This window comes from Micromonospora sp. CV4 (genome assembly GCF_003667455.1).
In the GTDB taxonomy this organism is placed as follows: Bacteria; Actinomycetota; Actinomycetes; order Mycobacteriales; family Micromonosporaceae; genus Micromonospora.
Genome location: NZ_RCVI01000174.1, coordinates 1 through 43,305, shown reverse-complemented (window position 1 = coordinate 43,305; position 43,305 = coordinate 1). Strand labels below are relative to the sequence as shown.

The following is a 43,305-nucleotide window of genomic DNA, read 5'->3' as shown; positions in this document are numbered from 1 at the left end:
CTTCGTCGCTGCGGATTCCGCCCCGGCCCGCCCTCCGCGCGCGAGCGCCGCCCTTCCCGTTGTACGCCGTGACGCGCCCCGCCGGAGCGGAATCCGCAGCGACGAAGGGGTGACATCCCGGGCAGAACGGGTACGCGCCGCGCCTCAACCACAGCGGTGAGCAGGGAGCGCGGGGGCATGGGCGAGCAGGTCAGCACGGTGGTCATCGGGGCGGGGCCGGCGGGCCTCACGGCGGCGTACGAGCTGCTCCGGCACGGCCTGCCGGTACGGGTGTTCGAGGCCGACGAGGTGGTCGGCGGGATCAGCCGGACCGTGGAGCGCGACGGATGGCGGTTCGACATCGGCGGGCACCGGTTCTTCACCAAGGTGCCGCAGGTGGAGGCGTTCTGGCACGAGATCCTGCCGGACGAGGACTTCCTGACCCGCCCCCGGATGAGCCGGATCTTCTACCGGGGCGCGCTGTTCAACTACCCGCTCAGTGCGGTGAACGCGCTGCGCAACCTGGGGCTGCCGGAGGCGACCCGCTGCCTGGGCTCGTACGCCCGCGCCCGGTTGCGCCCGCCCAGGGACCAGTCGCACTTCGAGGGCTGGGTGTCGGCCCGGTTCGGCTGGCGGCTGTACTCGATCTTCTTCAAGACGTACACGGAGAAGGTGTGGGGGATGCCGGCGGACCGGCTCCAGGCGGACTGGGCGGCACAGCGGATCAAGAACCTGTCGCTGGCCAAGGCGATCCGCAACGCGGTGCTGCCCCGCCGGTACCGCACGGACGTGACCAGCCTGATCGAGCAGTTCCAGTACCCGAAGTACGGGCCCGGGATGATGTGGGAGCGCTGCGCCGAGCAGGTACGCCACCGTGGCGGCGAGGTGTCGACCGGCACCTGGGTCACCGCCGTGCACCGCGATCCGGAGCGACGGAGGGCGATCAGCGTGACGGTCAACGGCGCGGGCGGGCAGCGCACCGAAGCCGCCGACCACGTCATCTCGTCGATGCCGATCTCCGAGTTGGTGACCGCGCTGCGTCCGGCGCCGCCGCCCGAGGTGCTGGCCTGCGCCGCCGACCTGCGCTACCGCGACTTCCTGACCGTCGCGCTGGTGGTGCCGGCCGAGTTCTCCTTCCCGGACAACTGGATCTACGTGCACGACCCCGGAGTGCGGGTGGGCCGGATCCAGAACTTCGGCTCCTGGTCGCCGTACCTGGTCAAGGACGGCCGTACCTGTCTGGGCCTGGAGTACTTCGTCTTCGAGGACGACGAGATGTGGCGTACCCCGGACGCCGATCTGGTGGCGCTGGCCACCGCGGAGCTGGAGCGGCTGGGGTTGGCCCGGCCCGGCGTGGTGGAGGCCGGCTACGTGGTGCGGATGCCGAAGGCCTACCCGGTGTACGACGAGCGGTACCAGCACAACGTGGACGTGATCCGGGCCTGGCTGGCCGAGGAGGTGCCGAACGTGCACCCGGTGGGCCGCAACGGCATGCACCGCTACAACAATCAGGACCACTCGATGCTGACCGCGATGCTCACCGCGGAGAACATCGCCACCGGCAGCGCCCACGACGTCTGGTCGGTCAACGTGGAGCAGGACTACCACGAGCAGTCCAGCGGTGACGCCGGTCGCCGGGGCACGGGCCGGGACGCGCCCGTGGTGCCGAGCCGGATCATCACGGCCCCGATCAGCACCACCCAGGGCGTCGTGGTCGCCGGGGACGGCGACCGGCCGGCGCAGGTGCCGCTGAGCTGACCGGGCTGTCCTAGCCGAGGTGAGCGTTGCCTCCGTCCACCGCTGCGGCGTTAAGCTGTCCGATCAGCATGGCGTCCGGGTCCCCGGCCGGAGATTGTCCCGGGGCCGTGTCGATCCCCGGTCCGCCCGTTCGACGTGTGGGTGCCAGGGTCGAGAGGCGGCCCCGCCGGACGAGGAGAACGCGATGCCGAGGTACATGCTGATCATGAGGGGCACCGATGAGTCGAACGCGGCCATGATGGCCTCGATCGACGAGGCGATGGCCGCGACCGGCCGATTCATCGAGGAGATGATCAAAGCCGAGGTTCTCCTCGCGGCCGAAGGGCTGGACGATCCGGGCCGGGGCGTCGTGGTCGACTTCAGCGGCGCGGCCCCGGTGGTCACCGACGGGCCGTACGGGGAGACCCGGGAACTGTTCGGGGGCTACTTCCTGCTCGATGTCACCTCGAAAGAGGAGGCGGTCGAGTGGGCCAGGCGGGTCCCGGCGGTCCGCGGCTCCAAGATCGAGGTCCGGCGGGTGGCCGAGGCCGACGAGGTCCCGCCGGGCGCCGAGAGCAACGGCCAGGTCTGATGGGTACGGCCGACGTCGAGGCCGTCTGGCGCACCGAGTCGGCGCGGATCGTCGCGGCGCTGACCCGGTTCACCGGCGATTTCGGGCTGGCCGAGGACGCGGCACAGGAGGCGGTGGCCGAGGCGTTGGTGTCGTGGCCGCTCGCCTCTCCGGCCAATCCGGCCGGCTGGTTGATGGCCACGGCCCGGCGGCGGGCGATCGACGCGATCCGTCGCCGAGCCGCTCTCCAGGCCCGGTACGCCCTGCTGGCGGCCGACCCCGCGGTCGACGAGGACGTCGACCCCGACAGGATCGACGACGACATCCTGGCGCTGATGTTCGTCAGCTGCCATCCAGTGCTCTCCCCGGAGGCCCGGGTGGCGCTGACCCTGCGCGTGGTCGGCGGCCTGTCCAGCGAGGAGATCGCCCGCGCGTTCCTCGTACCCGTGCCGACCGTGCAGGCCCGCATCACCCGGGGCAAGAAGACGATCGTGGCGGCCGGGGTGCCGTTCGAACTGCCGGCGGCCGACGAGCGCCGGGAGCGGCTGGGCGGCGTGCTCAGCGTCCTCTACGTGATCTTCAGCGAGGGCTCGACGGCCACGTCGGGTGACCGGCTGCTGCGTCCCGACGTCGCGTACGAGGCGATCCGGCTGACCCGCACGCTGGCCGCGCTGCAACCGGACGAGCCGGAGGTGCACGGCCTGCTCGCGCTGTGTGAGCTGACGGCCGCGCGCTTCCCGGCGCGGACCGGCCCGGACGGTTCGCCGGTCCTGCTCGAGGACCAGGACCGGCGGCGGTGGGACTGCGCGGCGATCGGCCGTGGGCTGGCCGCGCTGGCCAGGGCGTCGAGTCGTGGTCTCGGTCCCTACGGCCTACAGGCCGCGATCGCCGCCGCGCACGCGTCGGCGCCCTCGGTCGAGGCGACCGACTGGGACCGGATCGTGCTGCTCTACGAGGCGCTCGGCCGGGTCGCGCCCTCGCCGGTGGTCGAACTCAACCGGGCCGTCGCCGTGGCCATGGCCTCGGGTCCGGCGCGAGCCCTGTCCATGGTGGACGAGCTGGTCGCCGCGGACCGGCTGCCCGGTTCGCACCTGGTTCCGACCGTACGCGGTGAGCTGCTGGCCCGGCTCGGACGGCGCGCGGACGCGCGCGCCGAGCTGGAGCTGGCGGCCCGGCTGTGCGCAAATCGGCCCGAACGCTCGGTGCTGTTGCGCAAGGCGGCCGCGCTGGGCTGACGTCCCCGGAAAAGGCCCGTTTTCCCGTACGCGAGCTAGCGTCTTCCCCCGCCGAGGGGATCGATCTTCTTCCCGCATCGCTGAGCCTGGATGTATCGCAGGGCCGCGACAACCGTGGCCGGATCGGGAGGAAGAACATGCGCAGAATGCTCGGATGGGGATTGGTCGCCGCGGCCGTCATCGCGGCGGCGGGGGCGCCGGCCGGGGCCGCGGACCGCAGCCCGGCGCGGGTGACCGGCTCGGCGGAGTTCGCCCTGCCGTACGGGCAGGACGACGACGTGCGGTCGTTCGCCTTCGACGTCCGGTCGGTGCCGTACAGCCGCCCGATCCCGCTTCCCGGCGGGGAGAACGGCTCGCCGGCAGACGCGACCGGTACGGTGCGGGTCGCGCACCGGCTGGCCGAGCAGGGCATCACCGTACGGTTCGAAGCGGCGGTCGACTGCATGATCACCAGCCCGGGTCATGCGACCCTGACCGCGATCGTCACCCGCGCCGACGAGCTGGCCAGCGACTTCCTCGGCAAGCGTGTCGGTTTCAGCGTGCAGGACGGCGGCCGCGACCGCGACCGGGTGGGCTTCACCTGGTCGGCGAGCGCCGACCAGAACGAGGCAGGCGAGTGGGGTCCGGCCCGGGTCGGCACCTGTCTCGCGCCGGCTGCGTTCGCCACGGTGACGCGCGGGGACTACCGGGTGCGACACGCCGAGCTGACGGCGCCGCCGGCCGGCCGCTGACCCCGGCGACCCGGTAGCAGGACCACGGCGGGGCGAGAGGATCGCCCCGCCGTGGCGTGCCGTACGTCAGTAGTGGTAGCTCAGGTTCACGACCAGGGCGGCCACCGAGGTGGAGAAGAACACGGCCCATCCGACGAGCTGGCGGGAACCGACGCGCAGGTGTGCGGCGAGTGCGCCGAGGAAATACAGCACGAGGCCGGCGGCGGCGAGGGTGCCCAGCAACGGTACGGCGAACCCGGCCAGCAGCCCCACCGAGCCGGCGGCCAGCGCCATGCCCAGCAGCGGTAACCACGACCGTGGCACGCGCTTCATGTCGGCCTGGGCCTTCGGGTAGTCGTGGCCGATCAGGTAGGTGACGGCGGCGATGCCGGTGAAGACCGACGCGAGGATGGTGACGGTGACGTGAGCGGCGAACATGAGCACTCCTTCTGCTTGCTGCACGGACGGGTCAGCACGGTGGGATGTGACCGCCACCGAGGGGGCGCCGCGAGCGCCGGGCGTAGGAGACGGTCGCCGCGACCAGCAGCACCGCCCCGGTGAAGAAGGGAGCATGGCGCGGTGGGGGCCGACGGCCGACCACGCATCGGAGCAGGAAACCGCTTACCTAACGCCTATTGACGTCTATCACTGGCTGTCAGTAGCGTGAGGCGGGCAGCGAAGAAAGCGCTTTCCGACCCTCACCGTCCGACAGGGAGCGCCCCTATGCCCCGACCGCTACGCGCGTTCTGCCTCGCCCTGCTCGCCGTCGCCACCGTGCTGAGCACCACCACCGCCCTGCCCGCCGAGGCCGCCCCCCGCTTCCGGGTGCTGGTCTTCTCCAAGATCACCAACTTCTACCACGACTCCATCCCGGCCGGCGTGGCCGCGATCCAGCAGCTCGGCACCGCCCACAACTTCGAGGTCGTCGCCACCACCGACGCGGCCGCGTTCACCGACGCCAACCTCGCCACCTTCGACGCCCTGGTCTTCAACAACACGAACTCCACTCCCGCCTCCGGTGACCTGCTCAACGCCAGCCAGCGGGCCGCGTTGCAGACGTTCATCCGCAACGGCGGCGGCTGGACCGGCCTGCACGCCGCCTCGGCCAGCGAACGCGACTGGCCGTGGTACGAGGGCCTGGTCGGCACGATCTTCGACTTCCACCCCGACTTCTCGTCCACCGGCGGCACCTTCCCCGGCCGGGTCAAGGTGCTCGACCGGGCGCACCCCTCGACACGGAACCTGCCGGAGCTGTGGGAGCAGAGCGAGGAGTGGTACAACTGGCGGACCAACCCGACCGGCAACGTGCACACCCTCGCGCAGATCAAGGTGCGCGACGGGATCAACGGGCTGGACGAGGGCGTCGACCACGCGTACTCCTGGTGCCAGCGCTACGACGGCGGCCGGTCCTGGTTCACCGCCGGTGGGCACGCCAGCTCCCAGTTCAGCAGCCCGCCGTTCCTGGAGCACCTGCGCTACGGCATCGAGTGGGCGGCCGGCGCGGTCGCCGGCGACTGCTCGGCCACCAGGACGAGCAACTTCGAGCGGGTGGGGCTGGTCACCGAGAACCTCGCCGACCCCTTCGAGCTGGCCGTCGCCCCCGACCGGAAGGTCTACTACATCCAGCGCACCGGCGCGTTGAAGGTGGTCAACCAGGACACTCTCCAGGTCACCACGCTGCTGGACCTCGCGTACACATCGGCGATGACCGACCAGTCCGACGGGCTGCTCGGCATGACGCTGGACCGCAACTTCGCCAGCAACGGATGGATCTATCTGCTCTGGTCGGACAAGACGCTGAAACAGCTCAACCTGTCCCGGTTCACGGTCGCCAACAACAGCGTCGCGCTCTCCTCGGAGAAGCGGCTGCTGGCCATCCCCACCTACCGCGGTGAGGGCCGGGCCAACTCGCACATGGGCGGCTCACTGGCCATGGACGCGGCCGGTCGGCTGTACGCCGCGATCGGGGACAACACCGACCCGTTCGCCTCCAGCGGCTACACCCCGATCGACGAGCGCTCCGGCCGCGCCGCCTGGGACGCCCAGGGCACCGCCGGCAACACCAACGACCTGCGCGGCAAGATCCTGCGGATCACCCCCCAGGCCGACGGTACGTACACCGTGCCCAGCGGCAACCTCTTCCCCGTTGGAACCGCGAGGACCCGGCCGGAGATCTACGCGATGGGCATGCGCAACCCGTTCCGGATCACCATCGAGCCGCAGACCAACGCGGTGCTGGTCGCCGACTACGGCCCGGACGCCCGCGCCGCCGACCCCAACCGCGGTCCGGAGGGGACGGTCGAGTTCAACCGGATCACCGCCGCCGGCAACTACGGCTGGCCGTACTGCGTGGGCAACAACATCCCGTTCAACGACTACAACTTCGCCACCAGCACCTCCGGGGCGAAGTTCAACTGCGCCGCGCCGGTGAACAACTCCCCCAACAACACCGGGCTCGCCACCCTGCCGGCAGCGAGGGCCGCGCTGGTCTGGTACGCGTACTCCGCCTCCACCCAGTTCCCCGAGCTGGGCACCGGCGGTGGTGGCCCGATGAGCGGCCCGGTCTACGACTTCGACCCGGCCAACACCCGCACCACGAAGTTCCCGGAGTACTTCGAGGGCAAGTGGATCACCTACGAGCTGACCCGCAGGTGGTTCAAGACGTTGTCGATCCACAAGACGGCGCAGACCTTCAGCAACGCGCGCTTCGGCCCGACCGCCGTCGGTGATCTCCAGTCGATCAACGGGATCCTCGGCAACATGAGCTGGATCCAGCCCTTCGAGGCGGAGTTCGGCCCGGACGGCTCGCTCTACGTCATCGACTTCGGCGAGGGCACCGGCAGCGGTCGCGGCGGCAGCAACGCCGGCGCCGGCATCTACCGGATCGACTACGTGGCCAACGGCAGACCGCCGACCGTGAAGATCGCCGCCACCCCGGACAGCGGACGCACGCCCCTGACGGTGGCCTTCTCCTCGGCCGGATCGACCGCCGGGGACGGCTCGGCGCTCAGCTACGCCTGGGACTTCACCAACGACGGCAGCACCGACTCCACCACCGCCAACCCGAGCTTCACCTACGCGACGGCCGGAAAGCACACCGCCCGGCTGACCGTACGCAACAGCGGCAACGGGTTGACCGCCACCGCGGTCACCGACGTGGTGGTCGGCAACACCCGGCCCACGGTGACCATCAGCGTGCCCGACGGCGGGTTCTTCGACTTCGGCGACAAGATCCCGTACACGGTGACGGTCACCGACCCGGAGGAGACCACCATCGACTGCTCCAAGGTGACCGTGCAGACCCAGCTCGGCCACGACTCGCACGCCCACCCGCTGGACGTCTACACCGGCTGCTCCGGCCTGCTGGCCACCGAGGCGGACGCCGGTGACGGGCACGGACCGGGGCAGAACCTCTACACCCTGATCACCGCGCAGTACACCGACGGCGGCGCGACCGGCGGCGTACCGGCGCTGACCGGGTCGACCCGGGTCCAGTTGCAACCCAAGAGCAAGGAGGCCGAACACTTCAGCGGCCAGTCCGGCGTCACGGTCAACGACCGGCCCACCGCCCGCGCCGGCAAGCGGCTCGGCGACGTCGACCACAACGAGTGGGTGGCGTACGGCCCGGTGGACCTGCGCAACGTCGGCTCGGTGACGCTCGGGGTGACCAACGGCGGAGTCGGCGGTGACATCGAGCTGCGGACCGGCTCACCCACCGGCACGCTGATCGGCAGGGCCACCATCGGCTCGACCGGCGGCTGGGACAACCTGGTCTCGCCCACCGTCACGCTGACGAACAAGCCCGCCGGCACCACCACCCTGTACGCGAAGTTCGTCAACGCCGCCCAGGTCGGTGGCACCCCGGACCTGCTCGCGCTGGACTGGCTACGGTTCAACGGGGCCGGCGTCAAGCAGGAGCCCGGCGGGACGCTCGCCCTCGCCGCCAGCCCCGGCAACGGCACCGCGCCACTGACCACCACCCTGACCGCGACCGCGACGGCGCCGTCCGGGCAGAGCATCACCGACTACGCGTGGGACTTCGGCGACAACACCGCCATCACGCACGGGGCGACGCTGCGGTCGACCGCCCACAGCTACCCGCGCAAGGGGACCTTCACCGCCCGGGTGACGGTCACCTACACCAGTGGGGAGACCCGCTCAGCCAACCTGACCATCACCGTCAACTGACCATGGGCCGGTGGCGGGCGGGGTCGATCCTGCCCGCCCACCGGGCAGAACGATCGCGCCGCTGAACATTCGACGTGACCGACACCGCTCTCATGAGCGCCGGTCGCCAAGGCCAGCCGAGAGGATCAGCGCGAGGGCCATGTCGGACACCACATCAACCGGCTGAGCGCAGTCGATTGTGTGCAGGTTGTCGTACAGCCGTTGCCTAGCGAGCACTTGCTCGAACCTCTGGTAACCCTCGAGGTTGTATGCGCGCCCCCGGCGTTCCTTGGGGCTCAGGTCGTATACAGGCCGGCCGGTCACCCGCTTCCACAGTAGGTCGAACGTTGTGGTCAAATGGATCGTCAGGTCCATGTGCAGTGTGTTGGCGACCTGCTCCAACAGTGCGGCGTGCTGCACGCAGAGTTCTACGGGAACACGCGAGATGTCGTAGAGCAGGAACCGATCAAGCAGTACGACATCGCAGTCGAGCCCGTTGATCACGCCGATCCGAGCGTGCAATCTGGCCAGTCGCAGGAACATGTCGGCAAGGGGCGGCAGGGTGTCCGATCCACCGTCCGAGCTCTTAATTACAGCGGTCATCGCTGCCACGTGACTGTTGGAGTCTTCGGCGGACCGCCCCACCACGATGCAACGGATTCCGCGCCTGTCAAGCGCGGACACGAGCTCGCGCACCAGCGTGGTTTTGCCCGAACCGTCGTACCCCTCGATCGCCACGACAATCATGAACAGGCTCCCCGAGCTAATCGGCAGTGGCGACGTAGGAACGGGTATATCGCTCGGCAACCAGCGTGACGATGAACGTCACGGCGAGTGTCGCGATGATCCCCACCATGGTCAGAACACCTGCGTTGACAATGTCACGCTGCTTGACCGCATCTGCAATGGGATCAGCGAGCGCGGAGATGAATGCCCCGCCAGCCGCGACAAAAGTCACTAGGAGCCACAGCCGGAACGAATTCTTAGCGATCATCAACTTCCCGGCCCGCTCCGCGAGGAAGCGGTACATCGCCGAGTTGTAGTGGAGTAGGGTGAATTGCATAACCAGATTCCGATAAAACTCTCGCCCGTTCGGGGGGGCGGTGTAGAACTGGCGTCGCAGATCGCCGTCAGAGTTGTAGATCATTTGGAACGAATCGATCTGATAGTACGTCGAGTTCGGGAAAACTCCCTTGGTATTGTCGAGGCGGTGCTGATATGGGCCAAGGACATCTTTTTTCCTGTCGTGCTGAAAACTGCGGAGAAGCAATTGGCTGGCCTGCTCGAAAAAGCCCTGAATCTTCCTCGCGTATCGGCCGTCAGCGTACTTTTCGAGCGCGTCCCGCAGATCGACCAAGGTGAGAAGATGATCATTTGAGTCCAGATTGACCTTGGCTGCCGCGCCCTCCCGCCACTGCTTCGGCTGCATGAGCTTCGACGCATAGGTGTAGTCGACCACGATGAACTCATAGCGGTTCCGCGCAATTTCCACCACATCTCGCAGGGTCTGCTCCGAAAAATGGTATCCGCCGTCGCGCTCTTCCACTACCACCTTAAGTGTGTCCACGATCGGCTGGACTCTCCGTTGCCCCACCTGAACAGTCTGTCCACGCAGCGCGTCGGAGAGGCGACGCAGGACCGCCTCGTCGTCATCGATCACCAGTGTTCGAAAGTCGAATTTCTTGGCCTTCACAACACCTACTCCTTCCATTCCGTTTCCGAATATTTAAGCTCAGAAACGGCTAATGACGGCATCCACGGCAATCGGCCGAGTGCGACGGCGTACGATTTGAAAAAGTCGGCCTGCTGGTGTAGGTACACCGCAACCCCTTGACCAACAGCCGTTCGAACCGCGCCAACGATCCCGCAAAGTAGTCCGTCGTCGGTATAGCTGACGGCGTCGGCGACGTTCGGGTTTGCTCGGTCGGCAGCGAAATAGAACTGGGCGACATCCTTCAACCCGATGCACAGCTTGTCGACCCGGTATTTCGAGGCCTCGAAAAAGATCGACGGACTTTCAGCGAACGGCACTATCGGCAGATCAAACAGATCCGAATATCTTTCAGAAAACGCTTGGTACTCGTGGTGCGTCGTCACAAATGGGCATGCGAACCGCACTTCGGCTGGCAAACCGCGGAGCATCGCGGCCATGAAACCCACGAGGTCGGGGCGACCCTGCAGATATCGAGTGCCGTGTTGGCCCAGTTCCGGATTGGCTTCCTTGGAGTGGAAAAAGTACCCTGCGAGCACGCGGTCGTCGCTCCGGACGTCCAGCCCACGAACCAGCAGCGTGACCCCGTCTGGCAATGCTCGCGCCACCGCGGCCAGCTCGGCCCGGATCGACTCTTGCAACCCAGCAAGAGGCCCGGGCCGCACGCGCGTTTTAGCAACGGCACCATACAGTAGGTGCTCGAATCGGATGAATACCGTGTCAATACGCGTGAAGTTCAGCCCGACGAGGTCGGAGCTGTCGAAAATGACAGCCTGAAATTTCCCAGGAAAGGCGCTGAGGCCGGTCGCTAAAGGATCCGGAGTGCGCTTGGGCCAAAGAACTCTTGCGCCCTGAGTGAATTCCAGCTCGTCCACTTGAACTAAGGATATACCCTTGATCCGACAGATCACTTCAGTGTGGCTGCTGAATCCCTTCCAGCGGTAGTGCACCGCGGCGACCTCCGCTAGGCCCGTCAGATCCAGTGTGTCCAAGTCGTTCACGTAGAGGACTGTACGTACGCCCGGGATGCTGATTGCCGACTGGATAGCGAAGGCATATCGGCCGAACTCCTCCGGCGTGGATACATGATTCCCCAAGCCCGCTCCAGTCCAGTCCACTTCACTCCACCGTCCGATCAGGTCGGTGGTGTACCGCCGAAGTTGCTCGGGACGTTGCTGCCGGTAGTCCTTAGTTTTAGCGCGACGACAGAAGGATGCTGGCCACGAGCCTATCTTGAATCGGCTTCGACTGCGCGGGCTGCGTCTCCGCTGCCAGAGTTCCCCCACCTGCAAAACCCCTCAATCGACGCCAAGCAGTCAGTGGGATGTGCACGGATCCCCAACTCTTGGTCTTGGGTGGTCGACACCACTACTGCGAGCAGTTCGTCGTCCGGCGGGACCAGCATCAATGGCGGCGCCGCCAGAGCGCCGTGCACGCCCCGGCGAGGGCCAGCCCGAGCAGCGGGGCGACGCCCACCCCGGCGAGCGTGCAGGCCACCGCGAGCAGCGCCGGCGGCACCCAGCACCAGGCGGGCACGGTACGCGGGGCGCGACCCCGCCGGCGGGCCGCCGCCTCCGCGGCCATCGGCACCACCAGCACCGGCAGCGCGGCGGCCAGCAGCGTGAGCCATGGCAGGACGAGACGGTCGAAGCGCGGCACGGCCAGCGCCCCGCCGAGCACCGCGATGGCGAGCATCGCCGCGCGGGCCGGCACCCGCGGCGTCAGGCCGCGCATCGCCAGCGCACCGGAGTACGTGGTGGTGAGCGCGGCGGCGAAGACCGCCACCGCGACGAACAGATTCGCGTACGCGGCCAGCCCCGACCCGGTGGCGAGCAGCGCGACCACGTCCGCCGAGCCGGTACGCAGCCACAGGCCGGCGCCGGCCAGCAGACCCAGCAGCGCCGGCCCGACCAGCAGCCCCACGCACCAGGCGAGGTCCCGCCGCCGGGCCAGGCCCACGCTGAAGTCCGGTGCGCGCAGCGCGAAGACCGCGGCGTACCCGATCAGGGCGGACGCGTCGGCGAGCCCGCCGCCGGCGACGCGGACCGGCGTGCCCGGCGGCGGCAGCACGGTCAGGCACCAGCCGACCAGCACCATCGCGCTGAGGGTGGTGAGGACCGCGATCCGGTTGCCGAACGGGGCCGGCGCCCAGGAGACGGCGAGGACCGCCACCTCCAGCAGCGCCGGCCCCGCCCAGCCCGGCAGGTGGGTCAGGGCGGCCAGGGAGGCGCCGCCGAGCCCGACGTTGAACCCGTTCCAGCCGACCATCGACACGGTCAGCACGGCCGCCAGCAGCAGCCGCGAGGTGTTCCCCAGGTACGCGGGCAGCACCGCGGTCAGAGTTCCGCCGTCGCCGAGCGGCCGGCGCAGGCCGATCCGGCCCTGTCCCCAGAGCAGCGCGGCCATCAGCGCCCCGCCGACCAGCAGCCCGGCCACCGGAACCGCGCCGCCGTGCCGCGCGGCCATCGCCGCGCCGAGCACCAGGGTGGCCGGGGCGGTGCCGATGCCGAGCCACGCGCCGACCGCCGACGGCCAGCGCCGTCCACCGGTCAGTTCGCCCACGGTGGACGGACGCGCGCCGTCGGGAGGCCGGTCAGACAACGTGACGCAGGTAGCCGGCGATCGCCGCGTCCAGCACCTCCGCGCCCGGGCGCGCCCACACCTCGGCGTTGAAGACCTCCACCTCGATCGGGCCGGCGTAACCGGCCGCGTCGACCGCCTCGCGCAGCCGGCGCAGCTCGATGCAGCCGTCACCGGGCAGCGCCCGGCCGAGCAGCACCCCCTCCGGCAGCGGGGTCACCCAGTCACAGACCTGGAAGGCGGCGATCCGGGCTCCGGCGCGGGCGATCTGCGCGTACACCGTGTCGTCCCACCAGACGTGGTACGCGTCCACGACCACGCCCACCACCGCCGGGTCGAAACGCTCGGCGATGTCCAGCGCCTGGCCCAGGGTGGTGATCACGCAGCGGTCGGCCGCGAACATCGGGTGCAGCGGCTCGATGGCCAGGCGTACCCCGGCCGCCGCCGCGTGCGGGGCCAGCTCGCCGACGGCGTCGGCGACCCGGTGCCGCGCACCGTCGATGTCCCGGCTGCCCGGCGGCAGCCCACCGGAGACCAGCACCAGCTCGGGGGCGCCCAGGATGGCCGCCTCCTCGATGGCCCGCAGATTCTCCGTACGCCAGTCGTCGGCGGAGAAGAAGCCGCCCCGGCACAGCGAGGTGACGGTGAGGCCGGCGTCACGGACCAGCTTCGCCGAGCGGGCCAGCCCGTACGCGGCCACCGGCTCCCGCCACAGCCCGATGCCCGGCACGCCCGCCGCCACGCAGCCGGCCACCACCTCGGGCAGCGGCCAGTGCTGGGCGGTGGCCTGGTTGAACGAGAAGCGCTCCAGGCTCATTGCCGCACTCCGGCAACCGTGAAGAGCGCCCGGGCGCGGTCGGCGGCCAGGTCGGCGTCGGGCAGCAGCCCGGCGGCGTCGGCCAGGGTGAGCAGGGTGGCCAGGTGCGCCGGGGACCGGCCGGACTGCGCGCCGCCCACCATCGTGAAGTGATCCTGATGCCCGGCCAGCCACGCCAGGAACACGATCCCCGTCTTGTAGTGCCAGGTTGGCGCCGCGAACAGGTGCCGGGCCAGCGGCACGGTCGGCGCGAAGATCTCGTCGTACGCCGCCAGGTCGCCCCGGTCCAGGGCGGCCAGGGCGGCGGCGGCGGCCGGCGCGATGGCCGCGAACACCCCGAGCAACGCGTCGGAGTGGCCCACCTCGTCGCCCCGGATCAGTTCCGGGTAGTGGAAGTCGTCGCCGGTGTAGAGGCGTACGCCCGCGGGCAGGCGGCGGCGCAACGCGACCTCCCGCGCGGCGTCGAGCAACGACACCTTGATGCCATCCACCTTGGACTGGTGCGCCTTGATCAGCTCGACCACCGTGTCGGCGGCCAGCTCCAGGTCGACGGCGCCCCAGTAGCCGGTCAGCGCCGGGTCGAACATCGGACCCAGCCAGTGCAGCACCACCGGCTCGTCGGCGGCGGTCAGCAGGTCGTCGTACACCCGCAGGTAGTCCTCCGGGCTGCGGGCCGCGGCGGCCAGGTGCCGGCTGCACATCAGCACCGGCCGGGCGCCGGCCGCGCGTACGTCGTCGAGTTGCTCCCGGTAGGCCGCGGTGACCGCGGCCAGGGTGGCGGGACCGGCCGGCAGCTGGTCGGTGCCGACCCCGGCGACGATCCGTCCGCCCACCGCGCGGGCCTCGGCGGCGCTGCGCCGGATCAACTCGCGGGTGGCCGGATAGTCCAACCCCATCCCCCGCTGGGCGGTGTCCATCGCCTCGGCGACCCCCAACCCGTACGACCAGAGGTGCCGCCGGAACGCGAGGGTGGTGTCCCAGTCCACCGCCGCCGGCGCGCCCGGCACGTTCTCCCCGGCGGGGTCGGCGACCACGTGCGCGGCGGCGTACGCGATCCGGCTGGTCGCCGGCGCGGCCGGGCGGGGAAATCCGCTCCCCCCGGCGAGCCGGTGCCGCCGCCCGCCGGGCAGCACCACCTCCGCGGTCATGACGTCAGCTCCGGCACCTCGACCCGGACGCCCTCGCGGGCCGAGCGCAGCCCCAGCTCGGCGAGCTGCACGCCGCGCGCGCCGGCCAGGAAGTCCCAGCGGAACGGCTCGCCGGCCACCACGTGCCGCAGGAACGCCTCCCACTGCACCTTGAAGCCGTTGTCGAACTCCTCGTTGTCGGGCACCTCGGTCCACTGCGCCCGGAAGTCCTCGGTGACCGGCAGGTCCGGGTTCCACACCGGTTTCGGGGTGACCGCCCGGTGCTGCAGCCGACAGGTGCGCAGGCCGGCGACGGCGCTGCCCTCGGTGCCGTCGACCTGGAACTCCACCAGTTCGTCGCGGTACACCCGCACGGTCCACGACGAGTTGATCTGCGCGATCACCCCGCCGTCGAGTTCGAAGATGCCGTACGCGGCGTCGTCGGCGGTGGCGGGGTAGGTGCGGCCGTCCTCGTCGACCCGCTCGGGCACGTGGGTGGCGGTCACGCAGGTCACGGCGGCCACCCGGCCGAAGAGCTCCTCCAGCACGTAGTGCCAGTGCGGGAACATGTCGACGGTGATGCCGCCGCCGTCCTCGGCCCGGTAGTTCCAGGACGGACGCTGGGCCGGCTGCCAGTCGCCTTCGAAGACCCAGTAGCCGAACTCGCCGCGCACCGACAGGATCCGGCCGAAGAAGCCGCCGTCGATGAGCCGCTTGAGCTTGCGCAGGCCGGGCAGGAAGAGCTTGTCCTGCACGACGCCGGTGCGTACCCCGGCGGCGTCGGCGGCCCGGGCCAGGTCGAGCGCGCCGGCGGTGTCCTCCGCGAGGGGCTTCTCCGTGTAGATGTGCTTGCCGGCCTCGATGGCCTGCCGGATGGCCTTCTCCCGCTGCTGGGTGACCTGGGCGTCGAAGTAGATCTCGACGTCGTTCCGGGCCAGCGCCGAGGTCAGGTCGGTGGTCCAGTCGGTCAGCCCGTGCCGCTCGGCGAGTTCGCGGAGCTTCGTCTCGTTGCGCCCGACCAGGACCGGTTCCGGCCAGATGGTCGTGCCGTCGGCCAACGTCACGCCGCCGGACTCGCGGATGGCCAGCAGCGAGCGGACGAGATGCTGCCGGTAGCCCATCCTTCCGGTCACGCCGTTGACGATGATGCCGATCGACCTGCGGGTCATGGTGTTCCTTCCGTCGTGCTGGTCGTGCCGATGCGGGCTCAGTGGTTGGCGGCCGCGCTGCCGAGCAACCCGCGCAGGTCGGTGGCGAGCCGGTCGAAGCGGGGATCCGACATCACCTGCGCGTAGTCGCGGTGCGCCGGCAGCTCGACCGGGAAGGTGCGGATGATCCGGCCGGGTCGGGCGCTCATCACCACGACCCGGGTGCCGAGGAAGACCGCCTCGGCGATGGAGTGGGTCACCAGCACCACCGTGGTGCCGGTCTCCCGCCAGATCCGGTGCAGTTCGGCGTTCATCTGCTCCCGGGTCAGCGCGTCCAGGGCGCCGAACGGCTCGTCCATGAGCAGCACCGGCGGGGAGTGCAGCAGCGCGCGGCAGAGCGCCACCCGCTGCTGCATACCGCCGGACAGCTCGTGCGGCAGTGCCTTCTCGAAGCCGGTCAGGCCGGTCATCTCGATCAGCTCGTCCGCCCGGCGGGCCGCCTGCGCCCGGTCCATGCCGCGCATCTCGGCCTGGAGCAGGATGTTGGCCCGCGCGCCGCGCCACTCCAGCAGCGCGGCCTTCTGGAAGACGAAGCCGATCTCCTTCTGTGGACCGCGGACCGGGCGGTCCAGCAGCGACACTTCTCCGCTGGTCGGCCGGACCAGCCCGGCAACGATCTTCAACAGCGTGGACTTGCCGCAGCCGGACGGACCGACGATGGTGACGAACTCCCCCGGCTCGATGTCCAGCGACACGTCGTCCAGCGCGGTGGTCTGTGACCGCCGGGAGCTGAAGCGGACGGTCAGGTTGGACATCCCGATGGCGGTGCCGGCCTGCGCCGGCGCGGCGGTCACCGGGGTCACCCCTGGGCCGCGTACGAGGCGTCCCAGTACGCGTCGGGCGCGCCCGGATCCTTCAGCTCGGCGTAGCGGGACATCAGGTCGATGGTCTCGCTCCACTGGGCTTCGGTGTTCACGCCGGGCGGGCCGTCCGCGCCGATCAGCGGCAGGTTGAGGGTGAGCTGCTTGGTGAGCACCTCGGGCGCGGGCTCGTTCTCGGCGAGGGCGGTCATCGCGCTCACCGCGCCGGCCGGGTCGCGGGCGGCCTCGGCCCAGGACTTCTGGGTGGCCCGGACGAACTTACGGGCCAGCTCCGGGTCCTTCTGCAGGGTCTGGGTGTTGGCGATCAGGCCGGTGCCGAGCAGGTTCATGCCGTAGTCGGCGAAGAGCAGCACGTCGACCTTCTTGCCGGTCTTGCTCTCGATGGTGGGCGCCTGGTCGTGGAAGAAGCCCATGATGGCGTCGACCTTGCCCTCGGCCAGTGCGGCGATCTTGCCGGCGGCGTCCACGTTGACGACCTTGACGTCGTCCTTCTTGAGGCCGTTCTTCTCCAGCCAGGCCGGGAAGGTCGCGTAGAGGGCGTCGCCGGGGGTGCCGCCGACGGTCTTGCCCTTGAGGTCGGCCGGGGTCTTGATGTTCTTCTCGGTGAAGAACTCCACCGAGGAGGGGCCCTTCTCCAGGTACGCGCCGAGGCTGCGCACCGGCATCCCGCTTGCCACAGACTTGAGCAGCACCGGGCTGTCGGCCCAGCCGAAGTCGGTCTGCTTCTGGGCGACCTGCTTGACCGTGTTGCCCGAGCCGTTGCCGGGCAGGATCTTCAGCTCGATGCCCTCGGCGGAGTAGTAGCCCTTCTGCAGGCCGTAGTAGAAGGGCGCGTGCTCGCCGTAGGGCACCCAGTTGAGGGTGAGGGTGACCTGCTTCTTGCCGTCCGCGCCGGTCGTGCCGACGGAGCTGCTCCCGCCGCAGCCGGTGGCGGCGAGCAGCAGCGCGGCGGTGGCCAGGATGGTGGTGGCGGTGCGTTTCATCGGTGCCTCCGTGATGGGGTCGGTCAGGAGGTGGTCAGGGACACGCCGGCCCGGCGGCTGGCGTGCCACGGGATGAGCAGAGCCTCGGCGATCTCGACGAGGACGAACAGGACGATGCCGATGGCGGACATCAGGATCAGGTCGGCGAACAGCAGCGGGGCGTCGAGGTTGCCGTTGGCCAGCAACAGGACGTAGCCGAGCCCTTCGCTGGCGCCGACGAACTCACCGACGACGGCGCCGACCACGGCCAGGGTGACGGCCACCTTGAGGCCGGCCATCAGGTGGGGCAGCGCGTTCGGGAAGCGGATCTTGCGGAAGGTGCGCCACGGCCCGGCGCCCATCGTGGCGGCGAGGTCGAGCAGTTCCGGGTCGGTGGAGCGCAGGCCGGCCACGCCGGAGATGACCACCGGGAAGAACGCGATGAGCACCGCGAGAATGATCTTCGGGGTGAGGCCGAGGCCGAACCAGACCACCAGCAGTGGGGCGATGGCGATCTTCGGGATGACCTGTGCGAACAGGACGATCGGGTAGAGCGCCTTGTCCAGGGTGCGCGAGTAGGCGATGGCGACCGCTGCCGCCAGGCCCAGCGCGGCGGCCAGCACGAAGCCGAGCACCGTCTCGTAGAGGGTGACCATGGTGTGCCGAGCCAGCTCGGACCACTGGTCGGTCATGGTGGTCCAGACCTGACCGGGGGTGGGCACCAGATAGTTGGGCACGTACTCCCGGGCGGCGACGAACCACCAGGCGGCGAAGAACGCCGCCAGCACCAGCGCCGGGCGCCAGAGCGAGTCGGCGAGTGCCAGCGCCCGTCGGCCGAGCGTCGGTCGTGGCGGTCGGCCGCCGGCGCCGGGTGGTGGACCGCCCACGGTGGACGGCTGGGCGCTGTCGACGGGAGCCGGCCCACCGGCGGGCCCGGGCGGGGGCGAGGAAGTGGCCGTCCGGTCACCGCCCGTCGCCTCGGTGGCGGCCTGCTGGCCCGCCGTGCCCAGAGCGTTCTCGGTCACGCGGAACCTCCTCGAAGCCCGGCACGGGCACCCACAGACCGGGCCGGTCGGCGTATCAGGCAAACGCTTTCCAGGAGCGTAGGCGGCACCCCGACGCCAGGCAAGGCCTTTCCTCGATCTGTTCGCCGCCCGCCCCGGCTCCGCCCGCGATGGTCGTTCCAAGGTCGACTCGACTTCCTGGAAACCGGGCCATCGCCTGCCCTCGATCACCCCGATTTCTCCGAAACCGAGTCGATCAGCCCCAACTGGGCGCCGACCGTCCGAAAAAGACACTCAGGCGGTGGCCGGGTAGGTGTCCAGCAGGCCGCTCAGGCGGTGGCCGGGTAGGTGTCGAGCAGGCCGCACATGCCCAGCCGGCCCCGCTCGACCGGCTCGTCCACCGCGTACACACCGGCCTCGCCCAGGTGCCCCGGATCGCCCCGGTCGAGGGCGTCGAGCTGCTCGCCGGTGCCGGCGGCGGCCCGACCCGCGCCGGCCGCCCAGCGCTCCCGCCAGCGCGCCAGCAACGGCCTGCGCAGGGCCACCGCCGCGGAGTGGAACGCGGCCAGCGCCGCAGGTCCGCCCGTCCGCAGCGCCTGGAAGCCGGTCACCGCCAGATCCCGTCGGCGGTACACGGCGGTCACGTCGGCGCCCGGCGCTCCCCCGCCGGGAAGCGCCGCGGCGGCGGCGTACGCGGCCGGGTCGGCCAGCACCTCGGGCGGGAACGTGAGCACCGCGTCGCCGGCCTCGGGCAGGCCGCTGTTCTGCATCAGCACCACGATGGTCAGCCCGCCGCCGTTGACCAGACGGTGCACGGTGCCCGGCTCGAACCAGACCACCGCGCCCGGTCGCAGCGGAATCTCCCGGTAGCCGGCCGCGGTCAGGGTCTGCACCGCGCCCTCGCCGCCGGTCACCACGTACCCCTCGGTGCAGCACAGATGCACGTGCGGGGTGCCGCCGACCACGCCGTCCGGCGCGACGGTGTCGTAGACGCGCAGCCGGGACACCCCGATCCCGCCGGGCAGCGGGGCCGACCGGTCAGGCATCGACGTGGTCGTCGCTGTCGGCCGCCGCCGGCAGCACGGTGAGGTCGCCGAGGTGAAGCACCGCGAAGCGTTCGGACATGGCCGGGCCTCCCTGCGGGAAAGGGCTTTCTCTGCGGTACCGTGACGCTAGCCGGCACGGCGAAACGCCGTCAACAGACCGAGGGGGCGGCCATGGCGACCCTGTCCGACGTGGCACGGCGCGCGGGCGTCTCGCCCGCCACCGCCTCCCGCGTGATCAACGGCAGCAGCAAGCCCGTCACCGACGAGCTGCGCGAGCGGGTGCTCGCCGCCGTCGCCGAGTTGCAGTACGTACCGAACGCGCACGCCCAGTTGCTGGCCCGCTCGCACCGCAGCGCGGTCGGCGTGATCGTGCACGACGTCTCCGACCCGTACTTCGCCGAGATCACGCGCGGGCTGCAACGGGTCGCCACCGATCAGGGACGGCTGCTGATGATCTGCAACAGCTACCGCGACCCGGACCGCGAGCTGGAGTACGTGGAGCTGCTGCGCGGGCACCAGGTGGCGGCGCTGATCCTCGCCGGTTCCGGCTACCACGACGACGCGTTCACCCGGCAGCTCAACGAGAAGCTCGCCGCGTACGAGGCGACCGGCGGGCGGGTCGCGGTGATCGGCCGGCACGAGCACTCCGGCGACGCGGTGATGCCGGACAACCGGGCCGGCGGTTATCTGGCCGGCCGGGAGCTGTGCGACCTGGGCCACCGGGCGATCGGCGTGGTGGCCGGCCCGCGCATCCTCACCACGACCACCGACCGACTGGCCGGGCTCCGGCAGGCCCTCGCCGAGGGTGGCCACGACCTGCCCGAGCGGCGGATCCGGTACGCCGAGTTCGACCGCGACGGCGGCGCCGAGGCCACCGCCCGGCTGTTGGACGCCGACCCGGAGCTGACCGCGATCGTGGCGCTCAACGACTCGATGGCGATCGGCGCGCTGGCCACCCTGCGGGCCCGCTCGCTGGCCGTGCCGCAGCGGGTCTCCGTGGTGGGCTTCGACGACATGCCGATCGCCCGGGACGTGACCCCGGCGCTGACCACCGTGCGGCTGCCGCTGGTCGACATGGGGGTCCGCGCGATGTCCCTGGTGCTCGGCGCGGAGGCGCCGGCGCCCCGGGTCGAGGTGCTCCCCGCCGAGCTGGTCCGGCGGGACACCGCCGGCCCCGTCTCACGGTCCACACGGGACACAGCGGGCGCGGCGCCACGGCCGCGTCGGGGTGAAGACGCCTCATGACCCTGGTCAGCCCGACACAGCGTCCACTCACGACGGACGACGTGACGTACCTGGTCCACGCGTCGTTCGGGCCGCGGGTCGGGGTCCTGGACGCCGGTCCGCTCGACGGCGGCGGGTACGCCACGGTCTGGTGGGTGCGGCTCGACGACGACCGCGAGGTGGTGCTGAAACTGTCCCCGCCGCCCGGTACGCCGCTGCTGCGCTACGAGCGCGGGCTCTGCGCGGCCGAGGCGCGGTACTTCCGGCTCGTCGCCGAGCGGGCGCCGCAGGTGCCCGTACCCCCGGTGCTGCACCACGGCGCCGACCCGGCGTACGGCGAATGGTTGATGACCGGGATGCTGCCCGGCCGGTCGCTGCCCGACCTGGCCGCGGCCGACGCGGCGGTCGACGACGGCCCGGCGCGGTACGACCTCGGGGCGACCCTCGCCACGCTGCACCGGATCACCGGCGACCGGTTCGGCTACGAGGGTGCACGGGCGGCCGGAGCGACCTGGTCGGAGGCGTTCGCCGCGATGCTCGACGCGCTGCTCGACGACGCCGCCGACTGGGCCGTCCCGCTGCCGGTCACTCCGGACCGGTTGCGGGCACTGGTGGGGCGGCACGTCGGCGTGCTGGACGAGGTGCGCCGCCCGGCGCTGCTGCACTTCGACTGCTGGGACGGCAACGTGCTGGCCGCGCCCGACCCGGACGGCCGGCTGCGGTTGTCCGGGCTGGTGGACGGGGAACGGTTCCTCTTCGGCGATCCGCTGCTGGACCTGGTCTCGCCGCTGCTGTTCCGGCGGATCGAGGACGAGCCGGAGCATCCGCTGCTGCGCGGCTACCGTGCCGCAACCACCGAGCCGCTGGTGCTGGACGCGGCGGCGTGCCGCCGGCTCGGTCTCTACCGACTGCACCTGTACCTGCTGATGACGGTGGAGATGCCCAGCCGCGGCATGACCGGGCGGAGCCATCCCGGGCGGCACGCCCAGCTCACGGCCCTGCTCGACGAGGAGATCGCCGCGCTCGGCCGGGACTGACGCGCGGGTGGCGTCCGACGCGTGGTCGGACGCCACCCGGCCGGGTCAGGGCAGGTCGATCGGGCGCAGCACCCGGTCCACGGCGTGCGCGATCTGCCGGTTGCCCCTGTTGACGTCGAAGGTGGTGACGCGCGCGTCACGGTCGTTGGTGTCGGCGTCGATGAGCCGCACCTGGCGGAAGATGTACAGGTAGGTGCGCACGTCGACCTCCACAGTCGAACCGAGCGCGGTGGGCAGGTCCGTGCCGTCGGCCCGGACCGCCGTCCTGCGGTCGATCGTGGCGCCCGGCACCACGTGGTAGAGCAGCACGTTCTCCACGGTGTCGATGCCCAGGCCGGCGACGGCGGTGAAGGCCGCGTTCTCACTCGGCAGCTTCCGGGCCTGCGTGATCTCGCGGACCAACTGCTGGAAGGCGGCGTCGGTGGGGATGAACGCGGTCAGCGCGACGGTGCCGTCGGTGAGCACCTTGACCGGCGAGTTCGGCTTGGCCTCCAGAACGGCCAGCACGGCCGCGGTCAGCACGTCGAAGTCACGCGAGTTGCGGTCGAAGCCGCTCTTGTCCTTGGTGAGCACCTGGGCGAGGGACGTCGTGCCGAGCGGCTTGGTCTTGCCGGTCGCCTGGGCGGCCGGCACGGCCACAGCGGTGGTGGCCAGCGCGGTGGCCATGGCGCCCACCGCCATCCGGGCGGCGAGTCGTGCGATCTTCATCAACGGGCCTTTCGTCGAAGCGACGGATCCGTGACGTCTCGTCACGATCCATGCTTCGCACCGGGTGCGCGGCCCGGATGCACCCCGGGGATAACCGATTGTCCGGGGCTCGTCCGGGGCTTAGCCTCCCCCGGTGCTGATTCGGGAGTTCGTCGACCAGGACTGGTCGCAGGTGTGGCCGATCATCGAGGAGGTGATCCGGGCACAGGAGACCTTCCCCTACGACCCCGCGATGACCGCCGAGCAGTCCTACGGCATGTGGGCGGAGGCCCCACCCGGGCGGACCGTCGTGGCCGTGGACGGTGAGCGGGTGCTCGGCACCGCGAAGATGGGCACCAACCGGCCCGGGCCGGGCTCGCACGTGTCCACCGCGAGCTTCATGGTCGCCGCCGGCGCCCGGGGTCGGGGCGTGGGCACCGCGCTGTGCCGGGACGCGGTGGGATGGGCGCGCCACCAGGGGTACGCCGGGATGCAGTTCAACGCGGTGGTGGAGTGCAACCGGTCGGCGGTCGAGCTGTACCGGCGGGAGGGCTTCGAGGTGATCGGCACGGTGCCGGGCGCGTTCCGTCATCCCACCCTCGGCCGGGTCGGCCTGCACGTCATGTACCAGGAGTTGTGACCGGATCTGCCGGTACGGCGGCGGGCAACCGAGGCGGCTCCGCGCCGGCTCGACGGATCGGGGTGAACAGGCCGCCGACGGCCACCAGCAGACATCCCGCCCCCGCCACGACGGCGACCGCCGCGGCGCCGTAGCGGGCGGCGGCCCAGGTCAGCGCGACCGCCCCGGCCGGCCCGAGGGCGTAGTGCGTGCTCCAGAACGCCGAGGTGACCCGGCCGAGCAGGTGATCGGGTGTGATCTCCTGGCGCAGCGACATCGAGCAGATCCCGCCGACGCTCAGGCAGCACAGGTACACGGCGGTCAGCGCGGTGACCGCCGGCACGGTCGTCGCGAGGCCGACGCCCGCCACGGCGAGACCGCAGATCGCGTGCGCGCCGATCCAGGTGACGCCGAAGCCCCGCCGGCGGCGCAGCGGGGCCACCAGCAGCGCCCCGGCGACCGTGCCGACCGCCGCCAGGCCGAGGACGGTGCCGACGGTGCCCTCGGAACCGCCGAGATCGTGCGTGACGTGGTAGATCAGCACGTCGGTGAAGCCGTAGGTCAGGAAGATGAAGACGGACAGCAGCACGGTCAGCGCGCGGAGCACGGGCTGACGCCACAGGAACCGCGCCCCGGCCAGGAACTCGACCAGCGGTCGCTGCCGGGTCACCGGGGCGGCGTCGTCGTCCTGGACGGGTCGCAGCCGGATCAGCCACAGGCCGACCGCGGAGACCGCGAAGCTCGCCGCGTTGACGGCTATCGCCACGGCCGGGCCGAACCGGGCCGACACCACGCCGGCGAGCAGCGGCCCGACCACGGCCGCCGCCGCGTACGTCGCCTGTAACCGCCCGTTGGCCTCGGTGATCTGATCGCGGTCGACCAGGTTGCGCACCGCGGTCACCGCGGCGACCTGGAACACCATCCCGGCCGCCTCGCAGATCGGCAGCACGACGAAGAGGAGCCAGACCTGCGGCCCGGCGAGCCAGGCCAGTGGCACCAGGCCGTAGAGCACCAGGCGGGCGAGGTCCGCCACGATCATCAGGGTGCGGCGGTCGTACCGGTCGACCAGCACACCGCCGAAGATCCCGGCGACGACCGATGCCGCGCCCGCGACGGCGGTGAGCAGGCCCATCCGGGCCACCGAGCCGGTCGCCTGGAGCACCAGCAGCGGCACCGCGAGGTACGCGAACGAGTCGCCGGCCGCGGAGAGCGACTGCGCGATCCAGTACGTGCCGAACATGCGGTCGCGCCACAGCGGAGGCCGGACCGCCCCGACAGGTCGGCTCATGGCGACGAGGGTAGTGGCCCGGCCGACCCGCACCGACTGTGTCGGCCGTCACACCGACCCATGTCACGAATCGTCGGGCGGCGCGCATCTCGTGGTCGTCACAAAACGAGAGAGGCCAGACGATGAGCGCAGCACACGAAGCCGGCACGGCCGGCACACACCGCGTGTTGATCCTGGGCGCGGGGTACGCGGGCATGGCCGCCGCGATCCAGCTCGCCGCCCGCACGCGGCGGCGCACCGACGTGCAGGTGACGCTGGTGAACGCGCGGGAGCGGTTCACCGAACGGTTGCGGTTGCACCTGGTGGCGACCGGGCAGCAGCTGCGTGAGATGCACATCCCGGCGCTGCTGGACGACACGGGCGCGCAGTTCGTCCGCGGCTGGGTCACGGCGGTGGACGCGCACGCGAAGACCGTCCGGATCGACGACAGCCGGGTCCTGCACTACGACACGCTGGTGTACGGCTTGGGCAGCGTGGCCGAGACGGCGCTGGTGCCGGGGGTCGAGGAGTACGCGTACACCCTGGACAGCGCGCAGGACGCGGCGTCGCTGGCCGACCGGCTGGCGCGGCTGGCCGGCGGCACGATGGTGGTGGTCGGCAGCGGGCTCACCGGGGTCGAGTCGGCCGCGGAGATCGCCGAGCGGCATCCGGAGCTGAACGTCGTGCTGGTCGGCCGGCAGGAACCGGGCGTCACCATGAACCCCAGGGCCCGGGCGTACCTGCGGGCCGCGCTCGACCGTCTCGGTGTCCAGGTGCGCGGCGGGACGGCGGTGACGAAGGTGCTGCCCGACTCGGTCGAACTGGCGGATGGGACGTCCATCGCGGCCGACGTCGTCCTGTGGACGGGCGGTACGCGGGTGTCACCGCTGGCGGCCGCCGCGGGCCTGACCGTCGACCAGGGCGGCCGTGTCGTCACCGACGCCACACTGCGGTCGGTGTCGCACCCGGACGTGTACGCGATCGGTGACGCGGCGGCGATCCGCCAGGGTTACGGCGTCCTGCACGGCACCTGCCAGAGCGGCATGCCGACCGGCGTGCACGCAGCGGTGTCGATCGCCCGCGCGCTGGACGGCAAGCTGCCCCGACCGTTCCGGTTCGGGTACTACCACACCCCGGTGAGCCTGGGCCGCCATGACGCGGTCGTGCAGTTCACCCACCCGGACGACAGCCCCCGCCGGGTGTGTCTGACCGGCCGCGCGGCGGTCTGGTACAAGGAGACGGTGAGCGCCTCCCCCTGGCCGACGTACCGCCGCATGGTGAAGCTGCCCTCCTCCGGCGCGTTCTGGCCGCGCGGTGGTCGCTTCACCCGGCTCCGGGACGCGCGGTGACCCGCCCGCAGTCGGACGCCGACCAGCAGGTGTTCCACCGCCATCGCAACCTGCTGTTCTCGGTGGCCTACCGCATTCTCGGCTCCGCGGCCGACGCCGAGGACGCCGTCCAGGAGGCGTGGATCAAATGGTCCGGGGCCGACCGCTCCGAGGTGGCCGACCCCAGGGCGTACCTGGCGCGCATCGTCTCGAATCTCGCGTTGCAGCGTCTGCGCTCCAGCCAGCATCAACGCGAGACCTATGTGGGGCCGTGGCTTCCCGAGCCCGTGCTGACCGAGGGCGACACCGCGGACACCGTCACCGACGCCGAGTCGGTGTCGATGGCGATGCTGGTGGTGCTGGAAACGCTCAGCCCGCTGGAGCGGGCGGTGTTCGTCCTGAAGGAGGTCTTCGACTTCAGCCACGCCGAGATCGCCGTGGCGGTGGAACGCTCCGAGGCCGCCGTACGCCAGGCCGCGCACCGCGCCCGGGAGCACGTGCGCGCCCGGCGACCGCGTTTCACCGCGGACCGGTCCCAGCAGCGCGGGGTCACCGAGCGGTTCCTCGCCGCCGCGACCGGCGGCGACATCAACACCCTGATGGAGTTGCTGTCGCCGGACGTCACGTTGTGGACCGACGGCGGAGGCAAGGTCCGCCAGGCCCTGCGCCCGATCGTGGGAGCGGAGACGGTCGCCAGCTGGTTCGCGGCCATCGGCACCGTCACCTACCAGGGCGTGCAGCCCGACGACATGCGCGCCGCCCTGGTCGAGATCAACAACGGGCCGGGCGTGGTGTTCACCGGTGCGGGCCGGGTGATCGCCACCGTCACCTTCGACATCGACGCCGACGGCCGCATCACCACCATTCACAACGTCGCCAACCCCGACAAGCTGCGCGCCGTCGGCGACGGCGCCACCCGCGACCTCCCGACGAGCTGAGCCGGCCGCGGGAGGGATCCCCACGGCCGGCTCCGGATCGCTGGAAGCGGTCAGCTCTGGCGCAGCGGCGCGAGCGCCGTGCTCCAGGCGACGACCTGGTCAAGGGTGACGCTGAGGGCGTCCCGCTGGTGGTCGTTGGGCTTGAAGACGCTGAAGTTCTCGAAGTCGGTGAAGAGCGACAGCGCCACCTGGGACCGCACGTCGGCCATCTGAAGCTCACCGGAGATCAGCCGCAGGTGCTCGACGGCCCGTGCGCCGCCGACCGAGCCGTAGCTGACGAAGCCGACGGCCTTGTTGTTCCACTCGGCGTAGAGGAAGTCGATGGCGTTCTTCAGGGCGCCCGAGGTGGAGTGGTTGTACTCGGGCGTGACCATCACGAACCCGTCGAACGACGCGATCGTCTCGGCCCAGCGCAGCGTGTGCGGCTGGGTGTACTGGCCCATCGCCGGCGGGTACGCCTCGTCGAGGTGCGGCAGCTTGTAGTCGAGCAGGTCGATCAGCTCGAACTCCGCGTCGGAGCGCTGCTTGGCGACCTCGAGGACCCAGCGGGCGACGGCTTCGCCGTTGCGGCCCGGGCGGGTGCTCCCGAGGATGATCCCGATCCTGGTCATGGTTGCGCCTTTCAGAAGTCCTTGCCTGGCGACGTGAACGCTAGCCACTTGTTGCTTGGTCAAGCAAATGTCGGCACCATGTCGAGGATCACAGCGCGGGCACGCAGTTGCTCGGTCAAGCAACTAGGATGGGGGTATGTCCGGCACCTCCGCAGAGCCCCTCCGTCCCCTCAACTCGGACGAGGAGGCGCTGGTCCGCGCCCTGGGCCAGCTGATGTTCGTCCTGCCCCGGGCCATCGACACCGACATGACCGGCGACCGTCAGCTGCCGCTGACCGAGTACACCGCCCTCCGGGTCCTCTCCGAGGCGCCGGGCCGGCAGATGCGGATGAACGAACTCGCCGCGGAGTGCCAGCTCTCGCTCAGCGGAATGACCCGCACCATCACCCGGCTGGAGACCCAGGGCCTGGTCGAGCGGGTGCGCAGCGAGCAGGACGCCCGCGGCTGGAACGCCGTCCTCACCCCCGCCGGCTTCGCCCGGCTCGAGGAGTCCTGGCCGAGCCACCTGGCCGCCGTGCGGCGGCGGTTCCTGGACCACCTCGAGGGCCTCGATCTCGTCCAGCTGGCCCGCGCCTTCCGGCGCATCGGCACGGTCGACTGAGCCGGAGCGCGCTCAGCCGGACAGCCGGCCGAGCCCGACCAGCGCCCAGGTGAGCAGCCCGAACGCGCCGGTCGAGGCGATGGCCCGGATCACGTTGCCGCGCACCCACGCGGCCTCGAAGCGCTCCCGCAGGCCGGCCAGATCGGCGACCCGGTCGACGTCGCCGGCCTGAGCCAGCACGTTGTTGAGCGGCACGTTGACGACGGCGGTGACGCCGAGCACCACCACGTACAGCAGCAGCGCGGCGACGATCCACGGCAGCACCGCGCGGTGCCCGGCACCCAGGTGTGACACCGCCGCCAGCAGCGTGAACACCAGCGCACCGCCGAAGCAGACGGCGAACCACCCGTTCAGGATGGACTCGTTGATCCGTTGCATGGCGAGCACCAGCGTCCGGTCGTCGGTGCGGCTCAGGCCCGGCATGACCGCGTACGCGAACGCGGTGAATAGCCCGGCGGTCAGGCCGGTGGTCACGGTGGCGGCGATCAGGCTCGCGGTGCGCAGGAAACTCATGTCTCCATTGCACCGGCCGGTGAGCGCCCTGGCCATGCGCCACCGCGTCGGTTGCATACGCGGGCGTCTCGCGCGGTCGCGCCCCGGCCGGATGTCAGGCTCGCCGACCCGGCCGGGGCGCGACCGGTGTCACCGGGCCGGCGCGTAGCGGGCCAGCGGGTTGACCAGCGTGCCGACGAACTGGAGGGCGGCCGACGGGTCGGCCAGGTCGATCATCTGCTGGTTGTCGCGCAGTTGCAGCCGGTTGAGGCAGGACAGCGCGAACTCCGGGGCGAACAGGTCGTAGCGGCGGGCCCGCTCGGCCAGGTGCGGCACCCGGTCCAGGTAGTCGGCGGCGCAGGCGGCGACCGTACGCCAGAAGTCCTCCTCGGTCAGTACGCCGGCCTCGACCAGCACCGCGTTGAGGTGGCGCAGGAAGCAGTCGACCACGTCGGTGAAGATGCTCAGCAGCTTGGTGTCGTCGGGCACCTCGACCCGGATCCGCTCCACCGCCGGCGGCAGCTCGACCTCGGTGCTCATCACCGCGATCTCCTCGGCGATGTCCTTGAAGATCACCCGCTCGACCGTGTCCTGCTCGTCGAGGACCAGGATGACGTTCTCGCCGTGCGGCATGAAGGCCAGGTCGTGGGCGTAGAAGCTGTGCAGCAGCGGGGTCAGGTAGGCGTCCAGGTAGCGGCGCAGCCACACCTCGGGCGCCAGCCCGGACCGGGCGATCAGTGCCGCCGCCAGCGAGCCGCCGTCGCTGTCCACGTGCAGCAGGGCGGCCATGGTGGACAGTCGTCGACCCGGCGCGAGACCCGGCACCGGGCTCTCCCGCCACAGCGCGGCGAACATCTTGCGGTACGGGGAGGTGCGGTCGGTGGCCGCCTCGTACTGCCGGTGCCGGTAGCCGACCGCGGCCCGCTCGCGGATGACCGTCAACCCCGTGCCGGCGAGCACCTCGTCGCCGGCGATCAGGCCGGCCAGCCAGTCGTTGATCGCCGGGGTGGCCGCCATGTACGCGGCCGACAGCCCACGCATGAAGCCCATGTTCAGCACCGACAGCGCGGTCTTCACGTAGTGCCGGCGCGGCTCGGTGACGTTGAAGAAGGTGCGGATGGACTGCTGGGCGAGGTGGTCGTCCGGCCCGGGGCCGAGGTGCACCAGCCGACGCTCGGCCAGCTCACCGGCGAACGTGACGGCCAGTTTGTTCCACCACTGCCACGGGTGCGCCGGGATCAGGTGGTAGTCGGCGAGGTCCAGCCCGAGGTCGGCCATCGTGGCGGCGAACCGGGCCCGGGTGTCCGCGTCCAGCTCACCCTCGATGAGAGTGTCGTAGTCGAGGTCGGCGGCGCTGCTGAACGTCGAGTGGTCCCGGTGCGCGGCCAGCCACTCCAGCCGGACCGGCGCGGCGGCCTCCGGGGCGTACCGGTGGTACTCGTCGACGCCGAAGCCGAGCCGGCCGTTGTTGGCCACGAAGCAGGGGTGACCCTCGGTCATCGACGTCTCGATGGTCTGGAAGTCCGCCCCGGCCAGCTCGGCGGCGCTCGGCGCGGACTGCGCCAGCTTGTACGCGGCGCCGGCGAGGGTGGAGGTGATCTCCTCCAGGTAGACCGGGAGCACCCGCGCGGAGAGCCCGAGGCTGTCGCGCAGTTCGACGATCAGGTCGACCGCGTCGGGCGGCAGCGCGGTGCCGTGGCGGTGCCGGGTGATGCTGTCCGGGTCGATCTGCCAGTGCGCCAACGCGAGCACCCGAGCGGCGAACCGGTAGGTGACCGTGCCGTCGTCGCTGCGGACCTCGTACCACTGCCGGTCGTCGCCGTCGGGGGCCGGTACGGGCTCCGGGGTGATCAGCCGTTCGTGGGTGAACTCGGCGAGCGCCTTGCGGACCAGCAGCCGGTTGGCCCGGGCCCAGCGCTGCGGGGTGAGATGTCCGACCGGGTCGACGGCGCCCGACGCGGCGGCCGAGGACGGCTGGGTGGGGATGGCGGTGGCGGTCACGCCGGGGCTCCTTCGGGTCGGGTGACGGCGGCGCGGTCGGTCGCGGCCCGCTGGGTCGGGCGGTCGGTCGCGGCCCGCTGGGTCGCGCGGTCGGTCGCGGCGTGGAACTGCGCCCGGGTGCAGACGCTGAGCAGCGCCTCCTTCTCGGGCTTGGCGATGGCGCCGACGACCTCGAACCCGACGGCGGCGTTCAGCGCGTGCACGGCGGTGTTGCGCACGTCCGGCTCGACCACCACCCGGCGGGCCGCCGGGTCGGCGAAGAGCCACGCCATGACGGTGGTGAGCACCGCCCGGGTGAAACCGTGCACCGGGGCGCCGGTGGGCGCGCAGAGGAAGTGCATGCCGACGTCCCCGGGCTGGGCGTCGTACAGGCCGACCAGCTCGACGTGCGCCGGGTCGTAGCGTTCGGCCAGGAAGGCGGGACGCCCGTCGTACAGGCCGAGGTACGCGTCGTGGTGCGGGTGGGCGGCGATCCGCCGGTACTCCTCGGCCACCTGAGCCGGGTCGGCGTCCTGCATCAGCCAGAACGCCGCCTTCGGGTGGGTCACCCAGGCGTGCAGCAGCGCGGCGTCGGAGTCCGGGTCGAGGGTCCGTAGCGCGAACTCACCGAGCCGGTCGTCGACGCGGGCGAAGACGACGGTCACGACGCCACCCCGGCGGGCGCGCCGAACTCCTGGAAGGTGATGCTCTTCTCGATCGGGTAGTGCTCCCGGCCGAGCAGCTCCCGGATGATCCACGAGTTTCGGTACGCGCCCATGCCGAGGTCCGGTGAGGTGATGCTGTGCGTGTGGGTGCCCGCGTTCTGCAGGAAGATGCCCCGGCCGGTGTCGTCGATGCTGTAGTTGCGGGCCACGTCGAACCGGCCGCGCGCGTCCCAGCGGATCCGGTCGCGCACCGGCGCGAGGAACTCCGGCACCCGGTAGTGGTAGCCGGTCGCCAGCACCAGACCCTCGGTCCGCAGGGTGAAGTCGCGCTCCTGCTCGACCTGGCGCAACCCCAGCGTGTACGCCCCGTCGTGGTGCTCGGCGCTGGTCAGCTCGGTGTTGGTGAGCAGCCGGGTGTTCACCGGCCCGTCGACGCTGTGCGCGTAGAGCAGGTCGAAGATGTCATTGATCAGGTCGGCGTTGATGCCCTTGAACAGGCCCTTCTGCTCCGACTCCAGCCGGTAGCGGGTCGCCTCGGGCAGCGCGTGGAAGTAGTCCACGTAATCCGGCGAGGTCATCTCCAGCGTGAGCTTGGTGTATTCGAGGGGGAAGAACCGCGGCGAACGGGTGACCCAGTTCAGCTGGTAGCCGTACCGGTCGAGGTCGCCGAGCAGGTCGTGGTAGATCTCGGCGGCGCTCTGCCCGCTGCCCACCACGGTGATGCTGCGCTTGGTGCGCAGCGCGTCCCGGTGCTCCAGGTAGCGCGAGTTGTGCACCGCGTCGCCGGGCAACCCCGCGACGGCCGGGGGCAGGTGCGGCGGGGTGCCGGTGCCGAGCACCAGGTGCCGGGCCCGGTATACGACCGTCTCCCCCGCGCCGGTGCTGGCCCGCACCACGTACCGCTCGTCGGTGGTGTCGTACTCCACCGTGGTGACCGTCTGGCCGAAGCGCAGGTTCGGCAGCTTCGCCGCCGCCCACCGGCAGTAGGCGTCGTACTCGCTGCGAAGCGGGTAGAAGCTCTCCCGGATGTAGAACGGGTAGAGCCTGCCGATCTCCTTCAGGTAGTTGAGGAAGGAGTAGGGCGAGGTCGGGTCCGCCAGGCTGACCAGGTCGGCGATGAACGGGGTCTGCAACCGGGCCGACTCCAGCAGCATGCCGGGGTGCCAGGCGAGGCTCGGCCGGGCCTCCAGGAACACCCCGTCCAGGTCGTCGATCGGGGCGGTGAGGCAGGCCAGGCCCAGGTTGTACGGGCCCAGCCCGATGGCGATGAAGTCGTGGGTGGACATCCGGCCCTCCAGGCACGGGTTCGGGTTCGGCGCCAGCCGACGCGGCGCGTTCGGGGACGCCGGCATCAGCCGACGTGGCAGGTCAGGTCGACGGCGGTGTGCTCCAGCACGTACCGCCCGGCGTGGGCGGCGATGAGTTCGAGCACGTGGCCGACGTCGTCGACGGTCGTGGCCGGGTTCAGCAGGGTGAACTTCAGGAAGTGCCGGCCGTCGACCCGGGTCCCGGCGACCAGCGCGGCGCCGGAGGCGGCCAGCGCCTCGCGGGCGTGCAGGTTGGCCGCGTCGGCCAGCTCCCGGCCGGGTCCGGTGGGCAGGTAACGGAAGACCACCGTGCTCAGCTGGGAGCGGGTCACGACCTCGAAGCGAGGATCCTCGCTGACCAGCTCCCAGGCGTCGGCGGCCCGGTCGATCACCTCGTCGAAGAGTTCGCCGAGCGCGTCCGGGCCCATCACCCGCAGGGTCAGCCAGAGCTTCAGCGCGTCGAAGCGGCGGGTGGTCTGCAGGCTCTTGTCGACCTGGTTGGGGATCCGCTGCTCCACCATCCGCGCCGGGTTGAGGTAGTCGGCGTGGTAGGTGGCGTGCCGCAGCACCCGCCGGTCGCGCACCAGCAGCGCGCTGGAGCTGACCGGCTGGAAGAACGACTTGTGGTAGTCGACGGTCACCGAGTCGGCCCGTTCGATGCCGTCGAGCAGGTGCCGGCGGGTCGGCGAGACCAGCAGCCCGCAGCCGTACGCGGCGTCCACGTGCAGCCAGACGCCGGCCGCCGAGCAGACCACTGCCAGCTCGGCGATCGGGTCGATGGAGCCGAAGTCGGTGGTGCCGGCGGTGCCGACGACCGCCATGACCACCAGCCCGGCCTGCCGGCACCGGGCGATCTCGTCGCGGACGGCGGCGGGCCGGATCCGCCGCTGCGGGTCGGTGGGCACCGCGATCACCGCGTCCGGGGCAAGGCCGAGCAGCTTGGCCGACTTCTGCACGCTGAAGTGGCCGGCCGCGGAGGTGAGCACGCGAAGCCGGGGCAGCAGGTCGGCGCGGGCCGCCGGGGTGATCGCGGCGGCGCACGCCTCCTCCCGGGCCAGCAGCAGCGCCTGGAGGTTGGACTGGCTGCCCCCGCTGGTGAAGACACCGTCGGCGTTCGGGCCGAGGCCGATCCGTTCGGCGGTCCAGTCGATCAGACGCCGTTCGATGAGGGTGGCCCCGGCGCTCTGGTCCCAGGTGTCCAGGGAGGAGTTCACGGCGGTGAGCACCGCCTCGCCGAGCAGCGCCGGGATGGCCACCGGGCAGTTCAGGTGGGCGAGGTAGCGGGGGTGGTGGAACCAGACGGTGTCGCGCAGGTAGACGTCCTCCAGCTCGTCCAGCGCGGCGTCGGCGTTGCCCAGGGGCCGGTCCAGGTCGACGCGGTCGACCACGGGGGCCAGCTCGGCCGGGGTGATCCCGGTGCTGGGCCGGCCCACGGTGGCCACCCGGCGGGCGACCCGTTCGACGCCGTCGGCGAGTGTCCGCCGGTACTGTTCGACCGAGTCGCCGTGCAGCAGGTGGGCGTGCGCGGCGGCCGGCGCCGACGGCGGCGCGGTGGTCTCGACGGAATACGTCGGCACGGTCACGGGATGTCCTCCACGTTCTCGACGATGGGCAGCCGGAACCCTGCCCCGGCGCGTCCGCGCCGGGAGCGTGCTGCCTTTCAGATGGGGGTCGCCGGTCAGGCGGTGGCGCCGGCCAGTGCCTCGGCGCGCAGGTCCTCCTCCGAGAGCCCGCGCCGCCAGTAGCCGGCGAAGGTCACCCGCCGGCGGTCGATGCCCCGCTCGCCGACCAGGTGCCGGCGCAGCGCCCGCACCGCACCGGACTCGCCGGCGATCCAGGCGTACGGGGTGGCGGCGGGCAGCCGGGCGGCGCGGATCGCGCTGACCAGCAGGTCGCTGCCGGGTGGGGTGCTGCCGCGCACGATCCAGCGGATCTCCGCGTCCGCCGCGGTGGGCAGCTCGGTGATGTCGGCCGCGGCCGGCACCTCGATCCAGGCGCGGACCGGGGTGGCGGCGGGCAGCCAGGCCAGGATGCCGGCGACGGCCGGCAGCGCGGTCTCGTCGGCGGCCAGCACCACGAGGTCGGTGCCGTCCGGCGGGCGGAAGCAGACACTGCGGTTGTCCCGCACCGCCGGGCCGAGCAGCAGCACCCGGTCACCGGGCCCCGCCCGCTCCGCCCAGCGGGCGGCGGGACCGGTGTCACCGTGACTGACGAAGTCGATGTCCACCTCGACGGCGGCCGGGCGGTGCTCCCGGATGGTGTACGAACGCATGACCGCGCGCACCTCGGGCGGGAGAGCCCGCCAGGCGCCGAACCAGTCCTCACCCAGCTCGACCGGGACCACCGGGGCGTCCTGCCCCGGGTGCGGCAGGAAGAGCGAGACGCTCTGGTCCCGGCCGCCACCGGCGAAGTCGACCAGCTCCGCGCCGCCAAGGGTGACCCGGATCAGCGAGGCGCCGACCCGGCGGGCCCGGACGACGTGCGCGGCGTAGAAGCGGTACTGCAGGGCGACAAGTTCGACGGTGCTCGCGGTCATGGCGTCAGCTGACCTTCTTCGCGTTCCGGATGGCGGTGGCGAGGTTCTCCAGCAGCGGCGCGGAGCCGGCGTACGAGAAGCGGGGCACGGTGTCCCACGGGGTCACCTGGTTGGCCCTGACCCCCGGCAGCTGCTGCCAGGTGGGCTTGGCGGTGAGGTCCTTGGCCTGCAACGCGGTGCTGCGGTTGTCCAGCAGGATCAGGTCGGCCGGGAACTTGCCGGCGTTCTCCCAGCTGAGCGCCTCGAAGTAGTCACCGGCTTCGAGCTTGGTGGGGACCACGATGTCCACGCCCAGCTCGGCGAAGTACATCAGGTCGGTGCTCACCTTGGGGTTGGAGACGTAGAACAGGTCGGGGCTGCCGGAGCAGGCCATGACCTTGATCCCCGGGTTGGCCTTGACGGCCTGGCGGACCGCCTCGGCGCCGGCCTCGAAGCGGGCCTTCGCGTCGGTGACCTTCTTCGCGGACAGGTCCGCGCCGAGCGACTCGGCCAGCGCGGCGTACCGCTCGATCGGCTTGGTCATCGGCACCCGGGCGGTGGTGATCGCCACGCTCGGCGCCAGCGGCAGGATCTTGGCCTTGCTCTCGTCCGGCACGTACCAGAGCGCGTCCGGGTCGTACATGTGGGTGACCAGCAGCTCCGGGCGCAGCGCCGCGTACTTCTCCAGGCTGAACTCGCCCCACACGTTGCCGAGGATCTCCACGGCCTCGATGTTCAGGTCACCGGCCTGCGGTTCGGCCGTGCCGTCGGCGCGCTTGGTCTCGCCGAACACGCCGACGAGCTGCTTGTCGAGACCGAAATCGATCAGGGCTGCCGCGACCCCGGTGAAGGCCACCACGCGGGTCGGACGAGCCGCCGCCTCAACCTTCTGGTTGCGGTCGTCGGTGAACGACCAGGGGCCACTTCCGGTGCTGGCAGCGGGCTTCGCGGCGTCATCCTTGCCGCAGCCGGCGAGCAGGGTGGCCAGCGTGGCGGCGCCACCGGCGGCCAGCAGGCCGCGACGGGAGAGGCGACGGGCGGACAGGGCATCGGGCATGGCGGTGTCTTTCGATCAGGGGAACGGCCGGGGTCGACCAGGGCAGCGGGGTTAGGTTAGCCTAACCTCGTTCGTTGTCAACAGCGGTACGTCGTGTCGCCACACCCCGGAGCCCACACTGGACGCCACACCCTCCGCCACCAGACCGGCACGTGCCGTACCGGCCCGGTTGGCGACACCATCCCCCGCTCCACCGCCGGCGCGGCGCGGTCGCCAGGCGGCCCGCGCCGCCGGCCTGGTCGGCGCGGTGGCGCTGCTCGGCGTCGTCCTGCTGCTCAGCATCGCGGTCGGCGCGAAGTCCATGCCGCTCGGCGACGTCTGGTCCGGGTTGCTGCACCGCGACGCCACCGAGTACGCGGTGGTGCACCGGATGCGCCTGCCGCGCACCCTGCTCGGGCTGATCGCCGGCGCGGCCCTCGGGGTGGCCGGCGCCGTGATGCAGGCCCTCACCCGCAATCCGCTGGCCGACCCCGGGCTGCTCGGCATCAACGCCGGCGCCTCCGCAGCGGTCGCCACCGCCGCCGCCTTCCTGGGCGTCACGGCCATCGGCGGGTACGTCTGGTTCGCGCTGCTCGGCGCGGCGGTGGTCACCGCGCTGGTCTACGCCGTGGGCGGCGGGCGCGGGGCCACGCCGGCCCGCCTCGCGCTGGCCGGCGCGGCGCTGAACGCCACCCTCTACTCGTACGTGAGCGCGGTGATGCTGCTGGACACCGCCTCGCTGGAGCGGCTGCGGTTCTGGACGGTCGGCTCACTGGCCAGCGCGGACCCCGCGACCGTCACCCGGGTGCTGCCGTTCATCCTGGTCGGTCTGCTGGTCGCGCTCGGCGCCGCCCGCCCGCTGAACGCCCTCGCGCTCGGCGACGACGCGGCGCGCGCCCTGGGCGCCCGACCCGCGCTGATCCGGGCCGCCGTGATCGTCGCGGTCACCCTGCTCTGCGGCGCGGCGACCGCCGTCTGCGGGCCGATCGTCTTCGTCGGGCTGCTGGTGCCGCACCTGGTCCGCGCCCTGACCGGCCCGGATCTGCGCTGGCTGCTGCCATACTGCGCGGTGCTCGCGCCGGTGCTGCTGCTCGGCGCCGACGTGCTGGGCCGGGTGCTGGGTCGACCGGGTGAACTCCAGGTCGGCATGGTCACCGCCGTGCTGGGCGGTCCGCTCTTCCTCTGGCTGGTCACCCGCGGACGGGTGGCCCACCCGTGACCGTCATCCGCACCTCTCGGCTCTCGTTGCGGTTCCGTCCCCGCGCGCTGGTCGTCGGCGCCGGTGCCGCGCTGCTCGCCGCCGGGCTGGGTCTGGTCGCCGTGGGCAGCGGCGACTATCCGATGAGCGCCGCCGACGTGCTGCGTACCCTGACCGGCGGCGGCACCCCGGCGGAGCAGTTCATCGTGCACGAGCTGCGACTGCCCCGGCTGGTCACCGCCCTGCTGGTCGGCGCGGCGCTGTCGCTGGCCGGCACGGTGTTCCAGTCGCTGGTCCGTAATCCGCTGGGCAGCCCGGACATCCTGGGCTTCACCCAGGGTGCGTCGGCCGGCGCGCTGGTCGTGATCGTCCTCGGCGGCAGCAGCCTGGCGTTGGCCGGCGCAGCGGTCGTCGGTGGTCTCGCCACCGGCCTGGTGATCTACGCGCTCGCCTGGCGACGCGGGGTGCACGGCTTCCGGCTCATCCTGGTCGGCATCGGCATCTCCGCGATCCTCACCGGGGTCAACGGCTACCTGCTGACCCGGGCGCCGCTGATGGACGCCGCCCGCGCGGTGCTCTGGCTCACCGGCAGCCTGGACGGGCGGGGCTGGGCCAACGCCGGGCCGCTGCTCGCCGTCACCGCCGTGCTGGCGCCGCTGCTGCTGATCGGCTGCGCCCCGGCGCTGCGGATGATGGAGTTGGGCGACGACACGGCCAGCGCCCTCGGCGTGCCGGTGCGCCGGCTACGCCTGCTGCTGCTCGCCGCGGCCGTGCTGCTGGTCTCGTTCGCGGCGGCCGCCGCCGGACCGGTGTCCTTCGTGGCGCTCGTCGCGCCGCACGTGGCGAAGCGGCTGACCCGGGCGCCCGGCCCGAACCTGGTGCCGTCGATGACCGTCGGCGCGGCGCTGCTGGTCGGCGCCGACCTGCTGGCCCAGCGGGCCTTCACCGGGCACCAGCTTCCGGTCGGTGTGGTGACCGGGGTGATCGGTGGCGGCTACCTGGTCTGGCTGCTGGCCATGGAACGCCGGGCGGGTCGGCTGTGAACACCCGCGACGCCTTCGAAGGAGCACCCATGCACCCCGGCAGTTCACGGCTCGGTGGCACCGCGCTGACCCTCGCGTACGACCGGCGCGTCATCGCCGAGGACCTGACCGTGGCGGTGCCCGACCGGTCGTTCACGGTGATCATCGGCCCGAACGCCTGCGGCAAGTCGACCCTGCTGCGCGCCCTGTCCCGGATGCTGCGCCCGAGCACCGGCGCCGTGCTGCTGGACGGTCGGGACATCCACGAGGTGCCCGCCCGGAAGGTGGCCCGCACGCTCGGCCTGCTGCCGCAGACGTCGATCGCGCCGGACGGGATCAGCGTCGCCGAACTGGTCGCCCGGGGGCGGTACCCACACCAGGGGCTGCTGCGACAGTGGTCCCGGGAGGACGAACGGGTGGTGGAGGAGTCGATGGCCGCCACCGGCGTCGCCGACCTCGCCGACCGCCCGGTCGACGAGCTCTCCGGCGGCCAGCGGCAACGGGTCTGGATCGCCATGGCGCTGGCCCAGCAGACCCCGCTGCTGCTGCTCGACGAGCCGACCACCTACCTCGACATCGCCCACCAGATCGAGATCCTGGACCTCTGCGCCCGGCTGCACGAGGAGCAGGGACGCACGCTGGTCGCGGTGCTGCACGACCTGAACCACGCCGCCCGGTACGCCACCCACCTGATCGCCATGCGCGACGGGCGGGTGGTGGCCGCCGGCAAACCGGCCTCGGTGGTCACCGCCGACCTGGTGGCCGACGTGTTCGGGCTGCCCTGCCGGGTGATCGACGACCCGGAGACCGGCACCCCGCTGGTCATCCCCGCCGCCCGGCGTCGGAGCACCGCGCCCGCCCCGGAGCCGGCGTGAGCGCCGAGCGGTTCCGCGACCGGTGGGGCGTGCCGCACCTGCGGGCCGACGACCCACTGGCCCTGGCGACGGCGCAGGGGCGGGTGACCGCGTACGACCGGGCCTGGCAGATCGAGGTGGAACGGCACCGGGCCCAGGGCACCAGCGCCGCTTTCCTCGGCGTCGACGCGCTCGGCTGGGACCGGTTCGCCCGGCAGGTCCGGCTCGACGACACCGCCCGCCGCTGCCACGCCGCGCTCGACCCGGCGACCGCCGCCTGGGTGGGCGCGTACGTGACCGGGGTGAACGCCGGCCTCGCCGCCGGGGCGGCCCGGACGCCCGAGTTCGCCGCCACCGGGCTGACCCCGGGCCGGTGGCAGCCGTGGACGCCGCTGGCCGTCTGGCTGGGCCACCACATCCTGTTCGCCGGGTTCCCCAGCAAGCTCTGGCGCGAACACGTGGCGCACCGGCTCGGCCCGGCCGCGATCGATCTGTTCGCCACCGACGGTCCGGCCGTGGCCGGCAGCAACGGATGGCTCCTCGCGGCCGAACGGACCGGCACCGGGGCCGCGCTGCTCGCCGGTGACCCGCACCGGTTCATCGAGGATCCCGGCGTCTACCAGCAGATCCGGTTGGCCTGCCCGGAGTACGACGTGGTCGGGCTGGCGATGCCGGGCGTGCCGGGCATCGCGCACTTCGCGCACACCGGCGGGGTGGCCTGGGCCATCACCAACGCGATGGCCGACTACCAGGACGCGTACGCCGAGCGGCTGCGCCGCCAGGGTCCGGTGGTCGAGGCGTTCGGCCCGGACGGGTGGCGACCGGTGCACGCCCACGTCGAGACGATCGAGGTGGCCGGGGCGGACCCGGTCGAGGTCGAGGTGGTGGAGACCGAGCGGGGCCCGGTGATCGCCGGCGGGCCGGACGAGTCCACCGCCATCAGCCTCCGCTACCCACCCCGGGTCCGCGCCGAACTCGGCTTCGCGGCGCTGCCGGAGCTGCTGCGCGCCCGGACCGTGGCGGACGTGGACCGGGCGCTGCGGCACTGGGTGGAGCCGGTCAACGTGGTGCAGGCGGCGGACACCGCCGGCGGGCTGCTGCACCGGGTCGCGGGCGCGGTGCCGGTCCGGGATCCAGGAAACGGCCGGGGGGTGGTGCCGGCCTGGCGGGCCGAGTACGCCTGGCGCGGCTGGTACGCGCCGCTGCCCCGGGCCGAGGTGGTCGGCCGCGCGGTGATGGCCAACGAGCGGGGGCTGGCGGCGCCGCTCGGGGTCGAGTTCGCCCCGCCGCACCGGGCGCACCGGATCGCCGAGCTGCTCGACGCCGGCCGCGACTGGACGGCCGAGCGGCTGGCCGCGGTGCACACCGACACGTACCTGGCGTCGGCCGGCCCGCTGCTGGCGGTCCTGGCCGGGGTGACCGGGCTCGGTCCGGACGCCGACGCGCTGCGCGATCGGCTGCTGCGCTGGGACCGGCGGATGGCCGTCGACAGCACCGACGCCGCGGACTTCGCCATGCTGCGGGAGTCCGTCGTACGCCGGCTCGCCGCCCACCCGGCGCTGGCCGCGCTGGCCGAGCCGCCGGCGTACCCGGACGTGTTCGCGCCCTGGTTGGCGCTGACGCCGCGGGTCGGCTACGCGCTGGAGCACCTGCTCGGCACCGCCCGGCTGCCCGGCCTGGACGTGGCGGCGCTGGTCCGCGCGGCGGCCGAGGAGGTCGCCGGCGCGGCGGACGGGCCGGTGCGTTGGGGGGACCTGCACCGGCTGACGCCGTGGCGGGCCCTGCCCGACCCGGACGCCGGCCCCGGCCCCCGCCTCTCCGGCGATCACGACTGCGTGCTGGCGACCTCCAGCGTGCCCGGGGTGACGCACCGGTGTTTCCGGGGGCCGGCCGCGCGCTTCGTCTGGGACCTGGGCCGTCGGGAGGACAGCCGCTGGGTGGTGCCGCTGGGCGCCTGCGGGGTGCCCGGCGACCCGCACCACGACGACCAGGGCCCAGCCTGGCTGGCCGGGGAGCTGTTGCCGGTGACCACGGACTGGGAGCAGCTCGCCGAGGAGCGGGATGAGCACTGACCCGACGACCGTCGATCCGCACCACTACCGGCGGGACATCCCCGGTTTCGGGGTGGTGACCATCCGGCCGGTGCGGCCCGACGAGGACGTCGACCTGCTGCACGGCTGGGTCACCCAGGAGCGGGCCCGGTTCTGGGGGATGCGCGAGGCGAGCCGTGAGCGGGTGCGCGAGATCTACGCGTACCTGGACTCGCTGGCCACCCACCACGCGTACCTGGTGCATCGCGACGGCGTGCCGGTGGCGTTGGCGCAGACCTACCAGCCCGAGGCGGACCCGGTGGGCGAGCGCTACGACGTGCGCCCCGGCGACGTGGGTGTCCACCTGCTGATCGGGCCACCGGTGACGGTCGAGCGCGGCTTCACCGGCACCCTGTTCCGCGCGATCCTGGACTTCGTCCTCGCCGATCCGGGCCGGCTGCGGATCGTCATGGAGCCGGACGCCCGCAACGACAAGGCCGTCGACCGGTTCGTGCGCGCCGGCTTCCGGCCCGGCCCGCTCATCGACCTGCCGGAGAAGCGCGCCCGGCTGCTCTTTCTCGACCGGCCGGCGGCCACCGGCTGACGCCGGGCGGCTGCCCGGGCTCAGTGGGCGGACGCTCCGAGGGCGACCAGCTCGGACAGCCGGTCCAGCTGGTCGGGATCGGCCAGCGCCGAGCCGACCGCCACCACCCGTACGCCGGCGTCGAGGAACGCGCCGGCGTTGCCCGCGTCGAGGCCGCCGGTGGCCACGAAGCGCAACTGGGGCAGCGGGCCGGCTACCGCCCGGAACCAGGCCGGCCCGAGGGCGATCGCGGGGAACGCCTTGAGCCAGGTGAGGCCGTGTCGCAACGCCTGCTGCGCCTCGGTGGGCGTGGCCACGCCGGGCAGGTGCGGTAGGCCGCGCGCGGCGGCGGCGTCGGCGACCGCGAGGTCCAGGCCGGGCGCCACGGTGAACGCGGCCCCGGCGTCGGCCGCCGCCGCGACCTGCGCCACGTCGAGCACGGTGCCGGCGCCGACGACCCGGCCGCGCTCACCGCCCGCCTCGACGGCCGCGCGCAGCGCCGGCACCGCGTCGGCGGTCGCCACCGGCACCTCCACCACGTCGATGCCGAGGTCCCAGGCCCGGCCGGCGAGCCGGACGGTCTCCGCCACCGGCAGGCCGCGCAGGATCGCCATCACCCGGGCCGTACCGAAGACGTGGTCGAAGTCCGCAGTCGTCATGATCCACTCCATCCGAGATCGCGGGCGGTCAGGTCCAGCGGCGACCAGGTCTCGACGGGGGCGTCGAGCAGCCGCTCGAACCAGGCCCACGGCGGCACCGGGGCGTTGTCGCCGCTGCTGCCCAGCGCCTGGGCGGCGAAAAGGTGCCCGAGACGCAGCCGCCGTACCGTGTCGAGGCCGCGCAGCAGCCCGGCGAGGTAGCCGGCGGCGAACGCGTCTCCGGCGCCGACCGGCTCCACCACCGCCACCCGGGGCGCCGGGACGAAGACCGCCTCGGCGTCGCGGCACAGGGCGGTGGCCCCCACCGCGCCGTCCTTGACCACCACCGTCGCCGGCCCCGGCAGCAGCCGGCGCACCGCCACCGGGTCGGCGGTGCCCCACAGTGTGTCCGCCTCGTCCTGGCCCACGAAGACCAGGTCGCTGCGGTCGGCGAGGTCGCGCAGCACCGGCGCGGCCCGGTCGGCGGGCCAGAGCCGGGACCGGTGGTTGACGTCGAAGCTGACCAGCGCGCCGGGCACCGGCCGGTCGGTCACCGCGTGCTCGGCCAGCGCTCGGCAGGTGGTGGAGAGCGCGGGGGTGATCCCGGACAGGTGCAGCACCCGGGCGCCGGCGAGCCGCCGGTCGGCCAACACGTCGGGGTCCATGCGGGAGGCGGCCGAGCCGGCGCGGTAGTAGTGCACCTCGGTCGCCGCCGGGCCCGGGTCCTTGACGTACAGCCCGGTGGGGGCCGTCGGATCCACGGCCACCAGATCGACCCGAGCGCCGGTGGCGGCGACGTGCCGCACGACGGCCCGGCCGAACGGGTCGTCGCCGACCCGGCTGACCCAGGTCGCCCGGTGCCCGAGCCGGGCGAGGTAGCCGGCCACGTTGGACTCCGCGCCGCCGACCGAGACGGCGACCCGCTCGGCGTGCTCCAACGGCTCGCCGGGCGCGGGGCAGAGCACCACCATGGTCTCCCCCACCGTGGCGACCTCGAC

39 protein-coding genes and 1 pseudogene are annotated in these 43,305 nt (G+C 72.1%); 16 read left to right on the top strand and 24 right to left on the bottom strand.

Features of this window, described 5'->3' with window-relative positions; genetic code table 11:
- Window positions 1-177 precede the first annotated feature (177 nt).
- The 4 genes from EAD98_RS04400 (at window position 178) to EAD98_RS04385 (ending at window position 4,253) form a co-directional block, all read left to right on the top strand.
- A complete protein-coding gene (locus EAD98_RS04400; RefSeq protein WP_121652787.1) occupies window positions 178-1,737 on the top strand; it encodes an NAD(P)/FAD-dependent oxidoreductase in 1,560 nt (519 codons plus the stop codon).
- 184 nt (window positions 1,738-1,921) lie between these two features.
- The gene (locus tag EAD98_RS04395; protein WP_121652786.1) at window positions 1,922-2,308 is read left to right on the top strand and encodes a YciI family protein; all 387 of its coding nucleotides are present in this window, start codon (window positions 1,922-1,924) and stop codon (window positions 2,306-2,308) included.
- Window positions 2,308-3,522, top strand: coding sequence for an RNA polymerase sigma factor (locus tag EAD98_RS04390; RefSeq protein WP_121652785.1), 1,215 nt, complete (start codon window positions 2,308-2,310; stop codon window positions 3,520-3,522). Before EAD98_RS04395 ends, EAD98_RS04390 begins: the two co-directional genes overlap by 1 nt.
- A gap of 146 nt (window positions 3,523-3,668) precedes the next feature.
- Window positions 3,669-4,253, top strand: a complete 585-nt coding sequence (locus EAD98_RS04385; RefSeq protein ID WP_199723283.1) for a hypothetical protein — start codon at window positions 3,669-3,671, stop codon at window positions 4,251-4,253.
- Window positions 4,254-4,319: 66 nt separating this feature from the next.
- Here the strand turns inward: EAD98_RS04385 and EAD98_RS04380 are convergent, their stop codons facing one another.
- On the bottom strand, window positions 4,320-4,670 hold the full coding sequence (locus EAD98_RS04380; RefSeq protein ID WP_121652783.1) for a DoxX family protein: 351 nt from the start codon (window positions 4,668-4,670) through the stop codon (window positions 4,320-4,322).
- A gap of 285 nt (window positions 4,671-4,955) precedes the next feature.
- On the opposite strand from EAD98_RS04380, the gene EAD98_RS04375 reads away from it, so the two are divergent.
- A complete protein-coding gene (locus EAD98_RS04375) occupies window positions 4,956-8,420 on the top strand; it encodes a ThuA domain-containing protein (RefSeq protein WP_121652782.1) in 3,465 nt (1,154 codons plus the stop codon).
- Window positions 8,421-8,510: 90 nt separating this feature from the next.
- Here the strand turns inward: EAD98_RS04375 and EAD98_RS04370 are convergent, their stop codons facing one another.
- From EAD98_RS04370 to EAD98_RS04320, 11 genes are all read right to left on the bottom strand, one after another.
- Window positions 8,511-9,146: a hypothetical protein gene (locus EAD98_RS04370; protein ID WP_121652781.1), complete on the bottom strand. Its 636-nt coding sequence runs from the start codon at window positions 9,144-9,146 to the stop codon at window positions 8,511-8,513.
- A gap of 16 nt (window positions 9,147-9,162) precedes the next feature.
- Complete coding sequence (locus EAD98_RS04365; RefSeq protein ID WP_121652780.1) at window positions 9,163-10,092, bottom strand: hypothetical protein; 930 nt, start codon at window positions 10,090-10,092, stop codon at window positions 9,163-9,165.
- Between the two features lie 5 nt (window positions 10,093-10,097).
- Window positions 10,098-11,111: a putative PEP-binding protein gene (locus EAD98_RS04360; RefSeq protein WP_158609767.1), complete on the bottom strand. Its 1,014-nt coding sequence runs from the start codon at window positions 11,109-11,111 to the stop codon at window positions 10,098-10,100.
- Between the two features lie 403 nt (window positions 11,112-11,514).
- Entirely contained in the window at window positions 11,515-12,711 is a 1,197-nt protein-coding gene (locus EAD98_RS04355) for a hypothetical protein (RefSeq protein WP_147457326.1), read from the bottom strand.
- Window positions 12,704-13,507, bottom strand: coding sequence for a sugar phosphate isomerase/epimerase (locus EAD98_RS04350; protein WP_121652777.1), 804 nt, complete (start codon window positions 13,505-13,507; stop codon window positions 12,704-12,706). Before EAD98_RS04350 ends, EAD98_RS04355 begins: the two co-directional genes overlap by 8 nt.
- Window positions 13,504-14,655: a dihydrodipicolinate synthase family protein gene (locus EAD98_RS04345; protein ID WP_121652776.1), complete on the bottom strand. Its 1,152-nt coding sequence runs from the start codon at window positions 14,653-14,655 to the stop codon at window positions 13,504-13,506. The genes EAD98_RS04350 and EAD98_RS04345 overlap by 4 nt, the downstream gene beginning before the upstream one ends.
- Window positions 14,652-15,803 (bottom strand): Gfo/Idh/MocA family protein, encoded by a 1,152-nt coding sequence (locus EAD98_RS04340; protein ID WP_121652775.1) that lies wholly within the window; start codon window positions 15,801-15,803, stop codon window positions 14,652-14,654. Before EAD98_RS04340 ends, EAD98_RS04345 begins: the two co-directional genes overlap by 4 nt.
- A gap of 38 nt (window positions 15,804-15,841) precedes the next feature.
- A complete protein-coding gene (locus tag EAD98_RS04335; protein WP_368666147.1) occupies window positions 15,842-16,597 on the bottom strand; it encodes an ABC transporter ATP-binding protein in 756 nt (251 codons plus the stop codon).
- A gap of 44 nt (window positions 16,598-16,641) precedes the next feature.
- Window positions 16,642-17,646, bottom strand: coding sequence for an ABC transporter substrate-binding protein (locus EAD98_RS04330; protein ID WP_121652792.1), 1,005 nt, complete (start codon window positions 17,644-17,646; stop codon window positions 16,642-16,644).
- A 23-nt stretch (window positions 17,647-17,669) separates the two neighbouring features.
- Complete coding sequence (locus tag EAD98_RS04325; protein WP_199723282.1) at window positions 17,670-18,650, bottom strand: ABC transporter permease; 981 nt, start codon at window positions 18,648-18,650, stop codon at window positions 17,670-17,672.
- Window positions 18,651-18,958: 308 nt separating this feature from the next.
- A complete protein-coding gene (locus EAD98_RS04320) occupies window positions 18,959-19,675 on the bottom strand; it encodes a cupin (RefSeq protein WP_121652774.1) in 717 nt (238 codons plus the stop codon).
- A gap of 171 nt (window positions 19,676-19,846) precedes the next feature.
- Between EAD98_RS04320 and EAD98_RS04315 the strand changes: the two genes are divergently transcribed.
- Both EAD98_RS04315 and EAD98_RS04310 read left to right on the top strand, forming a co-directional pair.
- Window positions 19,847-20,920 (top strand): LacI family DNA-binding transcriptional regulator, encoded by a 1,074-nt coding sequence (locus EAD98_RS04315; protein ID WP_121652773.1) that lies wholly within the window; start codon window positions 19,847-19,849, stop codon window positions 20,918-20,920.
- Window positions 20,917-21,936, top strand: a complete 1,020-nt coding sequence (locus tag EAD98_RS04310) for a phosphotransferase family protein (RefSeq protein ID WP_121652772.1) — start codon at window positions 20,917-20,919, stop codon at window positions 21,934-21,936. Before EAD98_RS04315 ends, EAD98_RS04310 begins: the two co-directional genes overlap by 4 nt.
- 45 nt (window positions 21,937-21,981) lie before the next feature.
- Here the strand turns inward: EAD98_RS04310 and EAD98_RS04305 are convergent, their stop codons facing one another.
- Complete coding sequence (locus EAD98_RS04305; protein WP_121652771.1) at window positions 21,982-22,644, bottom strand: fasciclin domain-containing protein; 663 nt, start codon at window positions 22,642-22,644, stop codon at window positions 21,982-21,984.
- A 133-nt stretch (window positions 22,645-22,777) separates the two neighbouring features.
- Here EAD98_RS04305 and EAD98_RS04300 point away from each other — a divergent pair, with 133 nt between their 5' ends.
- Window positions 22,778-23,263 (top strand): GNAT family N-acetyltransferase, encoded by a 486-nt coding sequence (locus tag EAD98_RS04300; RefSeq protein ID WP_121652770.1) that lies wholly within the window; start codon window positions 22,778-22,780, stop codon window positions 23,261-23,263.
- On the opposite strand, the gene EAD98_RS04295 is transcribed toward EAD98_RS04300, so the two are convergent.
- On the bottom strand, window positions 23,244-24,530 hold the full coding sequence (locus tag EAD98_RS04295) for an MFS transporter (protein WP_121652790.1): 1,287 nt from the start codon (window positions 24,528-24,530) through the stop codon (window positions 23,244-23,246). The genes EAD98_RS04300 and EAD98_RS04295 overlap by 20 nt on opposite strands.
- Before the next feature lie 122 nt (window positions 24,531-24,652).
- Here EAD98_RS04295 and EAD98_RS04290 point away from each other — a divergent pair, with 122 nt between their 5' ends.
- The gene (locus EAD98_RS04290; protein ID WP_121652769.1) at window positions 24,653-25,858 is read left to right on the top strand and encodes an NAD(P)/FAD-dependent oxidoreductase; all 1,206 of its coding nucleotides are present in this window, start codon (window positions 24,653-24,655) and stop codon (window positions 25,856-25,858) included.
- On the top strand, window positions 25,855-26,775 hold the full coding sequence (locus tag EAD98_RS04285) for an RNA polymerase sigma-70 factor (protein WP_121652768.1): 921 nt from the start codon (window positions 25,855-25,857) through the stop codon (window positions 26,773-26,775). The genes EAD98_RS04290 and EAD98_RS04285 overlap by 4 nt, the downstream gene beginning before the upstream one ends.
- Before the next feature lie 50 nt (window positions 26,776-26,825).
- Here EAD98_RS04285 and EAD98_RS04280 read toward each other — a convergent pair whose 3' ends face one another.
- Entirely contained in the window at window positions 26,826-27,386 is a 561-nt protein-coding gene (locus EAD98_RS04280) for an NADPH-dependent FMN reductase (RefSeq protein WP_121652767.1), read from the bottom strand.
- Window positions 27,387-27,522: 136 nt separating this feature from the next.
- On the opposite strand from EAD98_RS04280, the gene EAD98_RS04275 reads away from it, so the two are divergent.
- Window positions 27,523-27,987, top strand: a complete 465-nt coding sequence (locus EAD98_RS04275) for a MarR family winged helix-turn-helix transcriptional regulator (RefSeq protein ID WP_121652766.1) — start codon at window positions 27,523-27,525, stop codon at window positions 27,985-27,987.
- Between the two features lie 12 nt (window positions 27,988-27,999).
- Here EAD98_RS04275 and EAD98_RS04270 read toward each other — a convergent pair whose 3' ends face one another.
- From EAD98_RS04270 to EAD98_RS04240, 7 genes and pseudogenes are all read right to left on the bottom strand, one after another.
- Window positions 28,000-28,500: a DUF1772 domain-containing protein gene (locus EAD98_RS04270; RefSeq protein ID WP_121652765.1), complete on the bottom strand. Its 501-nt coding sequence runs from the start codon at window positions 28,498-28,500 to the stop codon at window positions 28,000-28,002.
- Window positions 28,501-28,629: 129 nt separating this feature from the next.
- A complete protein-coding gene (locus tag EAD98_RS04265; RefSeq protein ID WP_199723281.1) occupies window positions 28,630-30,480 on the bottom strand; it encodes an IucA/IucC family siderophore biosynthesis protein in 1,851 nt (616 codons plus the stop codon).
- Window positions 30,481-30,572: 92 nt separating this feature from the next.
- A pseudogene (locus EAD98_RS04260) lies at window positions 30,573-31,124 on the bottom strand (GNAT family N-acetyltransferase); the annotation flags it as partial.
- Complete coding sequence (locus tag EAD98_RS04255; protein ID WP_121652788.1) at window positions 31,121-32,410, bottom strand: lysine N(6)-hydroxylase/L-ornithine N(5)-oxygenase family protein; 1,290 nt, start codon at window positions 32,408-32,410, stop codon at window positions 31,121-31,123. The gene EAD98_RS04255 and the pseudogene EAD98_RS04260, both read right to left, overlap by 4 nt.
- 65 nt (window positions 32,411-32,475) lie before the next feature.
- Window positions 32,476-34,014 (bottom strand): aspartate aminotransferase family protein, encoded by a 1,539-nt coding sequence (locus tag EAD98_RS04250; protein ID WP_121652763.1) that lies wholly within the window; start codon window positions 34,012-34,014, stop codon window positions 32,476-32,478.
- A 95-nt stretch (window positions 34,015-34,109) separates the two neighbouring features.
- Window positions 34,110-34,967, bottom strand: a complete 858-nt coding sequence (locus tag EAD98_RS04245) for a siderophore-interacting protein (protein ID WP_121652762.1) — start codon at window positions 34,965-34,967, stop codon at window positions 34,110-34,112.
- Window positions 34,968-34,971: 4 nt separating this feature from the next.
- The gene (locus EAD98_RS04240; RefSeq protein WP_121652761.1) at window positions 34,972-36,003 is read right to left on the bottom strand and encodes an ABC transporter substrate-binding protein; all 1,032 of its coding nucleotides are present in this window, start codon (window positions 36,001-36,003) and stop codon (window positions 34,972-34,974) included.
- A 169-nt stretch (window positions 36,004-36,172) separates the two neighbouring features.
- On the opposite strand from EAD98_RS04240, the gene EAD98_RS04235 reads away from it, so the two are divergent.
- From EAD98_RS04235 to EAD98_RS04215, 5 genes are read left to right on the top strand one after another with little or no spacing between them, the layout of a single operon-like run.
- The gene (locus EAD98_RS04235; protein WP_368666146.1) at window positions 36,173-37,201 is read left to right on the top strand and encodes a FecCD family ABC transporter permease; all 1,029 of its coding nucleotides are present in this window, start codon (window positions 36,173-36,175) and stop codon (window positions 37,199-37,201) included.
- On the top strand, window positions 37,198-38,223 hold the full coding sequence (locus EAD98_RS04230; protein ID WP_121652759.1) for an iron chelate uptake ABC transporter family permease subunit: 1,026 nt from the start codon (window positions 37,198-37,200) through the stop codon (window positions 38,221-38,223). Before EAD98_RS04235 ends, EAD98_RS04230 begins: the two co-directional genes overlap by 4 nt.
- A gap of 29 nt (window positions 38,224-38,252) precedes the next feature.
- The gene (locus EAD98_RS04225; RefSeq protein ID WP_121652758.1) at window positions 38,253-39,077 is read left to right on the top strand and encodes an ABC transporter ATP-binding protein; all 825 of its coding nucleotides are present in this window, start codon (window positions 38,253-38,255) and stop codon (window positions 39,075-39,077) included.
- Entirely contained in the window at window positions 39,074-41,128 is a 2,055-nt protein-coding gene (locus tag EAD98_RS04220) for a penicillin acylase family protein (protein WP_121652757.1), read from the top strand. The genes EAD98_RS04225 and EAD98_RS04220 overlap by 4 nt, the downstream gene beginning before the upstream one ends.
- Window positions 41,118-41,690 carry a GNAT family N-acetyltransferase gene (locus EAD98_RS04215; RefSeq protein ID WP_121652756.1) on the top strand — a complete coding sequence of 191 codons (573 nt, stop codon included), beginning with the start codon at window positions 41,118-41,120 and terminating at the stop codon, window positions 41,688-41,690. Before EAD98_RS04220 ends, EAD98_RS04215 begins: the two co-directional genes overlap by 11 nt.
- Window positions 41,691-41,710: 20 nt before the next feature.
- Here EAD98_RS04215 and EAD98_RS04210 read toward each other — a convergent pair whose 3' ends face one another.
- Entirely contained in the window at window positions 41,711-42,328 is a 618-nt protein-coding gene (locus tag EAD98_RS04210; RefSeq protein ID WP_121652755.1) for a bifunctional 4-hydroxy-2-oxoglutarate aldolase/2-dehydro-3-deoxy-phosphogluconate aldolase, read from the bottom strand.
- The coding region (locus EAD98_RS04205) for a sugar kinase (protein ID WP_147457325.1) at window positions 42,325-43,305 on the bottom strand (981 nt) is incomplete at its 5' end. The genes EAD98_RS04210 and EAD98_RS04205, both read right to left, overlap by 4 nt.

Coding starts and splice junctions, on each gene's coding strand:
- EAD98_RS04290 (WP_121652769.1), top strand. CDS start 24,653: ATGAGCGCAGCACACGAAGCCGGCACGGCCGGCACACACCGCGTGTTG.
- EAD98_RS04275 (WP_121652766.1), top strand. CDS start 27,523: ATGTCCGGCACCTCCGCAGAGCCCCTCCGTCCCCTCAACTCGGACGAG.
- EAD98_RS04370 (WP_121652781.1), bottom strand. CDS start 9,146: ATGATTGTCGTGGCGATCGAGGGGTACGACGGTTCGGGCAAAACCACG.
- EAD98_RS04385 (WP_199723283.1), top strand. CDS start 3,669: ATGCTCGGATGGGGATTGGTCGCCGCGGCCGTCATCGCGGCGGCGGGG.
- EAD98_RS04225 (WP_121652758.1), top strand. CDS start 38,253: ATGCACCCCGGCAGTTCACGGCTCGGTGGCACCGCGCTGACCCTCGCG.
- EAD98_RS04395 (WP_121652786.1), top strand. CDS start 1,922: ATGCCGAGGTACATGCTGATCATGAGGGGCACCGATGAGTCGAACGCG.
- EAD98_RS04350 (WP_121652777.1), bottom strand. CDS start 13,507: ATGAGCCTGGAGCGCTTCTCGTTCAACCAGGCCACCGCCCAGCACTGG.
- EAD98_RS04330 (WP_121652792.1), bottom strand. CDS start 17,646: ATGAAACGCACCGCCACCACCATCCTGGCCACCGCCGCGCTGCTGCTC.
- EAD98_RS04400 (WP_121652787.1), top strand. CDS start 178: ATGGGCGAGCAGGTCAGCACGGTGGTCATCGGGGCGGGGCCGGCGGGC.
- EAD98_RS04295 (WP_121652790.1), bottom strand. CDS start 24,530: ATGAGCCGACCTGTCGGGGCGGTCCGGCCTCCGCTGTGGCGCGACCGC.
- EAD98_RS04380 (WP_121652783.1), bottom strand. CDS start 4,670: ATGTTCGCCGCTCACGTCACCGTCACCATCCTCGCGTCGGTCTTCACC.
- EAD98_RS04335 (WP_368666147.1), bottom strand. CDS start 16,597: ATGTCCAACCTGACCGTCCGCTTCAGCTCCCGGCGGTCACAGACCACC.
- EAD98_RS04305 (WP_121652771.1), bottom strand. CDS start 22,644: ATGAAGATCGCACGACTCGCCGCCCGGATGGCGGTGGGCGCCATGGCC.
- EAD98_RS04390 (WP_121652785.1), top strand. CDS start 2,308: ATGGGTACGGCCGACGTCGAGGCCGTCTGGCGCACCGAGTCGGCGCGG.
- EAD98_RS04280 (WP_121652767.1), bottom strand. CDS start 27,386: ATGACCAGGATCGGGATCATCCTCGGGAGCACCCGCCCGGGCCGCAAC.
- EAD98_RS04210 (WP_121652755.1), bottom strand. CDS start 42,328: ATGACGACTGCGGACTTCGACCACGTCTTCGGTACGGCCCGGGTGATG.
- EAD98_RS04375 (WP_121652782.1), top strand. CDS start 4,956: ATGCCCCGACCGCTACGCGCGTTCTGCCTCGCCCTGCTCGCCGTCGCC.
- EAD98_RS04310 (WP_121652772.1), top strand. CDS start 20,917: ATGACCCTGGTCAGCCCGACACAGCGTCCACTCACGACGGACGACGTG.
- EAD98_RS04345 (WP_121652776.1), bottom strand. CDS start 14,655: ATGACCGCGGAGGTGGTGCTGCCCGGCGGGCGGCGGCACCGGCTCGCC.
- EAD98_RS04245 (WP_121652762.1), bottom strand. CDS start 34,967: ATGACCGCGAGCACCGTCGAACTTGTCGCCCTGCAGTACCGCTTCTAC.
- EAD98_RS04215 (WP_121652756.1), top strand. CDS start 41,118: ATGAGCACTGACCCGACGACCGTCGATCCGCACCACTACCGGCGGGAC.
- EAD98_RS04315 (WP_121652773.1), top strand. CDS start 19,847: ATGGCGACCCTGTCCGACGTGGCACGGCGCGCGGGCGTCTCGCCCGCC.
- EAD98_RS04270 (WP_121652765.1), bottom strand. CDS start 28,500: ATGAGTTTCCTGCGCACCGCGAGCCTGATCGCCGCCACCGTGACCACC.
- EAD98_RS04240 (WP_121652761.1), bottom strand. CDS start 36,003: ATGCCCGATGCCCTGTCCGCCCGTCGCCTCTCCCGTCGCGGCCTGCTG.
- EAD98_RS04320 (WP_121652774.1), bottom strand. CDS start 19,675: ATGCCTGACCGGTCGGCCCCGCTGCCCGGCGGGATCGGGGTGTCCCGG.
- EAD98_RS04255 (WP_121652788.1), bottom strand. CDS start 32,410: ATGTCCACCCACGACTTCATCGCCATCGGGCTGGGCCCGTACAACCTG.
- EAD98_RS04340 (WP_121652775.1), bottom strand. CDS start 15,803: ATGACCCGCAGGTCGATCGGCATCATCGTCAACGGCGTGACCGGAAGG.